Origin of the sequence: Paenibacillus sp. FSL R5-192 (assembly GCF_000517845.1) — a bacterium.
Taxonomy (GTDB): Bacteria; Bacillota; Bacilli; order Paenibacillales; family Paenibacillaceae; genus Paenibacillus; species Paenibacillus amylolyticus.
The window spans coordinates 57672-98107 of sequence record NZ_ASPR01000042.1; the positions used below are offsets into that span (position 1 = coordinate 57672).

The following is a 40436-nucleotide window of genomic DNA, read 5'->3' on the forward strand; positions in this document are numbered from 1 at the left end:
CTTGCTTTGGTGTGTGCAGGTGCACCCGGCAAGGTACTGGTTATTAAGGCCAAAGAACTGCAAACCGTAGGTGTTGACTTTGGTTCCGGAGCAGATGTTACCATTCAAGCCGACTGCGAAAATCTGAACGCATGGGATTACAACGGATTTCCTGATTATTGGGAAGGCAGACCCAAAAAATGACCCTCTCCGGGTCTTTTTTGCTGGATAAAACTGTGATTCCAAATCCGATTTTATTGACTTAGTAGCTGTTGATAATTTAAACTATCTGCCTTATTATTGTTAAGATAACTCCTAATCTAACCTGGTTTAAACTTGCATGAAGAGGAGCTCTGCTAAGATATTCAAACCGTTGGAGGGAAATGTAATGGCGTACTCGCAGTCAAAGACCGAAATAGTAGCAACTCATTTACGAACAAGATTTATGGAAGGTAACGTGGAGGGACATGAGATCGTTGTTGCCTTGATCAGTATGGTCAAAGCTGAGAAGATTAATTTAGATGAAGTTGCCCCTATTCTCTCTACAGTCTTTTTTGAACAACCGCAAGGTATTCTATTGGCACTCGAAAAAGCTAGCACTCTGATTGATGATGAATTAATTGATTCCATTCTCCACGAAGTAAACGAAAAAGCTTAATCTTACATACAAAGGAGAGCTTATCATCAGATTTTAATTTACAACAACCAGTTATTCTCTCCACACTTTTAGATTGAATAGATTCATCACTGAGAAATTGGAATCTCTCGTTATTTTCTGTCCTCCTCTGCTTATTCTAGTAGTATTACGAAGGAGGGGACACCAATCGAGACAGTGAATAAAGCCATTTTATTTTTAGCAGTTATTGAAACCATGCTTGAAGCGCTCCACCATACAGAAGTAGATCAGACAGAACTTGTGGATTCGCTTGTCATGTTAGGTTTTGATCCCATTGAGATGTTGTATGAGACAAATACCATTAGATCTTTCCAAAAGATATGCAGGGCTTTCGCAGAACTCCATCTTACAGATGAGGCCCTGGACACGTTCTCAAAAGAGTAGTTACATAACCAGAACCCCACATCACATTCGACGTGGGGTTCTGGTTTTTTTTGAATTTGAACCTTTTTTTGAAACGGATCAGTTTAACCTTCCCCATCCTGCCTCGTATAGGTCATCTAGGGACCATGGACATCTCCATCGCCCCTGTTGACTCTGACTTAATAAACGAAAGGATGGTTGTATGAGCTCACCCACACCAACACATGTGATCGAAACAAATCAACTCGCTGTTATTGGAGTCGTCGATGAATCCTCGATTCAGACCCAATATGAACTTGAGTATCCTGATCATATCGTGATTATACAACATTTTTATTTTTTGAAAGATCCGGCACACTTTAACTCCTGGTTAACCAGCAGACAGGCATAACCTCTATCTGAGATGTACTTTGGGTCAGGACTTGTTACGTCTACGCTCATCAATTAAAACCTTCAGTAACAGCAACTCTCCATAGGTTAACTTCTTCTTGCGTACCTTCTCTACCCATGCCCAATCTTCAATCACCTTGTCGTTGTAGGCATCTCCAATGTACTGATCAAGTTCATTCCAGGCCCATTGTGCATAATCCAGAACCGTATTCATATCATCATCCTCCGTGACTGCTACTTCTTGTAGTGGGTTTAATTTTATATGTACTGCTTGCTTAAATCTTTCATATTCACCTGGTTGTTTAATCCATGGCAGCGGGCATTCCTTCCATCCAACCACTTCTTTATGTGTGAAGAAGACGGGTGGAAAGCCCCGTTCCCTGATTAGGTATACCGCGAGGTCTACAACGTTATTAAATGTATCTTCATGAATACTGCCATCCTTTTCAATGCACATCTCAATGCCCACTGTACTATTGTTCGGATATGTCCCAAGTTTGGCTAGCGCTTCCTTCGTGTATGTTGCACTCCCGCAGTGGTAGGCCAGTTCATCATCCGGTAGACTGTTATATATCGAAGTTCGATCTACCGAGAAGTGTGCGCTTGCATAACGACCTTTCACTGCTTTATTGGAATCCTGCTGTGCCAAACTTGCAAAGTATTTGCTAATGTTCTTCGCGGGCGCTCCGGGAGATGCCGTATAATGCATCACAATTCCACGTTTCGCTTTTAATTTAAGTCCGGCCCGACTGTATTTATTAACAGGTATGTAATCCTTGGTGATCTGTATCATGACATCTTCTCCTTATCTTCAACTTGATCTTCATTGCCTCGAAGCTTAAAGAGTGCTGAAGTGATAAACTTCGGTACAGGCAGGCCCAGTTTCCCCATGTTCTCCAAAATACTGATTCCTTCGGTACCAATGATGAACATTAACATTGCATCTCGCATAAAATCATTGGAATTGCCTGCAACCATATCCAGTTGATGTGCAATAATGACAAAAACAAATGTCAATGACTTACGAGCAAGCCCCCACCATCCAACCCTGCTGGATAACTCCTTCCTATACCATGCAGACAGCACCCCTGTGATGTAATCCAGCCCCACAAAGATGGTCACTGCAATAAACAGGTGATCAATTCCTCCTACTAAATACACGACTGCCGATAGCAGCCAGCCAAACAAAACCATAAAAACGGTGTCTCTGTGCATTAACGTTCCCCCTTCAATAACCTATTTCATGTCTAGGTTAGGCGGATCACAGATATAAGTCTCATACGATACGGAAACGTCCGAAAAAACACTCACCATTCGCTATACAAACAGCAAAAATCCCTCACGCTTGGATGCGGGAGGGATCATGACGAAATGATTCAGCTATACGTTGATGGATCTGGTGTAACTGGTACACCTGTTGTATTCGTTGGTGTTGTATTCCGTTGGAACATGCCTTGAATTCGGTCCAAAACATAAGGGGTGGAGTCAATGAGTTTCTCAAACAGATGTGTGGAGTTATCGAGTGGTACAATGTGTACCCCCTGTTTACCTACCACCAGGAACGCGATAGGACGTATGGATACACCGCCGCCACTACCGCCACCAAATGGAGAAGCTACTTTAGCTGAACTCGCATGTTCAGCAGAGGTACCCGTAGCACCACTTTTGCCACTACTTTCTCCATTAACGTGAAAATCACTACCACCGGCAGCAAATCCGAATCCCACCTTACTGATTGGCAGAATCACGGTACCATCTGGTGTTTCGACTGCATCGCCAACAATTGTATTGACATCCACCATGGCCTTGATATTTTCCATTGCGGTTTCCATTAAGCCTTGAATTGGATGATCTGACATTTAAATTCCCTCCAGTTTCAATGTAAGCTAGGTTTGATCTAACCATATCATCCCCAAACTTGAAGGGACTTATGTAATAAGCATTTTAAATACACTCACCAAATCCCAACCTTACATTCCCAAAAACAGACCGACTATGATGGGTTTTTATACTGTTGTCCCACTAAGTTTCTTCTTTTGCTTCTCCTTATGCCTGCGGCGCTGTTCCTGAAGAAGCTTGAACCACATCCGCCATCCGCCTTCGACTTGAAGCACACGGGTGAGTAGTGTAACTCCAGCGATCAGGACGGCTGTAATCCGAATTTTCACTCTGAAATCAAGTTCCGTTCTAAATTCCATTTCATCGGACCATACCGGCATAACCTGAAGCACAGGTGTTTCATCAAAGCGGATCTGATAGGTGAGAAAACCAATAATAATGGACTTGATACTCCACACCCAGCCCGTCAGCACCGCTGTATATGCTGCATCACCAACGCCGATGTGGGTAGCCCAGGACAGTTGGGTCATATGTACGCGTGTAAGTGTTTGCTTCAGCCACAGCTTGAGCGCGTCCGTTGCCCTAAGCATAATTTTCACATCTTTAGCCCACTTCTTGACTTTGCGTTTGTTGACCCGCTCACTTCCCTGGGCCTCGCCTCTCGAATGATTCATGGATTGTTCGGTCTTGACCAGAAAACCTTCCTTCATATTGCGAAAAACAATACTCGGAATCTCATAGTTAATCCGCACAATTCCATAGAGAAGACGAACATTAATATTGGCGTAATCATCACTTTTATGTTTACTGAATGTAAAATGTACATGAACATTTGAGATGAGGACTGCGGCAATCAGCAATGCGAACAACAAACCGATTCCTCCAAGCCAAATCCACACAGGCCTTACCTCCAAGCCCTCAATTCTTTTCTCGTCTAGTATGGCACTCTGGATAGGAAAAAATTCACGTCTGACCTAAAAATCCCATTTCATATTTGTTTGGAAAATGTTTACACATCGTTTATCTAAAATAATGCACAAAAAAACCGACTCCACTGATGGGTGTCGGTTAGTATGAGCTTGCTAATTAGAGTGAAGAGTCCGTATTATCGTCTTCGTTGTCGATATGACTTAGGTCATCCGCCGGATCAGCACTTTCCGGTTCCAGTTGTTGCAAATCCAGTTTGTTGAACAACAGTTGTGTCTCTTCTTCCAGGTTTTCCGAATCTTCGAACAAGCCCGGTTCCGGAAGGTCTTTAATTGAAGCCAATCCGAAATAATCCAGGAATGACTTGGTCGTTCCATACAGAATTGGTCGTCCGATCGCCTCGGCTCGTCCCACTTCAATAATCAGATCCTTATTCACAAGCGTATGGATGGCCCGCTCCGATTTTACACCGCGGATTTCCTCAATCTCTACCCGTGTAATGGGCTGCCGGTACGCTACAATAGCCAGCGTCTCCAGAGCCGCTTGGGATAAGGACGTACGCGCGGGAGAGTATGCCAGTTTCTCGAAATATACAGCGTGGTCAGGCAAGGTGCCCAACTGAACTACACCAGCGATCTTGAGAATCTGTACACCTCGTCCCTGCTGTGAAAATTCATGAATCATCTCCTCAATCGCGTCCGTTACAAGCTCCACTCGCTGGTCAACGATCTCGGCGATTTGTTTGATACTCAGACCTTCTTCTCCGGACAAAAACAGCAGGCCTTCAATAATCGATTTCAATTTCGGAAAATCCATGATTCTTTGTTTCCCCTCTCCACTCCATAACGATATCCTCAAACATCCGTTCCTGATAACAGACAATCTGCTTCATCTTCATCAGTTCCAGCACCGCCAGAAAAGTGACAACAATCTCATGGCGATAGATATGTTCATCCATCAACTTGGAGAATAACAGTCTGCCACCCGGCCCCATACTTTCCAAAGCGCCGATGACATCCCGTATCCGATCCTTAACCGAAATCTCATCCCGTTTGATCCGGGTTACGGTTGTACGCTTCTCAGCCTTGCGTAGCGCCTTCTGAAATGCTGCAATCAGGTCAGAGGTGTGTAAACCCTCAACCGGGTTCGATTGGGCTTCTACGGGCATATAGGGGCGCAGATCCTCGGGCTCTTTGGAAAATATAAGACTGCGTTCCCACTCCCGTTCATGAAGATGACGCGCAATTCCCTTGTACTTGCGATATTCTATCAGACGCGCAATCAGCTCTGCACGTGGATCATAATCTTCTTCTTCCATATAATCATAATCCTCGAAGTCCTCAATGACCGGTGGTTTGGGCAATAAAAGTTTGCTCTTGATCGACAGCAATGTTGCTGCCATGACCAGAAATTCACTCGTAATATCCAGTTCCAGTTCCTGCATCGAATGCAGATACGCCATGTATTGATCGGTAATATCGCTGATGGGAATATCCTGGATATGAATTTCAGCCTTATCAATCAGATGAAGCAGCAGATCCAAAGGCCCTTCAAAAGTCTCCAGTTTGTATGTAACTACCGTCACTAGACGAATCCTCCCGCCAGAAAAATACAAAACCCTGCTAAGCCGTCCGAATCCGGTTTCCCGTGTTCGTCTGCGCAAAGCAGGGCACTACTATTAAATAAGCACTATTTTAGCTGTTTCGTCAAGTTTGCCATCTCAATTGCCGCCGTAGCTGCATCCCAACCTTTGTTACCCGCTTTGGTTCCAGCACGTTCAATCGCTTGTTCAATATTTTCTGTTGTAACCAGTCCAAAGATCGTAGGCACGCCAGTTTTCAGATTAATTGCTGCTACCCCTTTAGCCATCTCGTTGCACACATAATCGTAATGCGTAGTGGATCCACGAATGACAGTTCCCAAGGTAATCACCGCATCATACTTGCCGCTCTCTGCCATTTTCTGCGCAATCAAAGGGATTTCGAACGCACCTGGAACCCAGGCTACATCCACTTCATCATCCTGAACGCCGTGACGTTTGAATGCATCGAGCGCTGCGCTAAGCAATTTACTGGTAATGAATTCGTTGAAACGTCCAACGACAACTCCATATCGTGATCCTTCTGAAACTAAATGTCCTTCAAAAAATTGTGGCATTCAAGTCATCTCCCTAACGGTATAATGTAATGTAAGTAACGGAAATCCCTAATTAATCTCTTCCATAAATTACATGGTGAACATTGTTCATCTAAAATATATTTACTGTTCGTTTTGCTCGATATCATCAAACTTGAGCATATGCCCCAGCTTGGCTTGCTTGGTATGAAGATAAACCGTATTGTCCTCGTTCTCCTCCATCTGGATCGCGACACGCTCTACGACTTCAAGTCCATATCCTTCAAGACCTTTAATTTTACGAGGGTTGTTAGTTAACAGCCTGATCTGACGAATCCCAAGGTCTTTCAGAATTTGGGCACCAATTCCGTAATCACGCAAGTCAGCAGCAAAGCCCAAACTCAGGTTTGCATCAACAGTATCCATACCTTCCTCTTGCAACTTATAGGCTTTGAGTTTGTTGATCAGGCCAATACCCCGACCTTCCTGTCTCATATAAAGCAGTACACCATTGCCTTCCTCGTGGATCTGTTTGAGTGCCGCATCAAACTGCGGACCACAGTCACAACGATGCGAATGGAATACATCACCTGTCAAACATTCAGAGTGCACACGTACAAGTACGGGTTTCGAACCATCAATTTCTCCTTTGACCAAAGCCACATGTTCCTTATTGTCCACAGCGTTTGTATAAGCCACCGCTTGAAACTCACCAAAGTCCGTTGGCATACGCACAGCTACTTCACGTTGAACCAGCTGCTCTTTTTCGTTACGGTAACGAATCATGTCCTGAATACTGATCAGCTTCAGATCATGTTTGCGGGCAATCTCCTGCAGATCCGGAAGTCTGGCCATCGTGCCATCTTCCTTAATCACTTCACAGATAACGCCGGCAGGGTAGGACCCACACATGATAGCGAGATCTACAGCCGCTTCCGTATGTCCGGCACGCCGAAGTACACCGCCGTCTTTTGCAATCAGAGGGAACATGTGACCAGGCTTACGGAAGTCCCCGGCTTTCGCCTCAGGATCGATCAGACCTTTCACGGTAATAGAGCGTTCATGTGCCGAGATACCTGTTGTTGTATCTTTGTGATCCACAGAGACGGTGAAGGCTGTTCCATGGAAATCCGTATTTTGTTGAACCATCGGTTTCAGGTTAAGTTCGTCCGCACGTTGTTGTGTAATCGGAACACAGACCAGACCTCTACCTTCAGTAATCATGAAATTAATGACTTCAGGCGTCGCCTTTTCGGCCAAAGCGATAAAATCGCCTTCATTCTCCCGATCTTCATCATCCACAACAATGACGGGTTTACCACGCATGAGATCATATATGGCTTCTTCTATTGTGTCCAGAATGGATTGTTCTGACATTGGTCCACCTCCAGTTAATTTCTGTTCTCTATTTATGCAAATCCGTGATTGGAGAGAAAATCTTCACTGATACTGCGCGGCTTGCCAGCACCAGTCTCCCGATGTCCTCTCCCATACTGGAGCAGATGATCCACATATTTGCCCAAAATATCGCATTCGATATTAATGGTATCCCCTGTCTTTTTCACATTTAGTACAGTTTCACCAATGGTATGCGGGATAATGGAAACCGTGAATGCGGTATCCGATGTATGGACAACGGTCAAGCTAATGCCATCCAGTGTAACCGATCCTTTGGGGATCAGATATTTGAACAACTGGTGATCATCAGGCTTGATCTCAAACACAATTGCATTCTGATCACGTGTTATACTGCCAATCACTCCAGTACCATCGACATGACCCTGAACGATATGTCCGCCAAAACGACCGCCTGATTGCATGGCCCGCTCCAGATTAACTTTACTGCCAGATTGCAGCTGACTGAGATTGGTATGGCGATAGGTTTCAGGCATTACATCGGCGGTAAAACCTCCACCTTCGAGCGTTGTCGCAGTTAAGCACACGCCGTTCACTGCTACACTATCACCAATCTTCAGATCGTCCATGATGGCGGAAGCTCCGATATTCAGGACCATCGCTTCGCCTTTCCGACCAATACGCCGGATCTGACCGACTTCTTCCACCAAACCGGTAAACATGCTGCCGCCTCCCTTTTTCAAGTTATAAAGAACCTAACTTTCTACTTTCAAATCCATTTATTTATTCAGGCCACACCGGAATACCACCAATGCTGATATTATCTCCAACTTGTTCGATCTCCAACTGATTCAATTGAATCGCCTGATTCATACGTTCCACACCCTCGAAGCGGAAGCTTCCAGGTGTATCATAACCGCCTACAATCTTCGGAGCGATAAACATGAGCAGTCGATCGACCAACCTTGCCTCCAGCATGGCTCCATTCAAGGTGCCTCCACCTTCAAGCAAAATTGAACCAATGTCACGCTCACCCAACTTGCTAAGTCCGTTTAACAGATCCACGCGTGGTCCAGGACCACAGCGTATAATTTCGACGCCGTAGGCTTCCAAACGTTCAGCAACTTCAGGACTGGCTTCGTCTGTTGTCAGCACCCATGTTGGAGCAAGACCATCCTTAACCATTTTGGCACCTACGGGGAGACGTAACTTGGAATCCACTACAATGCGCACTGGACTAATGCCTTCGACTTGCAAACGGGTTGTAAGTTCCGGATTATCGGCGATTACCGTGTCGACGCCAACCATGATTCCCTGGTGACGATGACGAAGGGCATGCACAATCTCACGAGCGGGCTCGTTAGAGATCCACTTGCTGTCTCCGCTGCGAGTAGCAATTTTGCCATCCAGAGTAGTAGCCGTTTTCAGTGTCACGAAAGGTAGACCCGTTGTGATAAATTTAATGAACTTTTCATTCATGCGTCTTCCACGCTCACGCAGTACGCCAACTTCAACTTCAATGCCTTGTTGACGAAGCATGCTTATACCCCTGCCGGATACTTGCGGATTTGGATCTTCACAACATACCACAACACGTTTCACCTTTTCATGAATCAGGCGTTCACTACAAGGTGGCGTCTTGCCATAATGACTACAAGGCTCAAGTGTAACGTATACCGTACTTCCCTCTGCATCACTGCCTGCCATGTTAAGTGCATGCACCTCTGCATGACCGGTCCCACGTTTCAGATGGCTTCCCAGGCCTACAATACGACCCTCTTTCACAACTACACATCCAACGACCGGATTAATCCCCGTCTGTCCCTGTGCTCGTTCCGCCATATCCAATGCCAGTGCCATATAAAATTCATCATTGATCATTTCCAAATCCGTTCACCCCGCGGTTTAAAGTCTTGTTTATTAAAAAATCCCCGTCGAACAATCAGTTCGATGGGGATGATGAGAGACAAATGTCACCAGCAGGAGTGAAATGGATACAGCACGCCAACACTTTGCCCAAAACTTCATTTCGGGCAAGTGAAAATAGACACATACCTTAATGAACATCATTTACAGGTAAAGAGCTTTTATAGTGCGGCATATGTATGGAACTGTCCGGCGTATCCGGATCTTCCCTGCACAGTGCAAGACATCATAAAATCGTGACTGTGCAGCAATACTCCTGCTGAATGCAAACCTGTTAGGTCTGCACCTCTCCTTCTCCCATCCAGACTATACTGTCGGTTCTGGAATTACACCAGATCAGCCATCTGCCAATGGCAGACAGGTCACGGACTTTGCATCAAGTGCTGAACACATAGGTCCTTACACTTCCTGCATCACCGCCGGTAGGGAATTGCACCCTGCCCTGAAGGATTGCTTTCGTTATTACTTGGATGTTAGCACTTTAATGCCAAAAAATCAATTGTTTTTTGTTCCTTTTTGTCACATACTAACTTTTAATAAGCTAAGAAACAACAAAAAACCGCTTCCTCTCAAGGAGGCACGGTTTTTGTTTGGAGACACATTTCACATCCATCGTATCAGTCTACATATCAGGAAAACACCAGCTCGCCATATGCTTTAATTCTTTGGCATTATGGAATGGAGTGCGGTCAGGTTCTTGCAGGGGCGAAGTCGGAAGCGGGAACTCTCTTGCCACCCTTCTGACCCAACTTGTTGAATCGATCGCAATAGCCGAGCATTTCCAGCGTCCATTCGCTCTCGGTCGAAACGTCCCATGCAAATCTGCTTTTCCCGGCATCTCTGGAAAGACACCATCCAGATATTCGACGATGACACGCTTGTCTCTGACTTCATGACAGTATACAGTCACCCATACACCTTCCCGGACGCGAACAGCATACACATCTCCAGACTGTACCTCCCCGGTACCTGCATCAGGTGATGCCTTTGGTACTTTTCCGCGAACACTTCTCTTCTTCTCCAATGCCCCTAAGATCGTGTCCTTTAGAGCTGGACTCTCATCAGGCTTATCCGCAAGTGATATGTTATTCAGATCAAAATCATGAAATATCTTGTTCAGGTTGTTCTCATTAATTCCAACAGATGAGTCCCACCACGCCAGAGGGGCCTGTACTTCCACCCGCACATTGGGGCGTGCGTCACGCTGCATGTAAGAGGTGAATTCCGTGATCATTCCAGGATGTTCCGGCGTATCCAATATGCCAATCAGAGCTAACGTCTCAAGCAAATCACGGTAGGCATATTCCTTCTGTGTAGGCAAAAGACGTTCCTTCTTGAGCGCTACTGCTGCCTTGCTGTAACGTGTTTTGGGAGGTAATTCGCGCAGCACTGTTAACACCGCACGGAATGTCCAGCGGTCGTACTCATTGGGTATTGGAAACTCCTGCGCGGCAGCCAGCTCCCGAAGTGCCAACACATATCCAAAAGGATCACCGTCCAACGGGGTTCCATTGGTCATCCGCCAATACCATTGCAGCGTTGTGTCGGTTGCTTGATCTACACTTAATCCGCAGATCTTACAAGTGTTCGAAGATGGATATGGCGTATGTTCATGGCTTGGCATACTGCTCGCAATAAGCTTGCCCGTAAGCAACGAACGCCAGATCATGGGTGCTGACCACAAAGAGGATACAAAGGCCTGCGCTGCATCATTGATCGTCCATTGATTCGCAACTTTTTTCAGCTCAGTAATCGTTTCATCATGTTGCGGACGTACAAATCGATTCGGTTCATGCCCGGCTGCCTCAAGCGCTTCTCGATCCTTTACCGATAGACTTTCCGGAACGACATGGCGCGATGCCTGCAGTTCTTCATCCCACAACGTGCGCTCACTATAAATTTGTTTTAACAAGCTTAGCTGAGTAACCATATCCAAGGTTTTATTCATCCTTTCTAATTATGGATCTCGAATACGTGACATATGAAAAATAAAAAAAGTGCTTCTATAAAAGAAGCACTTCATGTTTGGATCCAGTTAAGGTGAAGGTATTAAGCTTCTACAACTTCAACAGTTTCCATTTTGTCTTTACCTTCTAAAGCGTCCACGAACTCCATACCTTTAGTTACTTTACCAAATACAGTATGTTGTCCATCCAAATGTGGTTGCGGTTGGTAGCAGATGTAGAACTGGCTTCCACCTGTGTTACGGCCAGCATGTGCCATAGCAAGTGTTCCGCGCTCATGTTTGTTCGGGTTAATTTCACAGTTGATTGTGTAACCTGGGCCACCTGCACCGGAACCGTTAGGGCATCCGCCTTGAGCTACAAAGCCCGGGATAACGCGGTGGAATGTAAGACCATTGTAGAAACCGGAATTAGCCAGTTTCTCAAAGTTTGCTACTGTGTTTGGAGCTTCTTGATCGAACAGATCGATCAGAACTTCTCCGCCGTTTGCCAATTTAATTTTCGCTTGTTTCGCCATATGTAAATGACTCCTTTCGTATTGACCATCGTTAATGGTGCCAGAACGCATGACCCTGGGCAAAGCATTACAGCACTTTTCTTAGTGTACACCGAAAATGTCTGGATCGCAAAAAAAACGGCAACTTTTTTCATGATTTAGCTCCAATACGCAAAAAGCAGACGAAAAAGGAAGTTCCTTTTTCATCTGCTTCAACTGCAAAATCCCTATATCTTGAATAATGCAGAAACGCATTATCTTTTGACGAATTAGCGAGTAACTGGCTGTTTTCCAATGCGCGCAGGTACCAGGTCATTCTGGATGATATCTTGATACGTCTCACGGCGTACCACGACATCCCCTTGACCGTCTTTGACAAAGACAACGGCTGGACGACGAATCCGGTTGTAGTTGCTCGCCATGGAGTAGTTATACGCACCTGTGCAAGCTACAGCGAGTAGGTCGCCACTTTCCACTTTTGGCAGGTCCAGATCCCAGATCAACATATCGCCACTCTCGCAACATTTACCCGCAACAGATACTGTTTCCTGAGCAGCCTCATTCGCACGATTGGCAAGCACAGCTTCATACTTGGATTCATACAAAGCAGGACGTGGGTTATCGGTCATACCACCATCAACGGCAACGTATTTACGCACGCCTGGAATGTCTTTGCTAGTTCCAACAGTATACAGCGTTGTTCCCGCTTCACCCACGATGCTGCGGCCTGGTTCAACCCAGATCTCAGGTACGGCATAGCCGATTTGGGCAAAATGATTTTTAACGGCGTCTGTAATAGCCTTCACGTATTGTGCAACTTCAAGCGGCGTATCTCCATCGATATAACGGATTCCGAATCCACCACCAAGGTTAACCACTTTGAAAGCAACATTAAGACGCTCATATACACTTGCTGCAAATTCAGCAACACGTTGAACCGCCATCTGGAAGCCTTCAACTTCGAAGATCTGGGAACCGATGTGGGAATGCACACCGAGCAATACCAGGTTAGACTGCTTGGAAGCCAAGTCAATCGCTTCAAATGCTGTACCATTGCCGATATCAAATCCAAATTTCGAATCCGTTTGACCTGTGGAAATATATTCATGCGTATGTGCCTCAACACCAGGCGTCACACGAAGCAAAATGTTTACTTTACGATTTTTGTCCGCTGCTACAGCCTGCAACAGATGCAATTCATTGAAGTTATCAACAACAAAACATCCAATCTCTGCATCAAGAGCCATTTCGATCTCTTCCAGCGTTTTGTTGTTACCGTGGAAGTGAATGCGCTCAGCCGGGAATCCTGCTTGCAGTGCAGTAAACAGTTCACCGTCAGATACGACATCCAGGGAAAGTCCTTCTTCAGCTGCAAGGGCACACATCGCCATTACACAGAATGCTTTACTTGCGTAAGCAACCTGGAAGCCCAATCCGGAAGCACGGAATGCTTCCATGTACTCTCTGCAACGCTCGCGAACCAATTGCTCGTCCACAACGTACAGGGGAGTTCCAAACTGTTCTTTCAGATCTGTTGCATCAACTCCGCCAATCTCCAGATGTCCTTGCGCATTTATTTTACTTGTACCATGTAAATACATAATCTGCATTCCTCACTTTTTATATACTGGAACAATTGATATTCCAATGATTTTACACCAGTATATCAAATTAGGCAGCGAGATGAATGGATTTTTCGGAAGATCATTTGTGTTTTTTACTTTTTTGCAGTTCTCCGTCCGGATCATCGGACATTTTGGTGTTGTCACGGGTTTTATTGAATGATGGACGTTTTTTATTTTCCAGTAGCGGAAGCCGGAATAAAAAGTTGCCCAGGGCCTTTGCATTAAACGGTATAAAAGGCCAGAGATACGAAGAATTGTACGACCGGTGAACGGTGAGCGCCAATATGAGTAATGTACAGCCCACGACCAAACCCGGAACCTTGAATATTGCAACAGCGACTAGCAGAACCAGCCTGACCAGCCTATTGGCGAGACCCAATTCGTAACTTGGCGTGGCAAACATACCGATGGCTGCGATGGCCATATAGAGCACAACCTCATTGACAAAGTATCCTGTTTTCACCGCGATATCCCCGACTAGAATGGCCGCGATTAAGCCCATGGCCGATGCCAGAGGTGTAGGCGTATGGACCGCTGCCATACGTAATAAATCGACGCCCAGTTCGATCAGTAGAAACTGTAGAATCAGCGGTAGCTTTACATTTTCCTGCGGACCAATGAAGTCAAGTCCCATCGGTTTAATCGAAGGGTCAATAACCATCAGAAGCCATAGTGGTAGCAAAAACAACGAGATGAGAATCCCTGCAAAACGCACCCATCGTAAATACGTCCCCATCAAGGCGGTCTGTCTGTTCTCCTCCGCATGTTCACACAGGTCAAAGAAGGTCGTAGGCAGAATCATCACACTCGGGGAAGTGTCTACAAAAATGACAACTCGTCCTTCCAACAAATGAGAAGCTGTAACATCTGGTCGCTCGGAATATCGAACGAGTGGGAACGGATTCCATCCCTTGTTGATAATCGCTTCCTCCAGCTGTTTATCGGCTGCGGGAATACCATCGATATCTACTCGCTGAATTTTTTCACGAACTGAATCGACCTGCACTTTATCCACAATATCATCAATATACACCACGCAGACATCGGTTTGTGTTCTCCGCCCTACCTGCATAATCTCAAACTTCAGTCCCGGGTCGCGTATTCTGCGACGCACCAGGGTCACGTTAGTCAGGAGTGTTTCGGTAAAGCCGTCTCTGGAACCTCGGACTACCCTTTCCAAGGAAGGTTCTTCGGGTGAACGTACTGGATAACTCCGGGTATCCATAATTAAGACCGAGCGATCTCCTTCAACGAACATTGCGCTCATACCGGTAAGGACCTTGTTGATGACAGCACTCATCTTCTCGACTTTTTCCACCTGAATGTGGGGAATGTAACATTCAAAATAGGATTTGAGTGCATGTCCTGAGACGTCATCCGGCGTGAGATAGGTTAATCTTTTCAAGACTTCAAGCAAAATCTCATCCTTGGCGAAGCCGGTGATCATCAGCAATCCAACGTGCTTACCACCTAGGACCATTTCCCTCATATTCACGTCGAACGATTCTCCAAGCCCCAGTACCTGTTGCAGTGTATATCTATTCTCACTCATGCGTGGGGAGATATCATCGTTTTCCTGCCAATATTGTACGGATTCCTCAATGCTATCGGACATCTCATTTTGTTTTTTCTTATTGTACGCTTTCTCCTCTTCTTCCTTCTGAATCTCATAAGCAGACTTGTGTAACATCTCTTCCGTTATACCTTCACTATTTCCCTGGCCTGTGTGCTCCGTTCGTTCATCCATCTTCCATCCTCCTATGGCCACGAGTTACCGCTGATATATGAAAAAATCAAACAGGGAACCTGTCATTTTGCCCAAAATCATGGCGAGCAGTAATCCAAACAAATAAGGTTTCATGCCCAATCGTTTGGCTAATACGGGCAGTACATTAAGTACCTCAGTGAGCGCCGCGGCCAGCAGACCGATGAACACGCCACAGAACAAACCAACAATCGGGCTGAGCAGCAGCACCCCATGCATTTTCCAGTGCCAGAAGTCCGCCACCGTCCCGAGCAGTGAACCACCTATTAGCGCCCCTTCGTACCAGTGAGTCTTGTCATACGATTGCGTAAGTTGAGCCAACCTGGGAATCATATCGAGCACCAGAATGAGCGCAATTACGCCGCTCCCTACGGCAATTCCCCCTGCAATACCCAATACAATGCTGATTGCTCCATTAAGAACGCTCATCCGCATTCATCTCCCTGCGTTCCTGCTCGTGCATGCGTTCGCTTTCTTCAATCACCACATATTTATCTACATTTTGCTGGTATAGGAACATCTCCACTTCCAGCGGGGTAGGTTCCTCATTCCACTTTTTCTTGAACAAATGATTAAAAAATACTGCCATTCCGAATCCAATGCCAATGGAATACGCCACTTGGAACAGATAGGGATGTTCGTCCCGATGCCCAGTAAGCATCTCCACAATACGAATCTGTACTTCCTGCATGTTCACATCGGCATGAAAATTCATGATGGTTAAGGCCGATCCGAAGAACAGCAGCAGCCAAACCAATATGAACAGAGACTTGGAAGGTTGACCATTTCCTGCAATGACTTCAACCAACGTATGGCCTGATCCAATCAGTTCCACACTTACCTCCGGCAAGATGTTCCGAATTCGTGGAATAATCTGCAATATATCAATGAGGATCAGATTGCCATCCTCGGGTCCAGGGCGCAGCAGTTCAAGCTCCAGTAGCTTCCCCTCCTGGTCTTCAGAAGAGGTCAGTACATGTGCAATGTCTCCAAGCTTGACTGCTCTGCCCCTCTGGATGCGAATACGGCTGCGCAGACGAATATAGACCATTGGAGTGGGTGTCTGGGACATCCATAGCACTCCTTTACTGCGTAATTTAGGTTAGTATTTGAAGAATGTGCAAATTTATTACAAACTGGTTGGAAAAAAGGTGGAAGGTTGAGTTGACGCTGCGGGATGGATCGGTCATTGGTCGCTGTTGCTCGGGGGGAGGATACACGCAGACACTCCGACGGCAGACCAACCTTCTGATCGCTGTTGTCTCCAAATTCTTATGATTGATTTCTAATTGTTAGAAATTTGGAGACAAAGGCGCACGCTTCGCTTCTTCAGGTCTAATCTGCCGCCTGCGTTGCTTATGTATCCTTAGATGAACCCTCACGCTTCGCTCCTTTCGACCGATTCCATCCCTCCGCTGCCCATCGTCCTCCCGTTTCCAAACGTTTGAAATAAATATGCTGGGGAGGTGGCAGGAAGGGAATTGAAAGATGAGCTTTTTGGGGGTGTTTTTCTCAAAATTCTATGACTTTTGAAGTTACCTTCTGCATGCGTCTTAGAATACAACTGGGTAGAAATTTGGAGACAAAGGCGCACGCTTCGCTTCTTCAGGTCTAATCTACCGCCTGCGTTGCTTATGTATCCTTAGATGAGCCCTCACGCTTCGCTCCTTTTGACCGATTCCATCCCTCCGCTCCCCCTCGTCCTCCGTTTCCAAACGTTTGAAATAAATATGCTAGGGAGGTGGCAGGAAGGGAATTGAAAGATGAGCTTTGAGGGGGTATTTTGTGCAAAATTCTATGACTTGTGAAGGTAGCTTCTGGATATTAATTTTAGAAATTTGGGGATTTGAAGCGCAACTGAGTGTGAAGCAAAAAGTCGCCGTATGGGCGACTCTTCGGTATTGGTAGATAGGTTCACGGATCATGAACAATAATTCAAGAATTATGTTCTTTTTCTCTTTTGTTCAATTCCCTTCTAAATCGTAAAGGGGTTGAATTCATTGTTTTGCGGAATTGGTTAATGTAATAACTCGTGCTGTTAAAACCAACCTCATAGGCAATTTCGGTGATGCTACGCTTGGAGGATTGCAATAGTTCAATGCTTCTTTGGATGCGGTACTCTATCACGTATTGCATGGGTGTGGTTTTCAGGATTTGCTTGAAATAACGGCATGTCTCCGATCGACTTAACTGTCCAGCCTTTGCAATATCTTCAAGCTTAATTGGATCGGCATAATTGAGATTAATCCATTGCAACATGTCTTTCATTCGGTTGTTTCTGCTCATCTCTGATGGATCATGTTCAAGAGAATATCCGTTCATAATCAGCAGTTTCCACATATTAAGCACCGCAGAAGCAACATTCACTTCGTAAAAAGGAACTTGGTGCACTAGCTCCTTTCTAATCCGTGCAACAGCATCCAAGATCTGTTCTCCCCAAGCGTTAGCTCTTTCGATATACAGAAAAGGCAAATTAGTTGCTGTTACATATGGATGTACGTACTTTATATACAAATCCGAAGGCATGATAACGTGCGGGGACAAATTCAGACATAAATAAATGCAGTTCTCGCTCACCCCGTGATCTTCGGCCATATGCATTATTCCACTGTTGATAAAAATCCCGTCACCTTTGGACAAAATCATCTTTTGATCGTTGATATGAAACAACGCCGTACCCTGAAGAACGGCAACAAACTGCAATTCATCATGCCAGTGGAGAGGAATATGTCTGTGAACATTTTGAACAATGGTTGTCTCATAACAAGCTATAGATAATGTATCGGTACGGTGTTGCGTCATTTCTTTCAAATGTTGATCAATGATAAATTCGATCTTCTGCATGGCCCTCATCTCAATATAGTTATATTTTTAAGTGTAATATTGATATAAATGTATCGCGTTTCTCCTTAATATAACACTATTCTTATATTTAAGGTGAGACGAACAAGAATGACAACTTCTGCAAAACCCAAAATTTCAGGCATCGTACTCGTTCTGACGGGAGCCATCTGCTGGGGCATTGGGGGTACGGTATCTCAAAAACTGTTTCAACTGGATGGAATTGAGGTCAATTGGTATGTCACTGTGCGATTGTTGATTGCCGGGTTACTATTACTGGTTATTCAATCGTTTACAAATGGAAGATTTCAGATTTTTGATGTATGGAGAAATAAAAAAACGGCTGGGCAGATGATCATTTTCGGATTGGTGGGCATGCTTGCCGTCCAGTATACGTACATGGCATCCATTAAACACGGCAATTCGGCGGTGGCTACACTCCTGCAGTACCTGTCCCCTATCATGATCATGATTTACATCGCACTCCGTAAGCAGTCGGTCCTCACACGCAATGACCTTGCATGCGCCGTTCTGGCTCTCAGTGGGTGTTTTCTCCTGCTCACGAATGGCTCGCTTACGCAGTTATCTGTCTCCTCGCTCGCAGTGATATGGGGACTGTTATCTGGGGTTTCAGCAGCATTTTATACGCTGTATGCCGTGCAACTGATTAAAAAGTTCGATTCACTTGTTGTGGTCGGCTGGGCTATGATCATCGGTGGTTTGGGAATGAGTTTTATTCACCCGCCCTGGAAAATGAATTTTGCTAACATCACGCTCGAAACCTACGGTTATTTGATATTTACAATCCTTTTTGGAACCATGATTGCTTTTTGGTTTTATATTGCGAGTCTCAAAAGTCTTACACCCAAGGAAACTAGCCTGCTCGGGAGCGCAGAGCCGCTTGCTGCTGTTGGAACAACCGTCATATGGCTCCATGAACCTTTTGGCTTCTATCAATGGATTGGTATGGCATGTATTCTTGGCATGATGCTGGTCATGCAGTCCAATCGTTCGAGATCTGCCCGTATTAACAACAAATAACCTCCCTCGCCATAATGCGCGATAGAAGGTTGTTAGTTGTCGTATATTGGTGTATATGCACCAATATTGTTGTTGCAACCCACGAAATCACTGCGCGATCTGGTCGCGGATGGATTGCAGTATTTTTTTCTCCAGACGTGATACCTGTACCTGAGATATTCCCAGCCTGCTGGCAACCTCGGACTGGGTCTGATCCCGGTAATACCGAAGATAAACGATTAACCGCTCCCGCTCACTGAGACCACCGATGGCTTCGTTCAGGGCCAGCTTGTCAAACCAACGTTCCTGAGACTCGTCGGCAATCTGATCCATTAATGTAATGGGATCGCCGTCATTTTCAAATACGGTCTCATGGATGGAGGTCGGTGGTTTGTTCGCTTCCTGGGCAAATACGACTTCCTCCGGGGTTACCCCCAGCTCTGCGGCAACTTCCTTAATCGTTGGTAAACGATCCAGATGTTTGGACAGTTCGTCCCTTTTTTTGCGGACTTTATTCGCCATCTCTTTCAGTGAACGACTGACCTTCAGGGTACCGTCATCCCGCAGGAATCGCTGGATTTCTCCGATGATCATCGGTACCGCGTAGGTTGAGAACTTCACGTCATAACTGAGATCGAATTTGTCCACTGACTTGAGCAGACCGATACAACCAATCTGGAACAGATCTTCCGGATCATATCCCCTGTTCATAAAACGCTGTACGACGGACCAGACGAGTCTGATGTTGCAGTTCACCAGCGTATCCCGTGAGACATGGTCACCCGACTGACTGAGCGCAATCAGCCGTTTGACCTCGGCATCGTCCAAATAGGTCTGTGAAGATGGTTTCACTTCAGCATCCATAAGAACACCAACCCCTAATTATACAATGCTTTCTTGGATTCAATCCTTTTTTTCATCTTGATGGAGGTGCCTCTGCCGGGCTCACTGCTGACTTCGAATTCATCCATAAAGTTTTCCATAATGGTGAAGCCCATGCCCGACCGCTCAAGTTCGGGTTTGGACGTATATAGCGGCTGCTTGGCCAGTTCAAGATCTTCGATTCCTTCACCGCGGTCTTCCACAATGATTGTGATCATGTCTTCCCGAATCTCCGCCTGGATGGACACCACACCCTCGGAGTTGTTGTTGTATCCGTGGATGATGCTGTTGGTCACGGCTTCCGAAATGACCGTTTTCAGGTCACTGAGCTCGTCCATCGTTGGATCAAGCTGGGAGATAAACGCAGCAACGGTTACCCGTGCAAACGACTCATTCTCTGACTTGGCCGCGAATTGCAGATTCATGAAATTTGTCCCTGTTCCTTCATTCATGAGACGACCTCCAGACCTGAGAGAGCAGTTCCCTCATTTTCGTATATCGGCATAATCTTAAACAGCCCCGACATTTCCAGCAAACGGTACACTGGCGAATTGACGTCACAGACCACCATCTTGCCACCTTTATTCTTAATGAGCTTGTATCTTCCCAAAATGACACCTAGACCTGAACTGTCCATAAATTGCAGATCTTTCAGGCTGAGTACGAGATGCTCGCTTTGTCTCCGCTGGATGGCTTCATCCATCTGCATCCGTACCATGTCAGCTGTATGGTGATCCAGCTCCCCGGATAATCGTACAATCAGAATCCCGCGATGGTGTTCCATTTCCACATGCAAGTTCACGTTTGCTCACTCTCCTCCCTGTCTTAGAACAAGGATTTCTACGCTTCCGAAGGCTTTTCCTGCCCCCCGACAAAACTAGAAGAAAACCCCTATTTAACTACAAAATATGTTCGAAGGATGTGTGCAACTCGCGGAAATCGCCGTTTAGTCAAACAGATTGGACGTTGTCCGCTTGAACAGCTTCCACCAGCCAGCCTTATTCACATCCTGCGGAGCCTGAATGTCGAACTCCTTAATGACGTCGTTGCCCTGGTAAACAACCAGTTTACCTATACTTTGCCCGGCTTTGATCGGAGCTTTCAATTCTTTGGCAACCAGCAATTCATGCCGGATGTCGTTGGATTTGGCTCCTTTGCGCATCAGCACACTATAATTTTGCGTGGCATTCAGAGGCAATTCGGCAACTTCACCTTTTTCGATCTTCAGACTACCCAGCAGATCCCCTGCCTTATAGAGAGCCTTCATCGTATATTGACTGAACGCATAGTCAAACATCGAAGATACTTCGCTGTTCCGTGTTTTAGTATTTGGTTCACCAAGTACCACGGAAACGACACGTAATCCATCCTTGGACGCTGTTGCGGAGAGACAGAACTTCGCTTCGGATGTGTAACCTGTTTTCAAACCATCTGCCCCTTCATAAAAACGAACCAGCTTGTTTGTATTCACCAGCCAGAAGGGCTTTTCCGTATCTTTGCGAAGGTAATCCTGATATGCACCGGTGTACTTCGTAATCCCGGAATGTTTCAGCAGTTCACGGCTCATGACGGCAATGTCATGGGCGGAAGAATAATGATTATCGACCGGAAGGCCGTTACAGTTGGCAAAATGAGTATCCTTCATGCCAAGCTCCTTCGCCCGCTCATTCATCAGCTGTACAAAGGCTTCTTCCGAGCCAGCGATCTTCTCAGCCATCGCTACCGAGGCATCATTGCCCGAAGCCATCGCGATCCCTTTTAACATATCGTCGACCGTCATTTCTTCCCCAGGCTCCAGAAAGATCTGCGAACCGCCCATGGAAGCTGCGTATTCGCTCGTTCTTACTTTGTCGGTCAGCTTCAGCTTACCCGAGTCGATCGCTTCGATTGTAAGCAGCATGGTCATAATCTTTGTAATGCTCGCTGGAGGCAGCTGATCATGACTGTTTTTCTCATAAATGACCGTTCCCGTGTCTGCATCCATTAAGATCGCAGAGCGCGCCGACGGGGCCAGATCAGTTCCTCCCGCTGCCTTCGGTGTTTCTTCAGCCAATGCTGTTGATGCCATAAGGGACAGCAGGATACAAAGGGTCATGAACGATGCCATTATTCTTTTCTTCACAAGGTTACCTCCTCAAATGACTTGCTTACTGCATGTTCCATGCATGTACTGCTAATCATTGTCGGCCCGTTTCCAGTAAATTATTCCATGTAAAGCATGATTTCCCGAACTTTTATTGAAAATGTGGTCATAGCCAAAAAAACGCACTGCACTCAAGGAATGAGTAACCGTACGTTCAACACAACAAAAAAAGGTTACCCCCCTATGATTTCTCATCTAAAGAGGTAACCTTATCTACTCAAATCTTGCTTACATTTGTGGAATAACTGCCACTACCAGCGCCAGGAACGACTCACGCACACGTTCCGTCGTCTCCATAACCTCATCATGTGACAGCGGCTGGTCCAGAATTCCAGCAGCCATGTTGCTGATACAGGAAATACCGAGTACTTCCAGGCCCGCGTGGCGTGCCACAATCACTTCAGATACAGTGGACATGCCCACTGCGTCTGCGCCCAATGTACGCAGCATTCTGATTTCTGCCGGTGTCTCATAGTTCGGACCGAGCATACCTGCGTATACCCCTTCACGTACGTTAAAACCTTGTGATGCAGCCGTATCCTTCGCCAGCGCACGCAAACGGCGGCTATATGCTTCGGACAGATCCGGGAAACGCACGCCCAGTGCAGCGTCATTTGGTCCGATCAGTGGATTTTTGCCTGTGAGATTCAAGTGATCCGAGATCAGCATCAAGTCTCCAGCTTCATACGACGTATTCACGCCGCCTGCAGCATTGGTTACAAGCAGGCTGCTTACACCCAGTTCTTTCATAACCCGTACCGGGAAAGCTGTCAATTCCGGACCATATCCTTCGTACATATGGAAACGGCCTTTCATCATCACGACTGGACGACCTTTAATGGTTCCGACCAATAGTTCACCTTCATGTCCTTCTACTGTGGACACTGGAAAATGCGGAATATCCTGATAAGCAATACTTACGCCATCTTCAATCAGTTCTGCCAGTACGCCAAGACCTGAACCCAAAATCAAACCGACTTCCGGCTTGATGGAGCTTTTGCTTTGAATATAAGATGCTGCTTCCGAAATCATTTGTTGGTTTAATGCTGTCATGCGATGTATGTTCCTCCTTGAGTTGAAACGATCCGTCTTATGTATAACGGCGTTTGGATGTATTCAATTTATTTTATCCTAAATCGGCCCAATGTTCCGCATTTATTTGTGAATGCCATGCGTCAAAATCTATCTTGCCCTCGGATGATGGGTTTCATAGATTTCTTTCATGGTTTTGCGACCATGATTGCCATATTGTTGTCCAGGCTGCTCCACGTGACCCAGCATGTCTTGAACCGCACGTGTATCCGCCCCATTGGCAATCAGGTGTGCTGCAAACGAATGACGAAGGGTATGCGGCGTAATTTCTTCCGAGATTCCCGCATCCACCGCCGCTTTTTTGAGCAGCTTCCAGAAGCCCTGCCGGGTTAAACGTCTACCAGATACATTCACGAATAGTGCCTGCTCGTCCGAATCGGTTTTGAGCAACTTGTTGCGGAATTCCTCCACATATACACTTGCCCAATGTGCAGCTGGTGCACCAATGGGAAGGATACGTTCCTTGCCCGCCCCACCGCATCGTATAAAGCGCATCCCTGGCTGTACATCCCGAATGTCAAGGGCAATCAGTTCCGAGACCCTAATGCCTGTAGCATATAACAGTTCAAGCATCGCTCGATCTCTCACACCCTGCGGTGAACGAGTATCAGGCGCTGTCAAAAGTTGTTCGATCTCTTGGATACTTAACACCTGTGGTGGCGTCTTGTCCGCCTTGGGAGCTTCCACATCAAACGTAGGGTCCTGTATAATATCACCCCGCCGCATCAAAAAATGAAAGTAGGAGCGCAGAGATACGATGCTGCGGGCAATGGTTGCATTGGCACGTCCTGCCTGTTTGAGCTGACCTGCAAACAGGACGACATGTGTACGTCTGACCTGGTCGGCTTCGCGTATGCCATATTCCTTATCTGCAAATTCAATGAACTTGTCCACGTCTCGGAGGTACGATTCAAGCGTGCTGCTCGACATCCCTTTATCATCTTCCAAGTATAAGGCATAGGCGTGTATCGTCTGTTTCATGTACAACGCTCCTCAACTGACAGATCTGCCGCTCTGGCAGACTGCTCCCGTATTTGCATCCCTGGCTGTTCGAAGCTACTCCCCGTACCAATAGAACAAACGGAGACGCTCTGCCATCGTAGGACGTCCTTCTCCATTACCCGGCCAATCCATTTCCTGAAATACTTTGATTGCATTGCCAGTTGGCATCTGATACTGATCCACAGGTGAGATCCAGCCATTAAACAGATCCAGAACATGATAGAACAGATAAACTAATGCAGCAAAAAATATAATAAATCGAATAAAACGGAGCCCTCTCCGCACTGATATAATCATGGGCGCGTCCCCTCCTGATTCGATTCCGGTAATGTCCTTGAATCAGGGTATGTCCATAAACACAGGTTTATGCCATTTGGGCGAAACTCCAGATCATGTCCGGTGCCAAAAAAGCTCTCCCGTCAAAACCGCCGGTGAGAGCTTGAAGATATGCTATGTTATTCTTCATCTTTGGGTTTCTGTTCATTTTTAGCTTTGCAACGATAACAAATTCCATGAAAGTCCAGTCGGTGATCTACTACCGAAAAGTTGAATTCCCGCTCCAAACGCTCTTCAAGCGGTCCAAGCCAGTCTTCACGTATTTCATCCATACTTCCGCATTGAACACAGATTAAGTGATGATGGTGATGCTTGGATGTATCTCCGCGCAGATCATAACGCGCTACACCGTCGCCGAAGTTGATTTTCTCTACAACATGCAGCTCACTCAGCAGTTCGAGGGTACGGTACACGGTTGCCAGACCGATTTCGGGAGCCTTTTCTTTAACGAGCATGAATACATCTTCTGCGCTCAGATGATCTTCTTCATTCTCAAGAAGTACTCTTAAGGTGGCTTCCCGCTGGGGCGTTAATTTATATCCTTGGGACTGTAGTTGCTGCTTAATTTTATCAATCCGTGCTTCCATTTTCTCCCTCCCCCTAGGAAATCACTGCACACTGCAACTTAACCCACTCTTTTCATTATAGGGGGAGTGCGTAATTAAAGTCAACATTTTACACTATACGGTGCACGTTAGGCCGGTAGTAACATTGGCGTGACCCAACGCATCATTGCAGGTGTAACCCATGTTTCAAAAGACGCCACGCCGAGCAGCAATGCAGCCATAACCAAAGTTAACACTATATATGAAGCAAAAGGCCTTTGTCGACCAGGTGTTCGCTGCATCAAAACACGATTACGAATGATGTATAACGAGAACGTCATCGCCGCTACACTGCAGATCAGGAGGATCGGAATGACAAATAGATTATGCGGGGCCACGGACACCAGTGCAAACAGTAGCCCTTTCCAGGAATACTGTCCAACAAGGTACCCCACTGTGAATCCAATGAGCACACCTTTCAGAAAATCCAGAACCAGTATACCGGGTAGTCCAACGACGGATAAACCCAGAATAAAGATCAGACCCACCCATTTCAGATGGAGCATGGCAATGTCCCAATATGCCCCGGTCTCAGTCACTTGTGCACTGTGCTGCACGGTCATGAAGAAATTACCGAGATAACCCTCCAAATCCTGACGTTGCTCGAGAGACAATGCGTTCACCATGAGCGCGCCAAAAATGACGCCGACCAGAAACAAGACGGCCACGAATACATATAACGAAGTCTGACCTTTAAATGTAAAGTAGGAAGAGCGCATACAGGTACGAGTCCCCTTTCCGGTATCATGCTGCAAGGATTTTCATTTACATCCTCATAGTCATTCTTATGAACCGGAATGCACCTGTATGACTTCTTGTCCAGATTGGACCTCTGTAAAGCGAAAGCTATATGAGTTGAACTAAAGATTATTTACACCGGTCACTCCGAGGCTTTTTCCTGAACAGCAACCTTTCCGTATGTACCGCCACCTCCGGAGGACAGCTCCAGTTGTCCGTTCCGTGCAGCCACAATCAAGCCTGCCAGCACAGGTCCAACAACCGCAGCAAGCTCTTCCTCACGCGTGCGATGAAGTACGTTCATTTCTGTACCAAAATGGTCCAGTAGCTGGCGCAGTTTGGCTTTGCCAAGTCCCGGAATGAACTCCAGTGGCACCTGATAATGATAGGCTGGTCTGTTTGCAGGAACATGAGGACTCTCTCGATCAGAGATCGCCAGGATGCGATCCAGAACCCCCTGCACCAGCTTCAGACTACCACAGTGCGGACAACGCTCTGCTGACATCGCTTGCTCGTCCATAATGCTGCCACATGCTGCACAGTAAGTACGGTGATATTTGCCTAGCCTTGGATTCAGTCCATAATTGGCAGCTATGCTCCTGCCGGCTTCTCCTTGAAGTGCCATACGGAATTCATCAAAAGAAGGGGCAGCAACTTGCAGTTCGTTATACTCCCGTCCAATCTTACCGAGTGAATGAGCATCCGAATTGGTCAGAAAAGGGACATGATCCAACTCCCGAATATAACTGGCCATGGATGAGTCCGAGCTTAACCCCAGCTCTACCGCATCCACGAGGCTAGTATCCAGCACTTCGCCCATACGGGGGGCTGTACTGCCATAGATGCCTTTATGCGGTGTAAACACATGTGCAGGCACAATAAGTCCCCCACGTGCCTTAATCTCCGCCTGCATCTCAAGAGCGGGCACGTAGACCCGCTGAGAACTGAGATTCACATTTTTCATATAACGTTTCATCCAGTCCGTGAAGGACTTCATCGTTTTCAAATCACGGAAGTACGCCAGCATATGGAACTCACGCATTCCAGGCTCGCGTAGCTCAATCTCTGTACCCAACAGAATGGTCGTATCCTGGTAGGCAATACCGCCGCCCTCAATCTCGGACATGGTACCACTCTCCAGCAATTGTTCAATATCCATCTGTACAACCGGAGAATGACAATCAATAACACCAAGCAAATGAATTCCTTTGCGATCCGATGCTTCCCGGGCAATATTCTCAAATGTCAGATCACGACTGCCGCTGATTTTCACGGCCTCCCCACGTGAGGTTCGTCCGATGTGGATATGCAGGTCTGTATAACAGGGCTCCCACATCGTGGACGTTTCCAGTTGATCTTGCATCCTTAGAACCGTCCTGTCGTTCTGTAAAGGTCCCACGCGTACACGGCCATCATCGTTTTGGCATCGCTAATCCGGTTCTCGTCCATAAGCGCATAGGCTTCCTCCAGAGTTATTTCGGCAACTTCAAGGAATTCATCTTCGTCCAGCGCCATGTCCCCTGCTTCCAACTCTTCAGCGATGTAAAGATGAATGATCTCATCTGCGAACCCCGGTGACGTGTAAAACGAACGCAAATGACGCAGCGACTTGGCTACATATCCCGTCTCTTCTCGCAATTCACGTGCTGCGGCAACTTCCGGCTCTTCTCCCGGGTCCAGTTTTCCCGCAGGAATCTCCACTTCGGTGCGTCCCATTGCCTGACGATACTGATCCACAACAAGCATGCGATCCCCATTCAGAGCGAGTACAGCTACCGCTCCAGGGTGCCGGATTATCTCACGTGTAGCCGTCTGGCCATTCGGTAGTTTAACGGTATCGACTTGAAGCGAAATCACTTTGCCCTCGAAGATTGGCTTAGTGGATACGGTCACTTCATCTAGTTTTGGATTGGCAGGTTGCGCCGCGTGGATGGATTGGGCAGATTGGTTTGGTTTCATTGGTTCTTCAACTCCATATCGTAGGATTATATATTCGGTTAATGTATATATCTCTGATTTTGGGCATATGGTGAGCGTATAGGATTCTCACAGCAAATATAAACGAATCAGGGGGACTTTCAATGAACAGTTATATGACGCCTCAATCCTTACACGTGGTAGGACAAGCACGGCAAGTACAGCTCATACTCAAACAATGGTTACGCGAGTGGGGCCCTGATGCCAAGTTAATCGATCTCCTCGCTGGACGCAAATGAATGGGTAATCGATCCATTGTTTCATTTTTGACCCTAAATTAACTCCCTTGAAATATAACATGAATTCACAAAAAGTCCGAATCCGTACAAACCGGGTTCGGACTTTTGTCTAACAACATGTGAGGTAACATGTGCTCTATATTATTTCTTGTCAGCTGCCGTTTCCTGAATAATAGCTACGACTACCTGGGATAACTTCACAATGTCTTCGGCACGAATACGTTCTTTGGTTGTATGAATATCTTCATACCCTACCGCCAGATTCACTGTCGGAAGGTCGAATCCGTTAAAGATATTGGCATCACTGCCGCCACCGGAAGCAAACGTACTTGTCTCCAGCCCAATACTGCGGATGGCACGCTGTGCAAGTTGTACAACTCCGTGTTCATCATGGAAGCCAAATGCAGGGTAAAGGATCTCACTTCTGAATTCAGCTGTTGCACCGTATTTGCGACATGTCGTTTCCAACGCGTCACGCATCTGTGCAACCTGCAATTCAACTTTCTCCTGCACAATACTGCGAGCTTCCGCTTCAAGCTGTACAAAGTCACATACCACGTTGAGTGCTGATCCACCTTGGAATTTACCGATGTTCGCTGTCGTCTCATCATCAATTCTGCCCAGTGTCATCGCAGCAATAGCTTTTGCGGCAACCTGAATGGCGCTGATCCCGTCTTCCGGGTTCACGCCCGCATGTGCGGACTTACCATAGATGCTCATTTGAATTTCAGCTCTGGCTGGTGCAGCAACACAGATCGTGCCTACAGCTCCATTAGAATCCAGGGCATAACCGAACTCGGCATCGATATCCTTTGGATTCATTGCACGTGCGCCCACCAGGCCAGACTCTTCGCCGACCGTAATGACAAATTGAATTTTACCATGTGGAATCTTGTTTTCCTGGATCACACGAATCGCTTCAAACAATGCCGCAATCCCTGCTTTGTCATCTGCTCCCAGGATCGTTGTTCCATCACTGCGGATCCAGCCATCTTCACCCAGTTCAGGCTTGATTCCCTGTCCCGGCGTCACGGTGTCCATATGACATGTGAAAAAGATCGGTGCAACCCCTTCAGTTCCTTCAGCTTCCCAAGTAATGACGAGGTTTCCGGCGCCATGTCCGGTTTGCTCCATGGTATCATCCTCATAGACATGAAGCCCGAGATCTGTAAACTGTTCTTTTAACACCTTGGAGATGTTCTGTTCATTTTTCGTTTCACTATCAATCTGCACCAGTTCCATGAACTGATCGATAACACGTTGTTGTTTAATCATAGGACTTTCCTCCCTCTCGTAGATACGGTACAATACAATTACTATGGCTTGTTTACTTTATGAGGTTGTTCAAAAAGTCCGCTTTTGATTACGAAGGATGCCTCGCGGCATCATCAGCATCGAATATGGAATTCAGCCCAAATAAGCGGGAGGCTTACGAAGTATGTTTCCTTTGGAAACATTGTGGTTGCTCACGTAGTTTTCCCTACGCTCCGCTACTCCATTTCTAGCTTCATCCCATCTTCTTGGTACTGAAAACCAGTCTTTTTGAACACACACTTTATGGTGAAAGGAGTTCTCTCATCCATGCAAAAAAAGAAATGGTTCAAAATCATCATCTATCTCATGCTGATCGCCATGATCGGGTCCACCCTTTTCATAGCTCTCGAACCGTTGCTGTTTGGATAGCAACCTAAAGCCTTTCGACGACCTGTTTACAGACGTTGAAGGGCTTCTTTTTCCGTGACCCAATTAATTTGATATGGAAAAATACGATTAAAGTACGGAACAATCTCCTGCGCTACTTGCTCCACCGCATAGGACTTGCCCGTTATATCCTCCAGTGAGGTAACGCCATACTGTTCAATCCCACAAGGAACAATCCCCTGAAACCCTGCATGTTGAATGCCTGAGCTGATGTTAAAAGCAAACCCGTGACTGGTCACAAAACCGCGGCGGTGTTTGCAACGATTAAACTTGATGCCGATTGCAGCAATCTTCATATCACCAATCCACACACCCGTGTACCCCTCTTTGCGTCCAGCTTCAATGCCCTGGTCTGCGAGATAATCCATAAGCACCTGCTCAAGTTTCCGTAGATAGCCGTGCAGATCCAGGTCTTCATCCCGACCAAGAATCAATAACGGGTAACCTACCAACTGGCCCGGGCCATGATAAGTAATATCACCGCCACGGTCAATTTGAAACAAAGAAATCCCTTGCTCACGCAACTCTTCCGGACTGAGAAGCAGATGCTCCGGATGATTTTGTGAGCCGATCGTATACGTTGGTGGATGCTGTAAAAGCAACATCTGCTCCGCTCCCTCTCCCTCGTCCAATCGCTGCACAATCGCTTTCTGGCGGTTCCAAGCCTCTTCATAATCAAGCATTGGTATGTATGCAACATCCAGCAGCTTGCTCATGATTCCCCACACCCTTCTGCTTCAGGTTCAGTGTACAATTGAGCACCTGTCCGTAGACAGCAGGAAAAGTGCACGGCCTCCGGCACATACACTTTCCCGACAACTATTTACTTAATACACCTTGGTCTCCATGGTATATCCTTCAAGGTTTTCTTTGACACGTTGCAAGAAACGTCCGCTGATTACCCCATCCAGGATTCGGTGATCCAGCGACAGACACAGGTTAGCCATCGAACGAACAGCGATCATATCATTAATAACCACTGGTTTCTTGACAATCGACTCGAATGTAAGAATCGCTGCCTGTGGATAGTTAATGATCGGCTGGGACAGGATCGAACCAAATGAACCGGTGTTGTTCACCGTGAACGTACCACCTTGCATATGGTCCAGCTTCAACGTACCTTCACGTGTTTTACGAGCTAGCTCATCGACTTCACGGGCCAGACCTGCAATATTTCGCTGATCGGCATGTTTGATTACGGGTGTAAGTACAGAATCTTCGGTTCCTACCGCCATGGACAGGTTAATGTCCCGTTTGACGATAATTTTGTCCACTGCCCATACCGAGTTCATGATTGGGTAGTCTTTAATCGCGTTAACGACTCCCTTCATCATGAAGGACAGATATGTCAGATTGATGCCTTCCTTACGCTTGAACTCATCCTTGAGTTTATTGCGTAGCATCACAAGATTGGTTACGTCCACTTCGATCATTGTCCATGCATGCGGGATTTCCGATACGCTTTGACGCATATTCCGGGCAATGGCATTACGCACAGGGGTAACATCGATGAAATACTCCGATCTTCCCTGGCCGCCACCTTCCACTTCGATCTGTGGAATTTTCGGACTTTCGGTTAGATGAATGCCTGAATGTCTCACAGGAACACCTGCATCGGACGCCGAGATCGCTTCTCCAGCGGTCAAACCCATTTCTCCATTTCCACGATTCACTCCGCTGAATGGAGAAGCAGACGGCATACTAGAAGGTGTATGCTGAACTGCTGCAGATGATGCTTGTGCGGACGATCCAGCCGCGTTACCTCCCTGTGCAACAAATGTCAGCACATCTTTGCGGGTAATACGCCCACCGGCACCGGTGCCTTGGATGCTTTGCAAGTTCAAGCCATGCTCTGCTGCCAAGGATTGCACTGCCGGGGAATACCGATTACGCATCGGCTGGTTCGGATCATGTCCTGCTGTATTTGACGCGGCAAGAGGAGTGGGGCTCGCATGTTGCTGCACTTGCTCCTGTTGCTGCGATACTTGTGTTACTTGCTCAGCCGCTTCTTCGTCAGAAGCTGCGACCTGCATGCGGCAGATTGCTTCACCAACAGCAATCGTTGTGCCCTCTTCCACCAAAAGGTCACCCATAATTCCATCCACAGTGGATGGAATCTCGGCATTAACTTTATCAGTGATTACTTCACAGATCGGCTCGTACTGTTCCACACGGTCGCCCGGTTTTTTCAACCATTTGCCTATGGTAGCCGAGACCAGCGATTCCGCCAATTGCGGCATAATGACCTCGATCCATTTCATACGTTCAGCCATTTGATTATCACTCCAAACTTTACTTTTAAACGATCCAAAAAACGAAATTAAAACTCGGCAAGTGTACGCATTGCAGCTTTAGCTTTGTCTTTGCTCAGCATGTAGAATTTCTCCAATGTTGGGCTAATTGGCATGGCCGGCACATCAGGTCCGCAAAGACGCTGAATCGGTGCATCCAGTTCAAAAAGACATTCCTCACTGATAATCGCGGCAACTTCGGCACCTACACCACCCGTTTTGTTATCTTCGTGTACGATCAGCACTTTGCCTGTCAGACGAGCGGAAGCAATAATCGCTTCACGATCCAACGGTTGCAATGTGCGCAGATCCAGAACGTGTGCTGTAATGCCTTCTTCACGCTCCAGCTCCTCAGCAGCCTGCATAACAAAATGCAGCGGCTGGCTGTAACCGATCACGGTAATATCCGCACCCTCACGAAGTACATTGGCCTTACCAATCGGAACGATGTAATCATCTTCAGGCACATCTTCCTTAATAAGTTTGTAGCATTTTTTATTTTCAAAAAAGAGTACCGGGTCCGGGTCGCGAATAGCGGCCTTGAGCAGTCCCTTAGCATCGTATGCCGAGTAGGGAGCTATAATTTTCAGACCAGGCGTACCAAAGAAAATCGATTCCGGACATTGGGAGTGATACAACCCACCGAAGATCCCGCCACCAATCGGCGCACGGATAACAATTGGACAGCTCCAGTCATTGTTGGAACGATAGCGAATTTTTGCCGCTTCACTAATGATCTGGTTGGTTGCTGGCAGCATGAAGTCCGAATATTGCATCTCGGCAATCGGCTTCATGCCATACATCGCTGCACCAATGGCAACACCTGCAATAGCGGATTCAGACAAAGGTGTGTCCATCACTCTCATTTCGCCAAACTGATCTTGCAGCCCTTTAGTTGTGGTAAACACGCCACCTTTGAGACCTACGTCTTCACCAAGGATAAACACATTCTCATCCCGTTCCATCTCTTCTTTCATCGCGAGACGGATTGCATCAATATATTCCATCACTGCCATACTTACCGTCCCCCTTCTTCGCTGTCCGCATAAACGTGCGTCAGAGTGTCCTCAGGTTTAGGATATGGCGCGTTGTCTGCATATTCAGTTGCTTCTTTCATTTCCATCGCAAGCTGGGAAGCCAGATCCGCATCCCGGGCTTCGTCCCAGATGCCACAATCGATCAAGTAGTTCTTCATGCGAGGAACGCCATCTTTCTTCCAGTTCTCCTCAACTTCCTCTTTGGTCCGGTAAGCCAGATCATTATCGGAGGTGGAATGAGGTGACAACCGATACATCATCGCTTCAATCAGTGTCGGGCCTTCTCCGGCTATGGCACGGCGACGCGCTTCCTTCACTGCAGCATATACTTCTAATGCATCGTTACCATCTACACGCAGTCCGGGGAACCCGTATCCTTGTGCTCGATCGGATATTTTGCCGCTCAACTGTTTGTGAATCGGTACCGAAATTGCATATTGATTGTTCTCACACATAATAATGACAGGCAATTTATGCACACCTGCAAAGTTGGCTCCCTCATGGAAGTCACCCTGATTGCTTGATCCTTCGCCAAACGTAACAAAAGAAACAAATTCTTGCTTCTTCATTTTGGCAGCCAGCGCAAATCCAACAGCGTGCGGAACCTGTGTTGTAACCGGGCTGGAACCCGTCACAATCCGTAGCTTTTTGTGACCGAAGTGACCGGGCATTTGCCGACCGCCACTATTCGGATCTTCCGCCTTCGCAAAAGCAGACAACATCAACTCACGCGGAGTCATGCCTACCGCCAGTACAAAACCGTAATCGCGGTAATAAGGTAAATAATAATCGTGATCCCGATCCAGACCAAAAGCAGCGCCTACTTGCGCAGCTTCCTGTCCTACACCGGATACGTGAAAGTTAATTTTGCCAGCCCGTTGCAAGAGCAAGCAACGCTCGTCAAACTTGCGCGCGAGCAGCATGTATTTGTACATATCCAATACTTCACCATCGCTAAGTCCCAGCTGTTGATGCCGGTGGACCGCGTCTGCAGTACCTTGTGAACTCATATGAGGTACCTCCTTTTAATCAGAGCCTGTGCCACTCTTACTACCCGATCTTATAACCTGGTACTAAGACTTGGCTTAACCTTATTATAATCCCTTTTACCCAAAAAAGGAAAGGACCTTTCTCATAAGCTTGTTTGGCTTACATTCCAATGGCCTTTCCATCGACCGCCAACATGGCTTCACCCATAATTTCCGACAGAGAAGGGTGCGGATGAATGGTTTGTCCGACTTCCCAAGGTGTGGCATCCAGCATCTGAGCCAGAGAAGCCTCAGCGATTAATTCCGTCACATGGGTGCCAATCATATGTACCCCCAATATATCATTCGTCTTGGCATCTGCGATCACCTTCACGAATCCATCCCGACTTCCGTGAATGAGCGATTTGCCAATGGCCGAAAATGGGAACTTGCCTGTTTTAATGTCATAGCCACGTTCTTTGGCTTCAAGCTCGGTGAATCCGATGCTTGCTGCTTCCGGACGTGTGTACACACAGCGCGGGATACGGTGGGATTCTACGGCATGTACCGTTTTGCCCGCCAGATGATCGACAGCGAGAATGCCTTCATGACTTGCGGCATGTGCAAGCTGCAAACCGCCGATGCAGTCACCAATGGCGTAGATGTGACCTTCACCGGTCTGTAACTGTTTGTTCACAGCGATGAACCCACGCTCCAGTTTGATATCTGTATTTTCGAGTCCGATATTTTCGACATTAGCCTGACGTCCAACCGACACGAGCATTTTCTCCGCTCTTAGCGTTTCCTGCTTATCTTCACCAAGCTGCACATCAATCTGAATGCCCTCTTGATCCGTGTTATATGTTTCGGTTAGAACGGTGGCACCTGTCAGGAAACGGACACCTCGTTTGCCGAGCAATCGCTGCATTTCTCTGGCAACATCCTCATCCTCGGCAGGCAACACGTGAGCAGCTGCTTCTACTACTGTGATGTCTACGCCAAAGTCATTCAGCATGGATGCCCACTCCAATCCAATCACACCCCCACCAACAATGATGAGTGATGCAGGAAGTTCATCCATACGCAGTGCTTCGTCGCTGCTCATTATGAATTTGCCGTCCGGTTCCAGGCCCGGCAACACACGTGGACGCGAACCAGTGGCAATGATGAGATTGGTTGGAACTACCGTATCCATCTCGCCATCTTCGAACTCTACAGCGACTGCTCCGCTCTGCGGTGAGAAGATGGATGGTCCGATGACGCGACCTTTCGCGTGTACAACCTGGATTTTATTTTTTTTCATCAAATACTGAACGCCCTGGTGGAGCTGTTCGACAATTGCATCCTTGCGCGCCTGTACTTTGGGAAATACAAGTGTGGCTCCATTCGTCTCGATACCATACGTCTCGCTCTCCTGAATCTCAGCGTATACTTCCGCGCTTTTCAGCAAAGCCTTACTCGGAATACAACCACGATGCAGACAGGTTCCACCAAGCTTGTCCTTCTCAATAATAACGACCTGTTTTCCCAGCTGTGCAGCCCGGATCGCGGCTACATATCCACCGGTCCCTCCTCCAAGAATTGCAACATCACATGTAATTGGCATCTCTCATGCTCTCCTCTATGAATCAAATTTCAATATAATTTATGATGGCTTAAATCATGGTTTGGCTTATACCCTCTATATGCCATTGTACTCTCCTTGAGCGGTCAACTCAAAGTTTGAACCAATCACACATGGACAGCCTATGCATTCCAAGCTATGATGGAATCAGGTATGATCTGTAAGCGTAACCTTTATTTAATGTCGACTTTGGCAGAAAGGGTATAATGCTCATGAATACAAGATTGGTCTTTGCGCGATTTTTGGCAATTGTTGTTCTGGTCATCCCCGGGTTAATGGCTATGAAGGGTTTTCTGATGATGAAAGATGCCCTGTTCCTATATTATGCCGAGCACGGGAACGAACTGATTTCACCAGGATTCCAGTGGCTTTCCTTTGGCGGTGGACTTGTCCTTTTTGCCGCAGGTATGAGTTTTCTGGGAGGCTGGATCTTGTTCCGTGACCGCAAGCGTAATTATGTAGGTCCCCGTTTCCGGTCCAAAAGTGTACCCGAAAAAGCAGAGACGCCCGGAAGGACTCCATGAGTCCGGGCTTTTTGTGTGTTTATACAACACACCGCCTACTTTACATAGACAGGATGGATCATCATGGTATCATTTCTAATCACGTTACAACGATTGCTCAAAGGCATTTTCCATGCGTTCAAAGACCCCAAGTTTCTGGCTCTGTTCGCGTTAACGGCAGCAACGTTGCTGTCAGGCACTTTATTTTACACTCGTGTTGAAGGTCTACACTGGATCGATGCGTTATACTTCTGTGCGGTTACCCTGACTACGGTGGGACATCCTGAATTTGTGCCAACCACCGGATTCAGCAAAGCCTTTACCGTGATCTACATGTTTGCAGGCATTGGTCTCACCTTTGCCATGATTGCCAGAATTACAGCAGGTATTCTATTCCCTCGCAAATTAAAGACAGAAGAGGACCCGGAGTAATCTCCGGGTCATTCGTATAAGGCATCCCGCAGCTTGGTAGACATACGTGATTCTTTGGAAGATGACTTCAAGATCGTTCTACGCAAGGTAAGGTTACTTGCCTGCAGTCTCTCCGCTTCTGCGAACAGTTCTGCAAATAACGTCTGCGCCGCTTCATCTAGAGATCCCTGTTCTTTCAGGCTTTCATATCGCTCTTGAAGTGATGATAATGCTTCACTCATACTAAAACACCTCTTTTCACAACTCCTGTTAACTAGCTGCCGTAACCAATACCTTAACATTCCATATAGTAACACAAAGCTGCGCAGATTAGTTCTGGCTCTTTCCAAAGATTTTGTGGTACTCTGTAAAGGTCGCTTTTTTTGTTGAATCCCGTATGTGAGAGGAGTAGCAGCACCGTGCAAACAGGACGTATTACCGTAATTACTGGACCCATGTTCAGTGAAAAATCCGGTGAACTCATTCGCCGTTGTCAGAAATTAATACAATTTGGCCGTAAAAAGGTTGTGGCCTACAAACCAGCCGAGGATAATCGGTTTGCCCAGGACGAGATCGTAAGCCGAATTGGTTATCGACTCCCTGCCCATTCCATTCCCCGGCAATTAACCCCGGAATCCGTAGAAATGATCTTGAACCAAACCATAGATGCTGATGTTGTTGCATTTGATGAAGTACAATTTTTCAGCAGTGCCATTATGGAACTTGTCTCGGAGTTAGCGTATTGTGGCAAACATGTCATTGTGGACGGACTTAATATGGATTACCGTGGTAAGGAATTCGGATATGTCGGTGGTTTGCTTGCCATGGCAGACGACATTGAGAAACTCTCGGCTTTCTGTGCGGTATGTGGCAGCCCGGATGCAGCCTTTACGCAACGTATCGTCAATGGGGAGCCTGTTACCTTGGGTCCGGTTGTCATGATTGGCGATTCAGAAGCTTACGAGCCACGCTGTCGTTGCTGCTTCATTCCTCCTCACAAAGTTGAATGCTCATCATAATTCCTAAAAGATCGATCTTAGATATCTTCCAAAAAGGCCCCTTGGGGCTTTTTTTGTTATAGAGCAAACATTCGTACAAAAAAGCACCGCTTCGCAGCGATGCTTCCAGAGTCACTTCCCGCTAGTCACGGGAAACAAAATATTTGTTGGTCATGTAGTAAGCGTCACCACGCGACGTTTCCACCATTCCTTTTTTGGCATCCAAAAATACAATCTCTTTACACTTTGTACAGTACCATTTTGTGCGCTTGTATGGGGATTCCGTCACATAAGCCGTGCCACATTTACAATCAATCTTCATTAATAACTCGGTTGATTTATAAGCACTGGACAAGCGTTCCAGGTTATCCTGCTGCTGTGTAGGCATAATGGTCTGCTGATAATCCGATAAATGATTTTGAACCTTGAAGTCTGCTACCAATCCTGCATTCAATCCAAAAAACTCCTTGCCGATTTCGGTCACGAAGCGCTTCTCATTTCTGTAGCAATCCAGCCACTCAATAATCTGCTTATTAGACAGTGGAACCGTACCCTTGATACCGCTGTTTAAGGTGTAGGTCATGATGTATAAAGTATCGTCTTGTCTACCTGAGTACATTAGAATCCTCCTTCGAATACATTTGCTAATGTACTACAAAAACGCGCATAAATCAAAAAATTCTTATTTCCTGAGCGCATCTCTTCTTATTAAATGGGAAACATTCCACGTTCATCCGCTAAAGACTTACAAGAACTGCATACACCTGAAACATTTCCCTGTGGCGCGGCATAATGCACGACCGATTTAACGTTTTTCTTGCATATGGAACAGTAGTGCCTCCTTTCCTTTTTTGGGATATAATCCGATAGCTTAACCACGTTTTTGTTCGGTCGGAATCGTTGTAAGAAACCCGGCCATTTCATCTCGCTTCACTCTTTCTTGTTCGTCTACTTCGTAGTCATTTTTTTACTCTGGGCTAATAATCATCTCGTCTTTTTTTATGTATACGATTCCAAGTTGTGCGTGCCTATCTCATAATCTATTCGACGTTTTGAGCGTTTTTCCTGTTTTTAATCTCTACACATATAAAAAAAACCGACAGAACCTGCTCTCCTTTTTTTCGGAAGAACAGTATTTTAGTCGGTTCCAGCCTTATTTATAAAAAGTTCCCAGAACGTCCAGCTCTGATGAACGCTCAATTCGAAATGGATAGATATAACCCTGATTCATTCGGGTAAATTTGCGGCTCCACAGATCCAGTCCCGATGTGAACTGATAGGCCTGATATATAAACTTGGAGCAGTAATTGCGCTCAATACTGCGCAGATTGGTCTGCAAACGGTAGAATTTTACCTGCTTGTAATGGTCGTGTACCCACCCCGCTGCTTTCATTCCTGCCTCATTCAATCTGGAACGGAATACAATGAAACGATCTCCTTCATAAAAACGCGTGAGATACCACTCTAATGAATCAGCAAATACAGGCCCATAAGGGTGCACATGATACACCTTGCCATCGAGACCGATAATGCCCATATGCCCGGCGTAATACGTCGATTCCGAGCTTGGCGTGTACACAATATCCCCTGGCTCTAGCTTCATCTCGCCCAACACGTTAATAGGCAAGTCCTGATGAAGCCGTTTGGCTGCTGATCGTTCACGCCGCCCTTCAACCAACAAGCGATGAAGCGCACCAGCAAGTGCGAGATACATTTCAGACCATTTGATCTTTTTTTTATCAGATCGTTTGAACCACCGCTGGATGAAGGTGAAGCCTCGTTGTGGCTGTGATCCCTTTTTCATACGCTGCACTCCACTCTGATCTAGTTATTGTATCTATATAAGTTGAATTAAAGTTTATTTACACTGACACTACGATGACAGAACAATCTTCCAATCGCTGTTATCCCCAGATTTTTTCGATTCCCTTTTTCTTAAGGGAAAATCCGGTGATAAAGGCGACCGCTTCGCTTTTCAGATTTTTTCTGTCCTCTCCGTTATCGTGTAAATGATTATTTCAACTTATATAGTGTCATTCTAAAGTTTCTCAAGCTTATTATAGACATTTGGTGGTTCATGTTCAATTCGAAGTGTGTTCTATCTTGTGCCATTATGCCTTCTTATTACCCATTTTATGCAAAAAAGATGACTTCGGAATGAACTGAGGCCACTGAAAAACTTACCATTTCAATTGTTAAGATTCATTTTAAATCAAAAAGGCTATATTTCGTTCACATTGGAACGGAATATAGCCTTTTTCTCTATCCTTTTACTTTGAGTCTTTCATGAGTGTAATGATTCGCTTGAGATTAACAGTAAATATGGCCATGGCACCTTGCATTTGCATGCCAACAAGACCCGAGGACGATGCAACATCATACCCGTGTCTGTGCTTGAGTTCGCTATTTTTCGCTTCAATTTTATAACGTTCTTTTGATTTTTCTTTGAAACCATCGCTATTTTGAAATGCCTCATGTTCCTTATGTTCGGTCGATTTGATGGTTACAGAATAGGTTTTACTTTTCGCACCTTCTTTATAGCACCCGTCTTTCATTGGGCATACTTTGCATTTTTCAATGTCAAACATGTAGGTATTCTTTTGGTTA

Annotated in this window: 48 protein-coding genes and 1 riboswitch (1 of these 49 only partly in view); of the genes, 10 read left to right on the forward strand and 38 right to left on the reverse strand. The window is 46.4% G+C overall.

Annotation, left to right across the window (positions count from 1 at the left end; genetic code table 11):
• The 4 genes from C161_RS20075 to C161_RS20090 form a co-directional block, all read left to right on the forward strand.
• On the forward strand, positions 1-183 hold the 3' end of the coding sequence (locus C161_RS20075) for a GT-D fold domain-containing protein (protein ID WP_036672303.1). Its footprint begins 558 nt before the window's first position; the window shows 183 of its 741 coding nt (coding positions 559-741); its start codon lies off the left edge, out of view; its stop codon occupies positions 181-183.
• Positions 184-367: 184 nt separating this feature from the next.
• A complete protein-coding gene (locus tag C161_RS20080) occupies positions 368-637 on the forward strand; it encodes a hypothetical protein (RefSeq protein WP_036607821.1) in 270 nt (89 codons plus the stop codon).
• A gap of 174 nt (positions 638-811) precedes the next feature.
• On the forward strand, positions 812-1039 hold the full coding sequence (locus tag C161_RS20085; protein WP_036607823.1) for a hypothetical protein: 228 nt from the start codon (positions 812-814) through the stop codon (positions 1037-1039).
• 181 nt (positions 1040-1220) lie between these two features.
• Positions 1221-1409 carry a hypothetical protein gene (locus tag C161_RS20090; protein WP_036607825.1) on the forward strand — a complete coding sequence of 63 codons (189 nt, stop codon included), beginning with the start codon at positions 1221-1223 and terminating at the stop codon, positions 1407-1409.
• A gap of 24 nt (positions 1410-1433) precedes the next feature.
• Here the strand turns inward: C161_RS20090 and C161_RS20095 are convergent, their stop codons facing one another.
• The 17 genes from C161_RS20095 to C161_RS20175 form a co-directional block, all read right to left on the reverse strand.
• Positions 1434-2201: a peptidoglycan recognition protein family protein gene (locus C161_RS20095; protein ID WP_051449831.1), complete on the reverse strand. Its 768-nt coding sequence runs from the start codon at positions 2199-2201 to the stop codon at positions 1434-1436.
• Positions 2198-2623 carry a phage holin family protein gene (locus C161_RS20100; RefSeq protein WP_036607828.1) on the reverse strand — a complete coding sequence of 142 codons (426 nt, stop codon included), beginning with the start codon at positions 2621-2623 and terminating at the stop codon, positions 2198-2200. The genes C161_RS20095 and C161_RS20100 overlap by 4 nt, the downstream gene beginning before the upstream one ends.
• A 161-nt stretch (positions 2624-2784) precedes the next feature.
• Complete coding sequence (gene ytfJ / locus C161_RS20105) at positions 2785-3267, reverse strand: GerW family sporulation protein (protein WP_036607830.1); 483 nt, start codon at positions 3265-3267, stop codon at positions 2785-2787.
• Between the two features lie 147 nt (positions 3268-3414).
• Positions 3415-4146: a DUF2953 domain-containing protein gene (locus tag C161_RS20110; RefSeq protein ID WP_036672305.1), complete on the reverse strand. Its 732-nt coding sequence runs from the start codon at positions 4144-4146 to the stop codon at positions 3415-3417.
• Positions 4147-4333: 187 nt separating this feature from the next.
• The gene (gene scpB, locus C161_RS20115) at positions 4334-4990 is read right to left on the reverse strand and encodes an SMC-Scp complex subunit ScpB (RefSeq protein WP_036672307.1); all 657 of its coding nucleotides are present in this window, start codon (positions 4988-4990) and stop codon (positions 4334-4336) included.
• The gene (locus C161_RS20120) at positions 4959-5759 is read right to left on the reverse strand and encodes a segregation and condensation protein A (RefSeq protein WP_036672308.1); all 801 of its coding nucleotides are present in this window, start codon (positions 5757-5759) and stop codon (positions 4959-4961) included. The genes scpB and C161_RS20120 overlap by 32 nt, the downstream gene beginning before the upstream one ends.
• Before the next feature lie 104 nt (positions 5760-5863).
• Positions 5864-6331 carry a 6,7-dimethyl-8-ribityllumazine synthase gene (gene ribH / locus C161_RS20125; protein ID WP_017687651.1) on the reverse strand — a complete coding sequence of 156 codons (468 nt, stop codon included), beginning with the start codon at positions 6329-6331 and terminating at the stop codon, positions 5864-5866.
• 102 nt (positions 6332-6433) lie between these two features.
• Positions 6434-7666, reverse strand: a complete 1233-nt coding sequence (locus tag C161_RS20130; RefSeq protein WP_036672311.1) for a bifunctional 3,4-dihydroxy-2-butanone-4-phosphate synthase/GTP cyclohydrolase II — start codon at positions 7664-7666, stop codon at positions 6434-6436.
• A gap of 32 nt (positions 7667-7698) precedes the next feature.
• The gene (gene ribE / locus C161_RS20135) at positions 7699-8367 is read right to left on the reverse strand and encodes a riboflavin synthase (RefSeq protein ID WP_036607839.1); all 669 of its coding nucleotides are present in this window, start codon (positions 8365-8367) and stop codon (positions 7699-7701) included.
• Between the two features lie 61 nt (positions 8368-8428).
• The gene (ribD, locus tag C161_RS20140; protein WP_036672313.1) at positions 8429-9532 is read right to left on the reverse strand and encodes a bifunctional diaminohydroxyphosphoribosylaminopyrimidine deaminase/5-amino-6-(5-phosphoribosylamino)uracil reductase RibD; all 1104 of its coding nucleotides are present in this window, start codon (positions 9530-9532) and stop codon (positions 8429-8431) included.
• Between the two features lie 324 nt (positions 9533-9856).
• Positions 9857-10025: riboswitch (FMN riboswitch) on the reverse strand.
• Between the two features lie 168 nt (positions 10026-10193).
• Positions 10194-11483, reverse strand: coding sequence for a hypothetical protein (locus C161_RS20145; protein ID WP_235193870.1), 1290 nt, complete (start codon positions 11481-11483; stop codon positions 10194-10196).
• 137 nt (positions 11484-11620) lie between these two features.
• A complete protein-coding gene (locus C161_RS20150) occupies positions 11621-12052 on the reverse strand; it encodes a peptidylprolyl isomerase (RefSeq protein ID WP_017687646.1) in 432 nt (143 codons plus the stop codon).
• A gap of 248 nt (positions 12053-12300) precedes the next feature.
• Entirely contained in the window at positions 12301-13632 is a 1332-nt protein-coding gene (gene lysA / locus C161_RS20155) for a diaminopimelate decarboxylase (protein WP_017687645.1), read from the reverse strand.
• Between the two features lie 103 nt (positions 13633-13735).
• Complete coding sequence (locus C161_RS20160; RefSeq protein ID WP_235193873.1) at positions 13736-15346, reverse strand: spore germination protein; 1611 nt, start codon at positions 15344-15346, stop codon at positions 13736-13738.
• A gap of 81 nt (positions 15347-15427) precedes the next feature.
• Positions 15428-15856: a stage V sporulation protein AB gene (locus C161_RS20165; protein WP_026080996.1), complete on the reverse strand. Its 429-nt coding sequence runs from the start codon at positions 15854-15856 to the stop codon at positions 15428-15430.
• Complete coding sequence (locus C161_RS20170; protein ID WP_036672319.1) at positions 15837-16493, reverse strand: stage V sporulation protein AA; 657 nt, start codon at positions 16491-16493, stop codon at positions 15837-15839. Before C161_RS20170 ends, C161_RS20165 begins: the two co-directional genes overlap by 20 nt.
• Positions 16494-17356: 863 nt before the next feature.
• On the reverse strand, positions 17357-18265 hold the full coding sequence (locus tag C161_RS20175) for a helix-turn-helix transcriptional regulator (RefSeq protein WP_036672321.1): 909 nt from the start codon (positions 18263-18265) through the stop codon (positions 17357-17359).
• 108 nt (positions 18266-18373) lie between these two features.
• Between C161_RS20175 and C161_RS20180 the strand changes: the two genes are divergently transcribed.
• Positions 18374-19303, forward strand: a complete 930-nt coding sequence (locus C161_RS20180) for a DMT family transporter (RefSeq protein ID WP_036672322.1) — start codon at positions 18374-18376, stop codon at positions 19301-19303.
• Positions 19304-19390: 87 nt separating this feature from the next.
• On the opposite strand, the gene sigF is transcribed toward C161_RS20180, so the two are convergent.
• The 11 genes from sigF to C161_RS20235 all read right to left on the reverse strand — a co-directional run bounded on the left by sigF (position 19391) and on the right by C161_RS20235 (position 28039).
• A complete protein-coding gene (gene sigF / locus C161_RS20185) occupies positions 19391-20146 on the reverse strand; it encodes an RNA polymerase sporulation sigma factor SigF (RefSeq protein WP_036607856.1) in 756 nt (251 codons plus the stop codon).
• A gap of 14 nt (positions 20147-20160) precedes the next feature.
• On the reverse strand, positions 20161-20616 hold the full coding sequence (spoIIAB, locus tag C161_RS20190; RefSeq protein ID WP_036672324.1) for an anti-sigma F factor: 456 nt from the start codon (positions 20614-20616) through the stop codon (positions 20161-20163).
• A complete protein-coding gene (gene spoIIAA, locus C161_RS20195; protein WP_017687636.1) occupies positions 20613-20966 on the reverse strand; it encodes an anti-sigma F factor antagonist in 354 nt (117 codons plus the stop codon). Before spoIIAA ends, spoIIAB begins: the two co-directional genes overlap by 4 nt.
• A gap of 144 nt (positions 20967-21110) precedes the next feature.
• Positions 21111-22232 carry a D-alanyl-D-alanine carboxypeptidase family protein gene (locus C161_RS20200; RefSeq protein ID WP_235193874.1) on the reverse strand — a complete coding sequence of 374 codons (1122 nt, stop codon included), beginning with the start codon at positions 22230-22232 and terminating at the stop codon, positions 21111-21113.
• A gap of 303 nt (positions 22233-22535) precedes the next feature.
• Positions 22536-23360: a purine-nucleoside phosphorylase gene (locus C161_RS20205; protein WP_036607861.1), complete on the reverse strand. Its 825-nt coding sequence runs from the start codon at positions 23358-23360 to the stop codon at positions 22536-22538.
• 129 nt (positions 23361-23489) lie between these two features.
• Positions 23490-24380 (reverse strand): tyrosine recombinase, encoded by an 891-nt coding sequence (locus C161_RS20210; RefSeq protein ID WP_036607863.1) that lies wholly within the window; start codon positions 24378-24380, stop codon positions 23490-23492.
• Positions 24381-24455: 75 nt separating this feature from the next.
• On the reverse strand, positions 24456-24698 hold the full coding sequence (locus C161_RS20215; protein ID WP_036672325.1) for a DUF4227 family protein: 243 nt from the start codon (positions 24696-24698) through the stop codon (positions 24456-24458).
• Positions 24699-24856: 158 nt separating this feature from the next.
• Entirely contained in the window at positions 24857-25324 is a 468-nt protein-coding gene (fur, locus tag C161_RS20220; protein WP_036607866.1) for a ferric iron uptake transcriptional regulator, read from the reverse strand.
• 107 nt (positions 25325-25431) lie between these two features.
• Entirely contained in the window at positions 25432-26061 is a 630-nt protein-coding gene (gene spoIIM, locus C161_RS20225; RefSeq protein ID WP_017687629.1) for a stage II sporulation protein M, read from the reverse strand.
• A 161-nt stretch (positions 26062-26222) separates the two neighbouring features.
• The gene (locus tag C161_RS20230) at positions 26223-27443 is read right to left on the reverse strand and encodes an endonuclease Q family protein (protein ID WP_051449832.1); all 1221 of its coding nucleotides are present in this window, start codon (positions 27441-27443) and stop codon (positions 26223-26225) included.
• A gap of 2 nt (positions 27444-27445) precedes the next feature.
• On the reverse strand, positions 27446-28039 hold the full coding sequence (locus C161_RS20235) for an NUDIX domain-containing protein (protein ID WP_051447058.1): 594 nt from the start codon (positions 28037-28039) through the stop codon (positions 27446-27448).
• Positions 28040-28161: 122 nt separating this feature from the next.
• Here C161_RS20235 and C161_RS32415 point away from each other — a divergent pair, with 122 nt between their 5' ends.
• Positions 28162-28296 carry a Z-ring formation inhibitor MciZ gene (locus C161_RS32415; RefSeq protein ID WP_100527202.1) on the forward strand — a complete coding sequence of 45 codons (135 nt, stop codon included), beginning with the start codon at positions 28162-28164 and terminating at the stop codon, positions 28294-28296.
• A gap of 141 nt (positions 28297-28437) precedes the next feature.
• Here the strand turns inward: C161_RS32415 and C161_RS20240 are convergent, their stop codons facing one another.
• Positions 28438-29571 carry a M20/M25/M40 family metallo-hydrolase gene (locus tag C161_RS20240; RefSeq protein WP_036672327.1) on the reverse strand — a complete coding sequence of 378 codons (1134 nt, stop codon included), beginning with the start codon at positions 29569-29571 and terminating at the stop codon, positions 28438-28440.
• 306 nt (positions 29572-29877) lie between these two features.
• Between C161_RS20240 and prli42 the strand changes: the two genes are divergently transcribed.
• Positions 29878-29979, forward strand: a complete 102-nt coding sequence (prli42, locus tag C161_RS32420; protein ID WP_017687624.1) for a stressosome-associated protein Prli42 — start codon at positions 29878-29880, stop codon at positions 29977-29979.
• A gap of 26 nt (positions 29980-30005) precedes the next feature.
• On the opposite strand, the gene lipB is transcribed toward prli42, so the two are convergent.
• The 5 genes from lipB to lpdA form a co-directional block, all read right to left on the reverse strand.
• Entirely contained in the window at positions 30006-30713 is a 708-nt protein-coding gene (gene lipB, locus C161_RS20245) for a lipoyl(octanoyl) transferase LipB (protein ID WP_036672329.1), read from the reverse strand.
• A 111-nt stretch (positions 30714-30824) separates the two neighbouring features.
• Positions 30825-32270 (reverse strand): dihydrolipoamide acetyltransferase family protein, encoded by a 1446-nt coding sequence (locus C161_RS20250; protein WP_036672332.1) that lies wholly within the window; start codon positions 32268-32270, stop codon positions 30825-30827.
• A gap of 47 nt (positions 32271-32317) precedes the next feature.
• Entirely contained in the window at positions 32318-33304 is a 987-nt protein-coding gene (locus tag C161_RS20255) for an alpha-ketoacid dehydrogenase subunit beta (RefSeq protein ID WP_017687621.1), read from the reverse strand.
• Positions 33305-33306: 2 nt separating this feature from the next.
• A complete protein-coding gene (locus C161_RS20260; protein ID WP_036607878.1) occupies positions 33307-34335 on the reverse strand; it encodes a thiamine pyrophosphate-dependent dehydrogenase E1 component subunit alpha in 1029 nt (342 codons plus the stop codon).
• 139 nt (positions 34336-34474) lie between these two features.
• Positions 34475-35899, reverse strand: coding sequence for a dihydrolipoyl dehydrogenase (gene lpdA, locus C161_RS20265; RefSeq protein ID WP_036672333.1), 1425 nt, complete (start codon positions 35897-35899; stop codon positions 34475-34477).
• A gap of 224 nt (positions 35900-36123) precedes the next feature.
• Here lpdA and C161_RS20270 point away from each other — a divergent pair, with 224 nt between their 5' ends.
• On the forward strand, positions 36124-36441 hold the full coding sequence (locus C161_RS20270) for a DUF2627 domain-containing protein (protein WP_017687618.1): 318 nt from the start codon (positions 36124-36126) through the stop codon (positions 36439-36441).
• A 63-nt stretch (positions 36442-36504) separates the two neighbouring features.
• Positions 36505-36852 (forward strand): potassium channel family protein, encoded by a 348-nt coding sequence (locus tag C161_RS20275; protein WP_036607883.1) that lies wholly within the window; start codon positions 36505-36507, stop codon positions 36850-36852.
• An 8-nt stretch (positions 36853-36860) separates the two neighbouring features.
• On the opposite strand, the gene C161_RS20280 is transcribed toward C161_RS20275, so the two are convergent.
• Positions 36861-37073 carry a hypothetical protein gene (locus C161_RS20280; protein ID WP_036672335.1) on the reverse strand — a complete coding sequence of 71 codons (213 nt, stop codon included), beginning with the start codon at positions 37071-37073 and terminating at the stop codon, positions 36861-36863.
• Between the two features lie 177 nt (positions 37074-37250).
• Here C161_RS20280 and C161_RS20285 point away from each other — a divergent pair, with 177 nt between their 5' ends.
• Positions 37251-37850, forward strand: a complete 600-nt coding sequence (locus C161_RS20285; protein WP_017687615.1) for a thymidine kinase — start codon at positions 37251-37253, stop codon at positions 37848-37850.
• A 121-nt stretch (positions 37851-37971) separates the two neighbouring features.
• Here C161_RS20285 and C161_RS20290 read toward each other — a convergent pair whose 3' ends face one another.
• From C161_RS20290 to C161_RS20300, 3 genes are all read right to left on the reverse strand, one after another.
• Positions 37972-38448 (reverse strand): hypothetical protein, encoded by a 477-nt coding sequence (locus C161_RS20290; protein WP_017687614.1) that lies wholly within the window; start codon positions 38446-38448, stop codon positions 37972-37974.
• Positions 38449-38982: 534 nt separating this feature from the next.
• On the reverse strand, positions 38983-39633 hold the full coding sequence (locus C161_RS20295) for a hypothetical protein (protein ID WP_036672336.1): 651 nt from the start codon (positions 39631-39633) through the stop codon (positions 38983-38985).
• A gap of 466 nt (positions 39634-40099) precedes the next feature.
• Positions 40100-40436: transposase (locus C161_RS20300; protein WP_036672348.1), on the reverse strand; the 337-nt coding region annotated here is incomplete at its 5' end.

Coding starts and splice junctions, on each gene's coding strand:
- C161_RS20240 (WP_036672327.1), bottom strand. CDS start 29,571: ATGATTAAACAACAACGTGTTATCGATCAGTTCATGGAACTGGTGCAG.
- lysA (WP_017687645.1), bottom strand. CDS start 13,632: ATGTATTTACATGGTACAAGTAAAATAAATGCGCAAGGACATCTGGAG.
- C161_RS20295 (WP_036672336.1), bottom strand. CDS start 39,633: ATGAAAAAGGGATCACAGCCACAACGAGGCTTCACCTTCATCCAGCGG.
- C161_RS20210 (WP_036607863.1), bottom strand. CDS start 24,380: ATGAAACAGACGATACACGCCTATGCCTTATACTTGGAAGATGATAAA.
- C161_RS20215 (WP_036672325.1), bottom strand. CDS start 24,698: ATGATTATATCAGTGCGGAGAGGGCTCCGTTTTATTCGATTTATTATA.
- C161_RS20100 (WP_036607828.1), bottom strand. CDS start 2,623: ATGCACAGAGACACCGTTTTTATGGTTTTGTTTGGCTGGCTGCTATCG.
- C161_RS20250 (WP_036672332.1), bottom strand. CDS start 32,270: ATGGCTGAACGTATGAAATGGATCGAGGTCATTATGCCGCAATTGGCG.
- C161_RS20170 (WP_036672319.1), bottom strand. CDS start 16,493: ATGTCCCAGACACCCACTCCAATGGTCTATATTCGTCTGCGCAGCCGT.
- scpB (WP_036672307.1), bottom strand. CDS start 4,990: ATGGATTTTCCGAAATTGAAATCGATTATTGAAGGCCTGCTGTTTTTG.
- ribE (WP_036607839.1), bottom strand. CDS start 8,367: ATGTTTACCGGTTTGGTGGAAGAAGTCGGTCAGATCCGGCGTATTGGT.
- C161_RS20290 (WP_017687614.1), bottom strand. CDS start 38,448: ATGTACTCAGGTAGACAAGACGATACTTTATACATCATGACCTACACC.
- C161_RS20200 (WP_235193874.1), bottom strand. CDS start 22,232: ATGGCATCAACAGCATTGGCTGAAGAAACACCGAAGGCAGCGGGAGGA.
- C161_RS20205 (WP_036607861.1), bottom strand. CDS start 23,360: ATGACAGCATTAAACCAACAAATGATTTCGGAAGCAGCATCTTATATT.
- lpdA (WP_036672333.1), bottom strand. CDS start 35,899: ATGCCAATTACATGTGATGTTGCAATTCTTGGAGGAGGGACCGGTGGA.
- C161_RS20180 (WP_036672322.1), top strand. CDS start 18,374: ATGACAACTTCTGCAAAACCCAAAATTTCAGGCATCGTACTCGTTCTG.
- ribH (WP_017687651.1), bottom strand. CDS start 6,331: ATGCCACAATTTTTTGAAGGACATTTAGTTTCAGAAGGATCACGATAT.
- C161_RS20080 (WP_036607821.1), top strand. CDS start 368: ATGGCGTACTCGCAGTCAAAGACCGAAATAGTAGCAACTCATTTACGA.
- C161_RS32415 (WP_100527202.1), top strand. CDS start 28,162: ATGAACAGTTATATGACGCCTCAATCCTTACACGTGGTAGGACAAGCA.
- C161_RS20235 (WP_051447058.1), bottom strand. CDS start 28,039: ATGAAACCAAACCAATCTGCCCAATCCATCCACGCGGCGCAACCTGCC.
- C161_RS20175 (WP_036672321.1), bottom strand. CDS start 18,265: ATGCAGAAGATCGAATTTATCATTGATCAACATTTGAAAGAAATGACG.
- C161_RS20150 (WP_017687646.1), bottom strand. CDS start 12,052: ATGGCGAAACAAGCGAAAATTAAATTGGCAAACGGCGGAGAAGTTCTG.
- ytfJ (WP_036607830.1), bottom strand. CDS start 3,267: ATGTCAGATCATCCAATTCAAGGCTTAATGGAAACCGCAATGGAAAAT.
- C161_RS20270 (WP_017687618.1), top strand. CDS start 36,124: ATGCTCATGAATACAAGATTGGTCTTTGCGCGATTTTTGGCAATTGTT.
- C161_RS20280 (WP_036672335.1), bottom strand. CDS start 37,073: ATGAGTGAAGCATTATCATCACTTCAAGAGCGATATGAAAGCCTGAAA.
- prli42 (WP_017687624.1), top strand. CDS start 29,878: ATGCAAAAAAAGAAATGGTTCAAAATCATCATCTATCTCATGCTGATC.
- C161_RS20095 (WP_051449831.1), bottom strand. CDS start 2,201: ATGATACAGATCACCAAGGATTACATACCTGTTAATAAATACAGTCGG.
- C161_RS20255 (WP_017687621.1), bottom strand. CDS start 33,304: ATGGCAGTGATGGAATATATTGATGCAATCCGTCTCGCGATGAAAGAA.
- C161_RS20230 (WP_051449832.1), bottom strand. CDS start 27,443: ATGCAAGATCAACTGGAAACGTCCACGATGTGGGAGCCCTGTTATACA.
- spoIIAB (WP_036672324.1), bottom strand. CDS start 20,616: ATGAATGAAGGAACAGGGACAAATTTCATGAATCTGCAATTCGCGGCC.
- fur (WP_036607866.1), bottom strand. CDS start 25,324: ATGGAAGCACGGATTGATAAAATTAAGCAGCAACTACAGTCCCAAGGA.
- C161_RS20275 (WP_036607883.1), top strand. CDS start 36,505: ATGGTATCATTTCTAATCACGTTACAACGATTGCTCAAAGGCATTTTC.
- C161_RS20260 (WP_036607878.1), bottom strand. CDS start 34,335: ATGAGTTCACAAGGTACTGCAGACGCGGTCCACCGGCATCAACAGCTG.
- C161_RS20160 (WP_235193873.1), bottom strand. CDS start 15,346: ATGTTACACAAGTCTGCTTATGAGATTCAGAAGGAAGAAGAGGAGAAA.
- spoIIM (WP_017687629.1), bottom strand. CDS start 26,061: ATGCGCTCTTCCTACTTTACATTTAAAGGTCAGACTTCGTTATATGTA.
- sigF (WP_036607856.1), bottom strand. CDS start 20,146: ATGGATGCTGAAGTGAAACCATCTTCACAGACCTATTTGGACGATGCC.
- C161_RS20090 (WP_036607825.1), top strand. CDS start 1,221: ATGAGCTCACCCACACCAACACATGTGATCGAAACAAATCAACTCGCT.
- lipB (WP_036672329.1), bottom strand. CDS start 30,713: ATGAGCAAGCTGCTGGATGTTGCATACATACCAATGCTTGATTATGAA.
- C161_RS20130 (WP_036672311.1), bottom strand. CDS start 7,666: ATGTCAGAACAATCCATTCTGGACACAATAGAAGAAGCCATATATGAT.
- C161_RS20165 (WP_026080996.1), bottom strand. CDS start 15,856: ATGCGGATGAGCGTTCTTAATGGAGCAATCAGCATTGTATTGGGTATT.